Annotated in this window: 53 protein-coding genes and 1 tRNA gene (2 of these 54 cut by a window edge); 32 read left to right on the forward strand and 22 right to left on the reverse strand. The window is 73.7% G+C overall.

Annotated features, from left to right (window positions below):
- The 14 genes from ACIG47_RS04560 to ACIG47_RS04625 form a co-directional block, all read left to right on the forward strand.
- A protein-coding gene (locus ACIG47_RS04560) for a carbohydrate ABC transporter permease (RefSeq protein WP_397429793.1) crosses the window boundary here: on the forward strand, positions 1-37 show its final stretch. Its footprint begins 926 nt before the window's first position; only the last 37 of its 963 coding nucleotides appear in the window; the start codon falls outside the window, past its left edge; the stop codon is at positions 35-37.
- Complete coding sequence (locus tag ACIG47_RS04565) at positions 34-1,035, forward strand: LacI family DNA-binding transcriptional regulator (protein WP_397429794.1); 1,002 nt, start codon at positions 34-36, stop codon at positions 1,033-1,035. Before ACIG47_RS04560 ends, ACIG47_RS04565 begins: the two co-directional genes overlap by 4 nt.
- Positions 1,022-2,455: an MFS transporter gene (locus tag ACIG47_RS04570; protein ID WP_397429795.1), complete on the forward strand. Its 1,434-nt coding sequence runs from the start codon at positions 1,022-1,024 to the stop codon at positions 2,453-2,455. The genes ACIG47_RS04565 and ACIG47_RS04570 overlap by 14 nt, the downstream gene beginning before the upstream one ends.
- Positions 2,456-2,601: 146 nt before the next feature.
- A tRNA-Arg gene (locus ACIG47_RS04575) sits at positions 2,602-2,675 on the forward strand.
- A 121-nt stretch (positions 2,676-2,796) separates the two neighbouring features.
- Positions 2,797-4,476, forward strand: a complete 1,680-nt coding sequence (locus tag ACIG47_RS04580) for a GTPase (protein WP_397409464.1) — start codon at positions 2,797-2,799, stop codon at positions 4,474-4,476.
- Complete coding sequence (locus tag ACIG47_RS04585) at positions 4,473-6,053, forward strand: GTP-binding protein (protein ID WP_397429796.1); 1,581 nt, start codon at positions 4,473-4,475, stop codon at positions 6,051-6,053. Before ACIG47_RS04580 ends, ACIG47_RS04585 begins: the two co-directional genes overlap by 4 nt.
- Positions 6,054-6,106: 53 nt before the next feature.
- Entirely contained in the window at positions 6,107-6,643 is a 537-nt protein-coding gene (locus tag ACIG47_RS04590) for a single-stranded DNA-binding protein (protein WP_397429797.1), read from the forward strand.
- Between the two features lie 133 nt (positions 6,644-6,776).
- Positions 6,777-8,459, forward strand: a complete 1,683-nt coding sequence (gene ettA / locus ACIG47_RS04595) for an energy-dependent translational throttle protein EttA (RefSeq protein WP_397409470.1) — start codon at positions 6,777-6,779, stop codon at positions 8,457-8,459.
- A 208-nt stretch (positions 8,460-8,667) separates the two neighbouring features.
- Positions 8,668-9,576 (forward strand): phosphotransferase, encoded by a 909-nt coding sequence (locus ACIG47_RS04600; protein WP_397429798.1) that lies wholly within the window; start codon positions 8,668-8,670, stop codon positions 9,574-9,576.
- Positions 9,577-9,712: 136 nt separating this feature from the next.
- Complete coding sequence (locus tag ACIG47_RS04605; protein ID WP_397409474.1) at positions 9,713-10,600, forward strand: hypothetical protein; 888 nt, start codon at positions 9,713-9,715, stop codon at positions 10,598-10,600.
- 52 nt (positions 10,601-10,652) lie between these two features.
- Positions 10,653-12,836 carry an ABC transporter gene (locus tag ACIG47_RS04610; RefSeq protein ID WP_397429799.1) on the forward strand — a complete coding sequence of 728 codons (2,184 nt, stop codon included), beginning with the start codon at positions 10,653-10,655 and terminating at the stop codon, positions 12,834-12,836.
- Positions 12,833-14,521, forward strand: a complete 1,689-nt coding sequence (locus ACIG47_RS04615; RefSeq protein WP_397429800.1) for a GTPase — start codon at positions 12,833-12,835, stop codon at positions 14,519-14,521. The genes ACIG47_RS04610 and ACIG47_RS04615 overlap by 4 nt, the downstream gene beginning before the upstream one ends.
- A 34-nt stretch (positions 14,522-14,555) precedes the next feature.
- Complete coding sequence (locus tag ACIG47_RS04620; RefSeq protein ID WP_397429801.1) at positions 14,556-15,056, forward strand: acyl-CoA thioesterase; 501 nt, start codon at positions 14,556-14,558, stop codon at positions 15,054-15,056.
- Positions 15,057-15,173: 117 nt separating this feature from the next.
- Complete coding sequence (locus tag ACIG47_RS04625) at positions 15,174-15,824, forward strand: hypothetical protein (RefSeq protein WP_397429802.1); 651 nt, start codon at positions 15,174-15,176, stop codon at positions 15,822-15,824.
- A 49-nt stretch (positions 15,825-15,873) separates the two neighbouring features.
- Here ACIG47_RS04625 and ACIG47_RS04630 read toward each other — a convergent pair whose 3' ends face one another.
- Positions 15,874-16,833 carry an acyl-CoA thioesterase gene (locus tag ACIG47_RS04630; RefSeq protein ID WP_397429803.1) on the reverse strand — a complete coding sequence of 320 codons (960 nt, stop codon included), beginning with the start codon at positions 16,831-16,833 and terminating at the stop codon, positions 15,874-15,876.
- Between the two features lie 35 nt (positions 16,834-16,868).
- On the reverse strand, positions 16,869-17,252 hold the full coding sequence (locus ACIG47_RS04635; RefSeq protein ID WP_397429804.1) for a globin: 384 nt from the start codon (positions 17,250-17,252) through the stop codon (positions 16,869-16,871).
- 153 nt (positions 17,253-17,405) lie between these two features.
- On the opposite strand from ACIG47_RS04635, the gene ACIG47_RS04640 reads away from it, so the two are divergent.
- From ACIG47_RS04640 to malQ, 3 genes are all read left to right on the forward strand, one after another.
- Positions 17,406-17,639, forward strand: a complete 234-nt coding sequence (locus ACIG47_RS04640; RefSeq protein WP_119138544.1) for a PTS glucose/sucrose transporter subunit IIB — start codon at positions 17,406-17,408, stop codon at positions 17,637-17,639.
- A gap of 105 nt (positions 17,640-17,744) precedes the next feature.
- Complete coding sequence (locus tag ACIG47_RS04645; RefSeq protein WP_397429805.1) at positions 17,745-18,776, forward strand: mechanosensitive ion channel family protein; 1,032 nt, start codon at positions 17,745-17,747, stop codon at positions 18,774-18,776.
- 90 nt (positions 18,777-18,866) lie between these two features.
- Complete coding sequence (malQ, locus tag ACIG47_RS04650; RefSeq protein ID WP_397429994.1) at positions 18,867-21,092, forward strand: 4-alpha-glucanotransferase; 2,226 nt, start codon at positions 18,867-18,869, stop codon at positions 21,090-21,092.
- Positions 21,093-21,168: 76 nt separating this feature from the next.
- Here the strand turns inward: malQ and ACIG47_RS04655 are convergent, their stop codons facing one another.
- Positions 21,169-22,221, reverse strand: coding sequence for a hypothetical protein (locus tag ACIG47_RS04655; protein WP_397429806.1), 1,053 nt, complete (start codon positions 22,219-22,221; stop codon positions 21,169-21,171).
- Positions 22,222-22,430: 209 nt separating this feature from the next.
- On the opposite strand from ACIG47_RS04655, the gene pepN reads away from it, so the two are divergent.
- The gene (pepN, locus tag ACIG47_RS04660) at positions 22,431-24,983 is read left to right on the forward strand and encodes an aminopeptidase N (RefSeq protein WP_397429807.1); all 2,553 of its coding nucleotides are present in this window, start codon (positions 22,431-22,433) and stop codon (positions 24,981-24,983) included.
- Positions 24,984-25,145: 162 nt separating this feature from the next.
- Here the strand turns inward: pepN and ACIG47_RS04665 are convergent, their stop codons facing one another.
- A complete protein-coding gene (locus tag ACIG47_RS04665; protein ID WP_397429808.1) occupies positions 25,146-27,158 on the reverse strand; it encodes a M13 family metallopeptidase in 2,013 nt (670 codons plus the stop codon).
- A 49-nt stretch (positions 27,159-27,207) separates the two neighbouring features.
- Here ACIG47_RS04665 and ACIG47_RS04670 point away from each other — a divergent pair, with 49 nt between their 5' ends.
- Both ACIG47_RS04670 and ACIG47_RS04675 read left to right on the forward strand, forming a co-directional pair.
- A complete protein-coding gene (locus ACIG47_RS04670) occupies positions 27,208-27,660 on the forward strand; it encodes a ribose-5-phosphate isomerase (RefSeq protein WP_397429809.1) in 453 nt (150 codons plus the stop codon).
- Positions 27,653-28,678 carry an Fpg/Nei family DNA glycosylase gene (locus tag ACIG47_RS04675; RefSeq protein WP_397429810.1) on the forward strand — a complete coding sequence of 342 codons (1,026 nt, stop codon included), beginning with the start codon at positions 27,653-27,655 and terminating at the stop codon, positions 28,676-28,678. The genes ACIG47_RS04670 and ACIG47_RS04675 overlap by 8 nt, the downstream gene beginning before the upstream one ends.
- On the opposite strand, the gene ACIG47_RS04680 is transcribed toward ACIG47_RS04675, so the two are convergent.
- Together ACIG47_RS04680 and eis are read right to left on the reverse strand one after the other, a co-directional pair.
- Positions 28,669-29,649, reverse strand: a complete 981-nt coding sequence (locus tag ACIG47_RS04680) for a phosphotransferase (RefSeq protein WP_397429811.1) — start codon at positions 29,647-29,649, stop codon at positions 28,669-28,671. The genes ACIG47_RS04675 and ACIG47_RS04680 overlap by 10 nt on opposite strands.
- The gene (gene eis / locus ACIG47_RS04685) at positions 29,649-30,965 is read right to left on the reverse strand and encodes an enhanced intracellular survival protein Eis (RefSeq protein ID WP_397429812.1); all 1,317 of its coding nucleotides are present in this window, start codon (positions 30,963-30,965) and stop codon (positions 29,649-29,651) included. Before eis ends, ACIG47_RS04680 begins: the two co-directional genes overlap by 1 nt.
- A gap of 75 nt (positions 30,966-31,040) precedes the next feature.
- On the opposite strand from eis, the gene ACIG47_RS04690 reads away from it, so the two are divergent.
- A complete protein-coding gene (locus ACIG47_RS04690; RefSeq protein WP_397429813.1) occupies positions 31,041-31,448 on the forward strand; it encodes an MGMT family protein in 408 nt (135 codons plus the stop codon).
- 166 nt (positions 31,449-31,614) lie between these two features.
- Positions 31,615-33,231: a bifunctional metallophosphatase/5'-nucleotidase gene (locus ACIG47_RS04695; protein WP_397429814.1), complete on the forward strand. Its 1,617-nt coding sequence runs from the start codon at positions 31,615-31,617 to the stop codon at positions 33,229-33,231.
- Positions 33,232-33,296: 65 nt separating this feature from the next.
- On the opposite strand, the gene ACIG47_RS04700 is transcribed toward ACIG47_RS04695, so the two are convergent.
- On the reverse strand, positions 33,297-34,409 hold the full coding sequence (locus tag ACIG47_RS04700; RefSeq protein WP_397429815.1) for an LLM class F420-dependent oxidoreductase: 1,113 nt from the start codon (positions 34,407-34,409) through the stop codon (positions 33,297-33,299).
- 99 nt (positions 34,410-34,508) lie between these two features.
- Between ACIG47_RS04700 and ACIG47_RS04705 the strand changes: the two genes are divergently transcribed.
- Positions 34,509-34,901: an MmcQ/YjbR family DNA-binding protein gene (locus ACIG47_RS04705; protein WP_397429816.1), complete on the forward strand. Its 393-nt coding sequence runs from the start codon at positions 34,509-34,511 to the stop codon at positions 34,899-34,901.
- A gap of 64 nt (positions 34,902-34,965) precedes the next feature.
- Here the strand turns inward: ACIG47_RS04705 and ACIG47_RS04710 are convergent, their stop codons facing one another.
- From ACIG47_RS04710 to cysK, 4 genes are all read right to left on the reverse strand, one after another.
- On the reverse strand, positions 34,966-35,997 hold the full coding sequence (locus ACIG47_RS04710) for a DUF1648 domain-containing protein (RefSeq protein ID WP_397429817.1): 1,032 nt from the start codon (positions 35,995-35,997) through the stop codon (positions 34,966-34,968).
- Positions 35,994-36,347: a GntR family transcriptional regulator gene (locus ACIG47_RS04715; RefSeq protein ID WP_397409514.1), complete on the reverse strand. Its 354-nt coding sequence runs from the start codon at positions 36,345-36,347 to the stop codon at positions 35,994-35,996. The genes ACIG47_RS04710 and ACIG47_RS04715 overlap by 4 nt, the downstream gene beginning before the upstream one ends.
- Positions 36,348-36,440: 93 nt before the next feature.
- Positions 36,441-37,037 (reverse strand): serine O-acetyltransferase EpsC, encoded by a 597-nt coding sequence (gene epsC, locus ACIG47_RS04720; RefSeq protein WP_397409516.1) that lies wholly within the window; start codon positions 37,035-37,037, stop codon positions 36,441-36,443.
- Entirely contained in the window at positions 37,037-37,972 is a 936-nt protein-coding gene (gene cysK, locus ACIG47_RS04725; protein WP_397409518.1) for a cysteine synthase A, read from the reverse strand. The genes epsC and cysK overlap by 1 nt, the downstream gene beginning before the upstream one ends.
- Before the next feature lie 483 nt (positions 37,973-38,455).
- Between cysK and ACIG47_RS04730 the strand changes: the two genes are divergently transcribed.
- Together ACIG47_RS04730 and ACIG47_RS04735 are read left to right on the forward strand one after the other, a co-directional pair.
- Positions 38,456-38,971 (forward strand): GNAT family N-acetyltransferase, encoded by a 516-nt coding sequence (locus ACIG47_RS04730; protein ID WP_397429818.1) that lies wholly within the window; start codon positions 38,456-38,458, stop codon positions 38,969-38,971.
- 130 nt (positions 38,972-39,101) lie between these two features.
- Entirely contained in the window at positions 39,102-39,431 is a 330-nt protein-coding gene (locus tag ACIG47_RS04735; RefSeq protein ID WP_397409522.1) for a nuclear transport factor 2 family protein, read from the forward strand.
- 15 nt (positions 39,432-39,446) lie between these two features.
- Here the strand turns inward: ACIG47_RS04735 and ACIG47_RS04740 are convergent, their stop codons facing one another.
- From ACIG47_RS04740 to ACIG47_RS04760, 5 genes are all read right to left on the reverse strand, one after another.
- Complete coding sequence (locus ACIG47_RS04740; RefSeq protein WP_397429819.1) at positions 39,447-40,043, reverse strand: hypothetical protein; 597 nt, start codon at positions 40,041-40,043, stop codon at positions 39,447-39,449.
- A gap of 64 nt (positions 40,044-40,107) precedes the next feature.
- A complete protein-coding gene (gene erm / locus ACIG47_RS04745) occupies positions 40,108-40,914 on the reverse strand; it encodes a 23S ribosomal RNA methyltransferase Erm (protein WP_397429995.1) in 807 nt (268 codons plus the stop codon).
- A gap of 382 nt (positions 40,915-41,296) precedes the next feature.
- Positions 41,297-41,974 carry a response regulator gene (locus ACIG47_RS04750; protein WP_397429820.1) on the reverse strand — a complete coding sequence of 226 codons (678 nt, stop codon included), beginning with the start codon at positions 41,972-41,974 and terminating at the stop codon, positions 41,297-41,299.
- Positions 41,971-43,194: a sensor histidine kinase gene (locus tag ACIG47_RS04755; RefSeq protein ID WP_397429821.1), complete on the reverse strand. Its 1,224-nt coding sequence runs from the start codon at positions 43,192-43,194 to the stop codon at positions 41,971-41,973. The genes ACIG47_RS04750 and ACIG47_RS04755 overlap by 4 nt, the downstream gene beginning before the upstream one ends.
- Positions 43,195-43,199: 5 nt before the next feature.
- Positions 43,200-44,270, reverse strand: a complete 1,071-nt coding sequence (locus tag ACIG47_RS04760; RefSeq protein WP_397429822.1) for a DUF418 domain-containing protein — start codon at positions 44,268-44,270, stop codon at positions 43,200-43,202.
- A 153-nt stretch (positions 44,271-44,423) separates the two neighbouring features.
- Here ACIG47_RS04760 and ACIG47_RS04765 point away from each other — a divergent pair, with 153 nt between their 5' ends.
- Both ACIG47_RS04765 and ACIG47_RS04770 read left to right on the forward strand, forming a co-directional pair.
- Positions 44,424-46,016, forward strand: coding sequence for a peptide chain release factor 3 (locus tag ACIG47_RS04765; protein WP_397409532.1), 1,593 nt, complete (start codon positions 44,424-44,426; stop codon positions 46,014-46,016).
- Between the two features lie 54 nt (positions 46,017-46,070).
- Positions 46,071-47,237, forward strand: a complete 1,167-nt coding sequence (locus ACIG47_RS04770) for an AI-2E family transporter (RefSeq protein WP_397429823.1) — start codon at positions 46,071-46,073, stop codon at positions 47,235-47,237.
- 14 nt (positions 47,238-47,251) lie between these two features.
- Here the strand turns inward: ACIG47_RS04770 and ACIG47_RS04775 are convergent, their stop codons facing one another.
- Complete coding sequence (locus ACIG47_RS04775; RefSeq protein WP_397429824.1) at positions 47,252-47,629, reverse strand: MerR family DNA-binding transcriptional regulator; 378 nt, start codon at positions 47,627-47,629, stop codon at positions 47,252-47,254.
- Positions 47,630-47,688: 59 nt separating this feature from the next.
- On the opposite strand from ACIG47_RS04775, the gene ACIG47_RS04780 reads away from it, so the two are divergent.
- The 3 genes from ACIG47_RS04780 (at position 47,689) to ACIG47_RS04790 (ending at position 49,419) form a co-directional block, all read left to right on the forward strand.
- Entirely contained in the window at positions 47,689-48,417 is a 729-nt protein-coding gene (locus ACIG47_RS04780) for an SDR family oxidoreductase (protein WP_397429825.1), read from the forward strand.
- Between the two features lie 156 nt (positions 48,418-48,573).
- The gene (locus ACIG47_RS04785; RefSeq protein WP_397429826.1) at positions 48,574-49,035 is read left to right on the forward strand and encodes a hypothetical protein; all 462 of its coding nucleotides are present in this window, start codon (positions 48,574-48,576) and stop codon (positions 49,033-49,035) included.
- Between the two features lie 135 nt (positions 49,036-49,170).
- Positions 49,171-49,419 (forward strand): SHOCT domain-containing protein, encoded by a 249-nt coding sequence (locus ACIG47_RS04790; RefSeq protein ID WP_397429827.1) that lies wholly within the window; start codon positions 49,171-49,173, stop codon positions 49,417-49,419.
- 53 nt (positions 49,420-49,472) lie between these two features.
- On the opposite strand, the gene ACIG47_RS04795 is transcribed toward ACIG47_RS04790, so the two are convergent.
- Positions 49,473-50,102, reverse strand: coding sequence for a class I SAM-dependent methyltransferase (locus ACIG47_RS04795; protein ID WP_397429828.1), 630 nt, complete (start codon positions 50,100-50,102; stop codon positions 49,473-49,475).
- A gap of 174 nt (positions 50,103-50,276) precedes the next feature.
- Between ACIG47_RS04795 and ACIG47_RS04800 the strand changes: the two genes are divergently transcribed.
- Positions 50,277-51,164, forward strand: a complete 888-nt coding sequence (locus ACIG47_RS04800; RefSeq protein ID WP_397429829.1) for an amidohydrolase family protein — start codon at positions 50,277-50,279, stop codon at positions 51,162-51,164.
- Complete coding sequence (locus ACIG47_RS04805) at positions 51,161-52,171, forward strand: aldo/keto reductase (protein WP_397429830.1); 1,011 nt, start codon at positions 51,161-51,163, stop codon at positions 52,169-52,171. The genes ACIG47_RS04800 and ACIG47_RS04805 overlap by 4 nt, the downstream gene beginning before the upstream one ends.
- A gap of 4 nt (positions 52,172-52,175) precedes the next feature.
- On the opposite strand, the gene ACIG47_RS04810 is transcribed toward ACIG47_RS04805, so the two are convergent.
- The 4 genes from ACIG47_RS04810 to ACIG47_RS04825 form a co-directional block, all read right to left on the reverse strand.
- Positions 52,176-52,880, reverse strand: a complete 705-nt coding sequence (locus tag ACIG47_RS04810; protein ID WP_397429831.1) for a FadR/GntR family transcriptional regulator — start codon at positions 52,878-52,880, stop codon at positions 52,176-52,178.
- Complete coding sequence (locus tag ACIG47_RS04815) at positions 52,867-54,213, reverse strand: enolase C-terminal domain-like protein (protein ID WP_397429832.1); 1,347 nt, start codon at positions 54,211-54,213, stop codon at positions 52,867-52,869. Before ACIG47_RS04815 ends, ACIG47_RS04810 begins: the two co-directional genes overlap by 14 nt.
- A 111-nt stretch (positions 54,214-54,324) precedes the next feature.
- A complete protein-coding gene (locus tag ACIG47_RS04820) occupies positions 54,325-55,083 on the reverse strand; it encodes an alpha/beta fold hydrolase (protein WP_397429996.1) in 759 nt (252 codons plus the stop codon).
- An 83-nt stretch (positions 55,084-55,166) separates the two neighbouring features.
- On the reverse strand, positions 55,167-56,242 hold the 3' portion of the coding sequence (locus tag ACIG47_RS04825) for an amidohydrolase (RefSeq protein ID WP_397429833.1). Its footprint extends 139 nt past the window's final position; only the last 1,076 of its 1,215 coding nucleotides appear in the window; its start codon lies off the right edge, out of view; its stop codon occupies positions 55,167-55,169.

A 56,242-nucleotide genomic window follows, 5' to 3' on the forward strand; every position in this document is an offset into this window, starting at 1 on the left:
GGTCGCCGGCCTCGGTGGCGGTGCGGTCAAGGGATGAGCCAGCGGATCACGAGCCACGACGTCGCCCGGGCGGCGCAGGTCTCGCAGGCGACGGTGTCCCGCGCGCTGCGCGGCGACCCCAAGATCAGCGAGAGCACCGTGCGGCGGGTGCGGGAGGCGGCCGACCGGCTCGGCTACGTGCCGAGCAACCTCGGCCGGAGCCTCAGCCGCAAGGCGACGGGCAACATCGCCGTCGTCGCCGAGCTCGGCAACCTCACCTACCCCGACACGTTGCCGGCCATGCACGACGAGCTCGACCGGCACGGCTACCGCCTGCTGCTCGTCTCGGAGACGCCCGACAAGGAGCTGGACCACTCGCTCCTGTTCGACGGGTCGGTGGACGGCGTGATCCTCACGACCAGCCGCCTGGACTCCCCGCTCCCCGCGCGGCTGCAGGAACGGCGCGTCCCCTTCGTCTTCCTCAACCGTGTGACCCGCGGCGTCGAGGCGGACACCGTGGTGGCCGACAACGCGGGCGGCGGGCGGCTGGCGGCCCGCCTGCTGCTCGGCGAGGGGCACACCCGCGTGGCGATGCTCGCCGGCCCGAGCGACATGAGCAGCGCCTCCGCGCGCGAGCGCGCGTTCACGGCGGAGCTGCGCGAGGCCGGGATCGACGCGAAGGACCGCCCGGTCATCCGCAGCGGGCTCACCCACGACGCCGGTCACCGGGGCTGGGGCCAGCTCATGGGCCTCAGGCAGCGTCCGACGGCGGTCTTCTGCACCACCGACGCCGTGGCCGTGGGCCTGCTCAACGCCTGGCATGAGCAGGGCGACGGCCCCCGCCCGGCCGTCGTGGGCTTCGACAACAGCCCCGTCGCGAGCTGGCCGACGTTCGACCTGACCACCATCGACACGCACCTGTCGCAGATGGCCCGCACGGCGAGCTCCGTGCTCGTGGAGCGGCTGACGGCGCTGCACGCCGGGCAGGACCCGGCGGCACGCCGCGTCGTCGTCCCGACGGAGCTCGTCGTGCGGCGTTCCCATGTCGTCGCCTGACCCAGGGGCCCACGACGACGGCAGGACCAGGAGCAGGCGGCGCGACCTGCTGCTGCTGTGCTCCGTCGTCGTGCTGCTCATGTCCGCCGTGTCCGTGGCCAACCTGTCCGTCCCGGTGCTCGCGGTCAGCGACCTCGCGCCGGACACCTCGCAGCAGACGTGGTTCGTCGACGCCTTCGTCATCGCGTTCGCGTGCCTGCTGCTGCCCGCCGAGATGCTGGGGGCGCGGTTCGGCGAGGAGCGCGTGCTGCTGCTCGGCCTCGTCCTGTTCGCCCTGGCGAGCCTGCTCGCGCTCGTGGCGTCGGACATGACGCTGCTGATCGCGTCCCGGGCCGTGGCCGGCGTCGGCGCAGGCATGGCGCTGCCGCAGTCGCTCTCGGTGCTGCTGCACCGGTCGGCCAGGGCGGGACACCCGCGCATCGTGGCCACCTGGACGGCGTCGACGAGCGTGGCCGGCATGGTCGGCAACGGTCTGGGCGGCCTGCTGGTCTCCTTCGGCGGATGGCGCAGCACGTTCGCCGTGACCCTGCCGCTGACCGTGCTCACCGTGGTGCTCGTCGCGGCCGTGGTGGGCGTGCGGCGTCGGCCCGATCGCTCCGCGGTGCTCGACCTGCCGGGAACCGCGTACTTCGTCGTCGGTGCCATGGCCGCCCTGGTGACCCTGATCGAGGCGCCCAACCTCCTGGACCGGCCGTGGCTGCTCGCGGTCCCGGCCGTCGTCGCCGTCGTCGCGGCCGTCGCGTTCTGGCGCACCGAGCGGCACCGCGCGCAGCCCCTGCTGCACTTCGCCGTCTTCCGGTACCCCGCCGTGCGGGCCGCCGCGCTGGGCATCGTGGTCACGTTCGCGAGCCTCTTCGTGCTCTTCTCCCTCAACGCGCACCTGGTGCAGACGGTGCGCGGGATGACACCGGCCGTGGCCGGGCTCGCGCTCGTGCCGGTCTCCGTGGCGATGTTCCTCGTCACCTACCTCAGCGTCCCCCTCGTGCGCCGGCTCGGCCTGAACCGCGTCGTCCTGGGTGGCCTGACGCTGTCCGCGGTGGGCTTCGTGCTGCTCGCCACCGGTCTCGAGGGCTCCTTCGCCGGCTACGAGGCGGCGCTCGTCGTGGTCGGCGTCGGCGCCGGCCTGTGCTCCTCACCCCTGTCCACGCGGCTGACCATGGCCTACGCGCAGGGCGGGGCGTCGGGCCGCGCCGGCGCCGGCGTCAACAGCACCCTGCGGGAGCTCGCCTCGGCGGCCGGTGTCGGCGCCGCGGGCGTGGCGCTCGCCGTCGCGGCCCCCGTGTCGCCGACGGCGCCGGCATCCGCGCAGGCCGTCCTGGACGCGGCGTCGGCGCTCTTCCTCGGCGTCGCCGCGCTGCTGCTGGTCTGCGGCGCCGTGCTGCTGGTGAGCTCCCGTCCGGGACGGCGGCCGGCCGGCTGAGCCGCGGGCACCGGTGACGTCGTGCCACGGTGTGCCGTGCGTTGTGTCCCGTCAGACTGCTGGACGGGTCTTCCATTGCCTGGCGTGCTGCACGCCTCTTTGGCATGGTCAAGACCCGCTCGGCCTAGGCTAAACTCGGCTCGCTTGCCTCCGTAGCTCAGCTGGATAGAGCGGGTCACTTCTAATGACTAGGTCGCGGGTTCGAATCCTGCCGGGGGCACTGGTCCGCTGTCGTCGGGCGTCGGGTGCTCATGCCGACAGCCTGCACAAATACGCTGTTTCTGCGTATCTACCAGCCGCTACGGCTTGGCAGAACGATCTTGACCTATCAGGATGAAGCCGTGACTCCAGGAACACGCTCCGCAGTGCTCGGTCGTCGGGGTGGTGTGGACCCGAACGTTGCGGAGCAGCTCGGCTTCACGGTGCACGACGTCGTGCAGGACCTGCGCCGCGACGTCGCCTCGGCGACGCTGCCCCTGCCCATCGACGGTGCCGACGAGGCCGAGGCGTCCCGCGAGCGTCTGCTGGCGCAGCTCGACGAGCACCTGCTGCCGCGCCTGGCCGAGCTGTCCAGCCCCGCCGTCGTCGTGCTCGCAGGGTCGACGGGGGCCGGCAAGTCCACCCTCTTCAACAGCCTGCTGCGCGAGGAGGTGTCCGAGGCGGGCGTGCTGCGGCCCACGACCCGCGAGCCCGTGGTGGGGGTGCACCCGCGCGACGTCGACACGCTCACGCCCGGGCCCGTGACGGAGCTCGCCCGGCTGGTCAAGCACGAGGGCGTACCGCGCGGCACCGCGCTCATGGACGCGCCCGACCTCGACTCCTTCCTCTCGGAGAACCGGTCCACGGCGCACCAGCTCCTGGAGGCGGCCGACCTCTGGCTGTTCGTCACGACGGCCGCCCGCTACGGGGACGCGCTGCCGTGGCAGGCGCTGGACCGCGCGCGGGAGCGCGGTGCGAGCGTCGCGATGGTGCTCAACCGGGTGCCGAAGGAGAACCTGGCGACCATCCGCGGTGACCTCAACACGCGGATGAAGGAGCGCGGCATGAAGGACGTGCCGCTGTTCATCGTGCCCGACGTCGGGCCGCACGAGGGACTGCTCGACCACAAGCTGGTGGAGCCGATCCAGCGCTGGCTCGGCCTGATGGCCGGTCCGGAGCGGTCGCGCACCATCATCCTGCGCACGCTCAAGGGTGCCCTGGGCGCCCTGCCGGAGTGGGTCACGGGCCTGGCCACCGCGGTCGAGCAGCAGGGCACCGCAGCCTTCGACCTGCGCAACGCCGTGGAGTCGGTGGTGCCCGACGCCCAGCTCTCCGCCCGGACCGCCGTCCTGTCGGGGGCCGCGGGCGAGGGCACCGTCGCGGCCCGCTTCGCGGAGCTGGCCAGCATGCACAACATCGCGCGGGTCACGGTGCGGGACGGCGTCGCCCGGACCACCAAGCGGGCCGGCAAGGCCCGCGAGGCCGCGCTGGAGCAGCTGCGCGAGGAGATCGAGGCCACGGCGGCCCGTGCGTTCGTGGCCGCCGGCGTCCGCACCGAGGAGAGCCTGCGGGCCACCCTCGCGGGGCCCGGTGCCCCGCCGGCCGGCGAGCTGCTCCTCCCGTCCGGCTCCGGCCGCGCCGACGCGCGGCTCGCCCGGGGCGAGGAGGCCGCGGCCGGCTGGACGCGGCTGGCGGACGACCTCGTGGGCGGGCTGGACGCCGCGGCCGCCGAGAGCGCCGAACCCGACGCCGGGGCGCGGGTCACCGGTGCGCGCAAGGCGTTCGGTGACCGCGGTCTGGCCACGCTGCTGCTCGGGACGGCGCTCGGCAACGAGGACTGTGCCCGGCTGGTCGACCGTGTGCTCGGCGAGGTCACCGTCGACCAGATCGAGCGGCTCCAGGACGAACTTGCGGACAAGGTGGCCCTAGCGGTTGCGGAAGAGGCCCGTTCTGTCCAGAGTGCCCTTGACGTCCCCGCCTTAGCCGATGACGCGGCCGCTCCGCTCCGCGTGCGGCTGGCCGAGCTCAGGAGGCTGACATGACGAGCCAGGATGCGACGCTCAGCGCGCGCACCGAAGACCTCGGCCGCGCGCTGCAGATCGCGGGATCGCGGCTCGACGACACGGTCTTCGGCAAGGTCGCGAGCTCCGTGGCCGGGGTGCGCGAACGGCTCGCCCTCGGCGTGGACCACACCGTCGTGGCGCTGGCGGGCGGCACCGGGTCGGGCAAGTCCAGCACGTTCAACAAGATCTCCCGGCTCACCTTCGCCGACGTCGGCGTCAAGCGGCCCACCACCGCCAAGGTCACCGCGTGCTCGTGGAGCGACGACGCCACGGCCCTGCTCGACTGGCTCGGGGTGGAGCGCGAACGCCGCATCACGCGGTCGGGCGAGCTGGACGCGGCCGACGAGGCGGGCCTGGCCGGGCTGGTGCTGCTGGACCTGCCCGACCACGACTCGGTGGCCCCGGGCCACCGCGACGTCGTGGACAAGGTGCTGCCGCTGGTGGACCTGCTCGTGTGGGTCGTGGACCCGCAGAAGTACGCGGACGACGCGCTGCACACGGGGTACCTGCGCGACTCCTCGGGCATGCAGGCGTCCACGGTCGTGGTGCTCAACCAGATCGACACCGTGCCCGTGGGACAGCGCGACAACCTGGTCAACGACGTCAAGCGCCTGCTGCGTGACGACGGGCTGGACGAGGTGCCCGTGGTCGCGGCGTCGACCAAGACGGACATCGGCATCGCAGACCTGCGCGGGCTGCTGGAGCAGACCGTGGCGCGCCGGTCGGTCTCGGCAGGCCGCGCGGCCGGGGAGCTGGACGCCGCGGCGGCCCTGCTGCTCGGGCAGACCCCGGCCGAGGTGCCGTGGCACATCGACACGGTGCTCGAGCGCGAGGTGGACGCCCTGTCCCGGGCGGCCGGCCTGGAGTCGGTCGCGGCCCAGGTGGGCGCCGCCGTGCGCAACGGCTACGGCTCGCCCGAGTTCCGGGCGCCCGACGCGGACGCGACGGCCCTGTCGCGCTCCCGCTGGCTCATCGGCTCGGGGGAGGCCCTCAAGCCCGGCTGGCAGCGCTCGCTCGCCGCGAGCGTGGCGAGCGCCCAGGACCTCGCGAGCGCGGTGTCGACGGCGCTCCAGGGCATCACCCTGGACACCCGCGGCCCGACGACGCAGCGCCTGACCCGGCGCCTCGCGCTCGGGTCCGTGCTGGTCGCGGTGCTGCTCGGGATCGCGACGGTGCTGGCGTCGATGGGCTTCCTACCGGTGGGGGAGACCTGGACGACGGTGCTCGGGGTGCTGGCCGTGGCGGCGGCCGTGGCCGCGCTGGTGGTGTTCCTCGTGGCGATGCAGATCCGTCGTGCCCTGGCGGCACGGCGGGAGCAGGGGGTCATCGCGTCGGGCCGCGCCGCGCTGGAACGCGTGCTGCGGCAGACGCTCGGCGAGCCCACCCAGAAGCTGCTCGACGAGCACCGTGCGGTGCGCGAGCTCGCACAGAGTGCGCGCGACGAGGGACCCTCCGCACCGCTGCGACTGGCTCAGAGCGCGACCACAGGCGGCCGTCCGGGGGCTTCGTCCCCAGGCACCGTCCGGCTGACCGACCTGGGTCCCGTGCGCGCCTGATGCTGGGTACGGACCGGCCGCTGGGGCCGGTCCGGGACACCCAGGAGGGCCCCATGAAGGACGTCATGGTGACCGTGTCGGGCTTCGTCGGCAACAACCCGGCGCTGCACGTGAACCCGGTCAAGGAGCGGGAGTGGACCTCGTTCCGCGTGGCCAGCACCCGTCGCTACGTGAACGAGGACGGGGACTGGACCGACGGCAAGACCCTGTGGTTCACCGTCAAGGCGTGGCGGGCGGCCGCGGCGAGCGTGGCCCGCTCGGTGCACAAGGGCGACCCGGTGGTCGTCACCGGACGGCTCGAGGTCGACGAGTGGACCGGCCCGGAGGGCCAGGAACGCATGTCGCTCGTGATCGTCGCGTCGGCGATCGGCCTGGACGCCACGCGCGGCAAGGTCGAGTTCACGCGCGAGGTGCACCCCGTGCCCGCCGGTGAGGCGGACCCGTTCGCGATCCAGGCACCGGCGCCGGCCGGCGCCGGAGTCCCCGACGACGCCCGGGAGCTGGCGGGAGAGGGCGAGGCGCCCGCGCCGGACTCCGGTGCCGCGGCGAGGGCCGACGGCGAGGGGCAGCGGGAGCTGGTGAACGCGTAGGCTTGGGGCAGCCGTGCTCCGCGGCCGGCGGGTGCTGGGATGTCCGAGCGCACGCCCCGGCACCCGCTCCGCGTGAGCGCACCCGTCCCGAGCACGTTTCTCATGTACCTACCCGAACGGTGGAACACAGGCAGTGGCTGAGTACATCTACTCCATGTATAAGGCGCGTAAGGCGCACGGTGACAAGGTCATCCTCGATGACGTGTCGCTGAACTTCCTGCCCGGCGCGAAGATCGGCGTCGTCGGCCCGAACGGTGCCGGTAAGTCGACGATCCTCAAGATCATGGCGGGGCTGGACACGCCGTCCAACGGTGAGGCGCGCCTGTCGCCCGGCTACACCGTGGGCATCCTGCAGCAGGAGCCGCCGCTGAACGAGGAGAAGACGGTCCTCGGGAACGTCCAGGAGGCGGTCGGCGACATCCTCGCCAAGAAGCAGCGGTTCGACGAGATCTCCGCGCTCATGGCCGAGCCCGATGCCGACTTCGACGCGCTGCTGGCCGAGATGGGCACGCTGCAGGAGGAGATCGACGCGGCCGACGCGTGGGACCTCGACTCCCAGCTCGAGCAGGCGATGGACGCCCTGCGCTGCCCGCCGCCGGACGCTGACGTGTCGGTGCTCTCCGGTGGTGAGCGCCGCCGCGTGGCGCTGTGCAAGCTGCTCCTGGAGAAGCCCGACCTGCTGCTGCTGGACGAGCCGACCAACCACCTGGACGCCGAGTCCGTGCTCTGGCTCGAGCAGCACCTCGCCTCCTACCCGGGCGCCGTGCTCGCCGTGACGCACGACCGGTACTTCCTCGACCACGTCGCGGAGTGGATCTGCGAGGTCGACCGCGGCCGGCTCTACCCGTACGAGGGCAACTACTCGACCTACCTCGAGAAGAAGCAGGCCCGCCTGGAGGTCCAGGGCAAGAAGGACGCCAAGCTCGCCAAGCGCCTCAAGGACGAGCTGGACTGGGTGCGGTCCAACGCCAAGGGCCGGCAGACCAAGTCGAAGGCCCGTCTGGCCCGGTACGAGGAGATGGCGGCCGAGGCGGAGCGCACCAGGAAGCTCGACTTCGAGGAGATCCAGATCCCCGCGGGCCCGCGCATGGGTTCGCTGGTGCTGGAGGCCACCGACCTCAAGAAGGGCTTCGACGACCGCGTGCTGATCGACGGCCTGTCGTTCACGCTGCCGCGCAACGGCATCGTCGGCGTCATCGGCCCGAACGGTGTCGGTAAGACCACCCTGTTCAAGACGATCGTCGGCCTGGAGCCGCTCGACGGCGGCGAGCTGAAGGTCGGCGAGACCGTCTCGATCTCGTACGTCGACCAGTCGCGTGGTGGCATCGACCCGAAGAAGACGCTGTGGGAGGTCGTCTCGGACGGCCTCGACTTCATCAAGGTCGGCAACGTCGAGATCCCGTCGCGGGCGTACGTGGCCTCCTTCGGGTTCAAGGGCCCGGACCAGCAGAAGCCCGCGGGCGTGCTGTCCGGTGGTGAGCGCAACCGCCTCAACCTGGCGCTGACGCTCAAGCAGGGCGGCAACCTGCTGCTCCTGGACGAGCCGACCAACGACCTCGACGTCGAGACCCTCGGCTCGCTGGAGAACGCCCTGCTGGAGTTCCCCGGCTGCGCCGTCGTGGTCTCCCACGACCGGTGGTTCCTCGACCGGGTCGCCACGCACATCCTGGCCTACGAGGGCACCGAGGAGAACCCGGCGAACTGGTACTGGTTCGAGGGCAACTTCGAGGCGTACGAGGCCAACAAGGTCGAGCGCCTCGGCGCTGACGCGGCGCGCCCGCACCGGGTCACGTACCGCAAGCTGACCCGCGACTGAGCCGTCCCCGACCGCCGTACCGGAGCGCCCGTCCCGGCGTCTCTCCGACAACGTCGGAGGGGTGCCGGGGCGGGCGCTCTAGCGTGCAGATTCATCCCGGCAAAATGGATGATTACGACATATTATCCTTGCCGGATCGTGACATCTCCGACAAGATGCCGCAGTGAACCCCATGCGACGGTCGGGTTGGAACGACCTTCCACCTGCGTTGAGATCGCGGATCAACCACCTGCTCGGTGCGCGCGTGATCGCGGCGAGCGTCCCCGGCGACTCGGGGATCCTGCCGGGTGCGCAGATCCAGGTGCAGACCAGCCAGGGGAACGCGTTCATCAAGGCGCTCGGCACCGAGAACGCCGGGCACCTGGACCTGCTGCGGCAGGAGATCACCCTCAATCCGCTGCTGCCCGCGGGCGCGCACCGGCCCGAGCTGCTCTGGTCGGTCGACGAAGAGCTGCCCGGCCTGGGCGTCTGGGTGGCCGTCGGGTACCGGATGCGCTCCACGGTGCGGCCGATCGACCTGTCCTGGCCCGAGGGGGACGTCGAGGCGCTCGTCCGGGCGGTGCGCTCGATCGGCGAGATCGACGCGCCCGACGACCCGATGTTCGTGGCGGAGGAGAAGACGTTCCCGGTGGGCGCGTGGGAGGCACTGGCGGACCGGCGACCGGCCGGGCTGGCCAGGCACTCGCCCTGGCTGGCCGGCCGGCTCGAGGGTCTCGCGGAGATCGCCTCGCACGCCCCGGAAGCGATCGCCGGCACGAGCCTGCAGCACGGCAACCTGCGGGTGCAGAACGTGCTGCTGCCGATGGCGCGGGACGAGGCACCCCTGATCACCGACTGGGTCCGCGGCGGCGCGGGGGCCCCGTTCCTCGACCTGGTCTCGATGCTCCTGCACGTGCGGGTGGGCGGTGGGCCGCCGCCCGAGGCCACCCTGCGCCGGTACGGGCTGCCGCCCGGTATCGACCCGGACGCCGTGACCTGCTGGATCGCCGTGCTGGCCGGGCACTACGTGCGGTCGTCGATGGAACCGCCGCCCCCGGACCGGCCGCAGCTGCGCTCCGCCGAGCACCTGCTCGCCCTGGCCGCCGTGGCCTGGCTGCAGACCCGGCTCGGGTTCTGAGCCGCCGCCCGGGCCACGACGGCGTCTCGCATGCGGTTTGTGGTTTGCGGGTGAAAGCCGAGTTGGGCACACTCCGGCCATGAGCGCAGTCCGGCGACCGGCCTGGTCCGATCTTCCCCCATCTGTCCGTTCCCGCGTGAGCGAGACCATGGGCGGACGGGTGATCGGTTCAGCCCCGCTGACCGGCACGGAGGCCTCCGGCGAGCTCGAGGTGCTGCAGACGGCCACCGGCCGGTCGATCGTCCGGGCCGTCGGCCCGGAGGCCCCGCTGACGCAGGACCGCCTGGCCGCCGAGGCCGCGTCGCTGGCCATGCTGCCGGACGACCTGCCGACCCTGGCGCGCGAGTGGTTCGTCGACGAGGTGCTTCCCGGGGCGGGCCGCTGGGTCGTGGTCGGCTACCGGAACGAGCCCGTCCGCCCGCCGCACGACCCCTGGGACGAGGCCGACCTCGCCGCCGCCGTCGAGCTCGCGATCCAGATCGGCACGACGGAGGCGCCGCCGGGACTGCCCGACGCGCTCGACGTGATCGACGTCGACGCGTGGGCCACCCTCGCCGACACGCGGCCCGCCGGGCTGGCCGCCTTCACCCCCTGGCTGGCCGACAAGGTCGAGCACCTCGCCGACATCGCCCGCTACGCCGGCGAGGCGATGTCGGGCAAGAACCTGGTGCACGGCGCGCTGCGCCGCGAGTCGATCATGATCACCGACCACGGCTGGGACGCCACCAGCGCCCACGCCGTCGACTGGTTCACGCCGTCCCACGGTGCGCCGTTCCTCGACGTCGTGCTCCTGCTGCCGTACCTGCGGGTCGACGGCGCCCCGCCGCCGGAGGTGGTCCTGGACCGGCACCCGCTGGCCGACGTCGATCCCGAGGCCCTGACCTGCGCCGTGACCGCGACGGCGGGGGCGCTCGTGCTGGAGTCGATGCGTCCGCCGGAGCCGGGCATGCCGCACGGCCGGGCCGTGCAGCGCGAGGTGGCGCACGCCGCGCTGGAGTGGCTGCGCACCCGCCTCGGCAACTGAGCCACGTCGTACGCCCGCGCCTGACCTGGGTCTCTGCGGCAGACTGTGCGCCATGACCGATCAGCCCGACGCCGCTGCGCCCGGCGCCCCGGACCAGGAGTCCGGGGCGGACCACGGACCTGGCCCGGACCCGGCGCCGACGTCGGCCCCGGGAGCCGGCTCCGGGGCGTCCGGCTGGACCCGGGCGGCCGACCGGTACCGGGCCCCGGGCCCGGAAGCGCCCGGCCTGGCCGCGCCTGTCCCGGACCCGCCTGCTCCGGACGCACCCGGCCCGGACGCATCTGGTCCGGACGCATCTGGTCCGGACGCATCTGGTCCGGACGCATCTCGCCCCGACGCGCCCGGCCCGACCCCGCCCACGCCGGAGGGCGACGGTCTCACGGCCGCGCTGGAGGTGCTCCGTGCCCGCCTCGGTGCGCTGCGCCTGCCGCTGGAGACCTCCGGCGCCGCCACGGCCCGCACCGAGCTGCGGCGCGCCACGGACCAGCTCGACGACTACCTGCTGCCGCGCCTGCGCGCGCAGAAGGCTCCGTTGCTGGTCGTGGTCGGCGGTTCCACGGGTGCGGGCAAGTCGACCCTCGTGAACTCGATCCTGGGTGAGCAGGTGACCCAGCCCGGCGTGCTGCGGCCCACCACGAAGGCCCCCGTGCTGGTGCACCACCCGCTGGACGCGCGCTGGTTCTCCACCGACCGGGTGCTGCCCGGTCTGGCCCGGGTCACGGGGAGCGCCCCGGAACCCGGCCGGACGCTCCGGCTGGTGGCCAGCGACGCGCTGCCGAAGGGCCTGGCCCTGCTGGACGCCCCTGACATCGACTCCGTCGACGCGGCGAACCGCGAGCTCGCCGCGCAGCTCCTCGGGGCGGCGGACCTGTGGCTGTTCGTCACCACGTCGGCCCGGTACGCGGACGCGGTGCCCTGGGAGCTGCTGCAGCAGGCCTCGGCCCGCAAGGCCCAGGTGGCGATGGTGCTGGACCGGGTGGACCCGGGCGCCGAGGCCACGGCCGGCGACCTGCGCGACATGATGGCGGAGCAGGGGCTGGCCGACAGCCCGCTGTTCGTGGTGCCCGAGGCCGGGCTGACCGACGGGCTCCTGCCCGAGGAGAGCGTGGGCGAGGTGTCCCGCTGGCTCACCGGCCTGGGTGGGGACGCGGACGCACGCCGTCGCGTCATCTCCGCCACCCGCGACGGGGTGGTCGACTCCCTCGTGGGGCGCGTCGGAGAGCTGGCCGACGCCGCGGACGAGCAGCGCACCGCCGATGCCCGGCTGCGCCACGTCGTGGACCGCGCGTACGCGGACGCGGTGTCCCAGGTGACGGCGGCGACGTCGGACGGGGCGCTGCTGCGCGGCGAGGTGCTGGCACGCTGGCAGGACTTCGTGGGCACCGGTGAGTTCTTCCGCGCGGTCGAGGAGGGCATCGGCCGGTTCCGGGACGCGGTGGCCGGGTTCTTCCGCGGCAGGCCCAAGCAGGCACCGCAGGTCGAGCAGGCGATCGCGCACGGCCTGGAGTCCGTGGTGCTGGACGCCGCGGAGGAGGCCGCCGAACGGTCCTACCAGGCGTGGCGGGGCGACGCCGCGGGTGCCGCCCTGCTGGAGGGGCTGGAGCTGTCCCGGACGCCGTCCGCGCTGCGTGCGGAGGTGGGCGAGCAGATCCGCGCCTGGCAGGGGGACGTGCTGGGGCTCGTGCGCGAGCAGGGCGAGTCCAAGCGGGGCCGGGCCCGCGCGCTGTCGTTCGGCGTGAACGGCCTCGGCGTGGCACTGATGATCTTCGTGTTCGCCTCCACGGGCGGGCTCACGGGTATCGAGGTCGGTATCGCCGGCGGCTCCGCCGTGCTCGCCCAGCGCCTGCTGGAGGCCGTGTTCGGCGAGGACGCCGTCCGGGGGCTGGCCGTGCAGGCACGCGACCGGCTGCGCGAGCGCATCGAGGCCGTGATGGCCGGGCAGGCCGCGCGGTACACGGCACAGCTCGACGCGCTGGGTTCGGCGGAGTCGACCGGTGCCGGACTGCGCTCGGCGGCGGAGGCCGTGGCCGCGGCGGCGGCCGCGGAACGGCGTGCCCGGGCGCTGGACGCCGGGTCCGGGGCCCCGTCGGTGCCGGACCTCGCCGAGAGCCGTGGCCTGCGCGGCGTCGACGCGCGTCCGGCAGGCGACGGGCTCGCCCCGGGCCGCTCCGACGCGCCCGGGGAACCCTCCCGGAAGGGCTTCTGGCGGCGGCTGTTCGGGGAGGGCGACCGGTGAGCCGGCTCGACCTCGCGGGGCGTACGGCCGCCCTCGACGACGCGGTCGACGCCGCGGACGGGCGCATCGACGGCGCGCTGCTCGACGAGGCGCGCGCCGTCGTGACCCGCGCCCGGGAGCGGGGTGGGCTGTCCGCGGAGCACACCGTGGTGGCCCTGGCGGGGGCGACGGGCTCGGGCAAGTCGTCGGTGCTGAACGCCGTGGCGGGAGTGGACGTCGCCCAGCCCGGCGTGCGCCGTCCGACCACGTCGCACGCCATGGCCGCGGTCTGGGGCGAGGGCGCCGACCCGCTCCTGGACTGGCTGGAGGTCGGCCGCCGGCACCAGATGGGCCCGGCCGAGGGCGGCGGGGCGACCGGTCTGGTGCTGCTGGACCTGCCCGACCACGACTCGGTGGTGACCGAGCACCGCGTGCGCGCCGAGCGGCTGGTGGCGCGCGCCGACCTGCTCGTCTGGGTCGTCGACCCGCAGAAGTACGCGGACGCGGCCCTGCACGACGGCTTCCTGCGCCCGCTCGCGGGTCGGGCGGAGGTGGTGGTCGTGGCGCTCAACCAGGCCGACCGGCTGACCCCGCAGGAGACGTCGGCGATGGTCGCCGACCTGAAGCGGCTCGTGTCCCAGGACGGCCTGGACGGGGCCCGGGTGCTCGCGGTGTCCGCCCGGACCGGGCAGGGCATGGACGACCTGCGCGGCCTGCTCGCCAAGGCCGCGGCGCGGCGCGAGGCCGCGACGGCCCGGCTGGCGGCGGACGAGCGGGCGGTGGCCCGCCGGATCGTCGGCGAGTGCGGTACGCCCCCGCCGTCGCGGCAGGGCAGCCAGGCCCGGGGCGACCTCGTCGCGGCCCTGGAGGCGGCGGCCGGGGTGCCGACGGTGGTCGACGCCGTCCGGGTGTCCGCGAGCCGGGACGCGCGTGCCGCGACCGGCTGGCCGCTGACCCGCTGGATCGGCCGGCTGCGGAAGGACCCGCTGCGGCGGCTCGGGCTGCGGTCGGCCGACCGGGAGCACCGGGCGCCGTCGGGCCGGGAGGACCTCGTGCGCACGTCGCTGCCGACCGCACAGCCGGCGGTGCGCTCGGCCGCGGCGTCGGCGGTGCGGCGCTACGTCGAGGAGGTGACCCGCGGCGCCGCGGACCCGTGGGTCCTGGCCGCGCGGTCGCGCGGGCAGGCGGGCATCGACCAGCTGCCCGACGCGCTCGACCAGGCGGTGGCCGCCACGCGCGTCGAGGCGTCGCGGCCCCCGCTGTGGTGGTCGGTGGTCAACGTGCTGCAGTGGGCGCTGCTCGCCGTGCTGGCCGCGGGCCTGCTGTGGCTGCTGGTGCTGTTCGGGTTCTCCTACCTGCAGCTCCCGGCGCCGCCGACGCCCGTGTTCACGCTGCCCATCTGGTCGGGCGACGGCGGCGTGGTCTTTCCCGGGGCGCCCGAGCCCGGCGAGGGTCTCGACGTCGACCCGTTCCGGATTCCGTGGCCCACCCTCATGGTGCTCGGCGGGCTGGCGCTGGGTGTGCTGCTGGCCCTGGTCTGCCGGCTGTTCGCGGCCCTGGGCGCGCGGCGGCGGGCGATGGTGGCCCGCCGGCGCCTGCGGCAGTCGGTGGGCGGCGTGGCGGACCGTCTGGTGCGGACGCCGGTGGGCGAGGAGCTGGACCGGCTCGCGCGGTGCCGTACCGCGGCGACGCTCGCGGCGAGCTGAACCGGGCCGTCCGCACGCGGGGGAAGATGGGGGCATGACACGCCTGCATGTCCCCGTCACGCTGCGCTGGTCCGACCTGGACGCCTACGCGCACGTCAACAACGTCGCCATGTTCCGCCTGCTGGAGGACGCCCGGATCACCGCCTTCTGGCAGCACCCCGAGGCGCCGGAGGGCGAGGCCTGGCCGACGGCGGTGGTGCCCACCGGGCCCGGCGCGGACTCCCACACCCTGGTGGCCGGCCAGCGCATCGAGTACCTGCGCCCGCTGCTGTTCACCCGTACGCCGGTCCGTGTCGAGATGTGGCTCGGCCGCATCGGCGGGGCCAGCGCCGAGGTCTGCTACGAGGTGCACGACGGCGCGGCGAGCATGCCCCGGACCGGCCCCACCTCGGGCGGGGCACCGTACGCCCGCGCCACCACCACGCTCGTCTTCGTCGACGCCGCCACCAACCAGCCGCGGCGGCTGACGGAGGCGGAGCGCCTGGCGTGGAAGGAGTTCGAGGAGGACCCGATCACGTTCCGCCACCGCGGCTGACCGTGTCGGACGCCGTAGGTCACCCGGGTGACCTACGGCGTCCGGCATGCGGCTGAGTGGTCCTCAGGGTGTCCGAATTGGTAGTTTCATCCGCCTTGGTTCGGACACGGAGGAATGGTGGAACTGCCCCCGCACTACGTCGACCCGGTCACGCTGCACGAGGTGCTCGACGACGTCCCGGCCGCCCGGGCGTACCTCGCCGACCTCGCGGCCGGGGCGGCGAGCGACGAGCCCGCGGTGCTCGCCGTCCAGGTGCCGCTGCTGCGGGTGCTCGCCCCCGAGGCCGACGACCCGGACGCCCAGCTCGCCGAGGCGGAACGCCTGGGTTGGCTCGCCGTCGCCCTGGCCGGCGGTCCCGCCGACGACGCGGCCGCCGCGCACGCACCCGCCCACGAGGTGCCGCTGGGCGCCGTGGCGCCCCTGCTGCGGCTGGCCCACGTGCTGCAGTGGCGCCACCGGTTCTCGGAGGCGGACCTGCTGTTCGGCCTGGCCCTGGAGGCCACGCGCTACCACGGGGAGCACGCCGCGAGCGTCGAGCACGCGCGCCGCCTCGAGTGCCGCACCCTGTACCACTGGGGGCGCTGCCGGTACGAGCAGGCGCTGGAGGTGCACGTGGAGCAGGCCCGCCCCTACCTCGGCGAGGCCCTGGCCCTGTTCGTCCGCGCCCTGGAGCTCCGGGTCGACGTCGCCGCGTCCCCCGAGGAGGTCGCCACCGTGCGGCAGGCGATCCAGGCCGCCCGGGACCGCCTGGCCGAGCTCGGCGCCTGAGACCGGCCGGGGCTGTCCGAGATCGGCGGGACCCGCCGGGGGCAGGTTCTCAGGCCGGCAGGCGGATCATGCCCTCCTGGCCCGCGGTGGCGACCAGCGCGCCGTCCTGCGTGTAGACCGCGGCGGTGCCCAGGGCGCGCCCGCCCTGGGCGGTGGGGGAGGTCTGCACGAACAGCATCCACTCGTCCACCTGGACGTCGCGGTGCCACCACATGCCGTGATCGAGGCTGGCCATGGGCACCGAGGCGCCGACCTCCTGCCAGGACTTCCCGGCGGCGCGCAACGCCGGTTCGAGCATGAGCTGGTCGCACGCGAACGCCAGCAGGGCGCGGTGCATGGACTGCTCCTTGATGCCCAGCGGCCGGCGCGTGCGCATCCAGACCATCTGGGTGGCGGGCGGCCGCCCGCCCTCGGCCACCGCGACGTCCGGGTGCAGGTACAGCGAGCCGCCCACGTGCCGCAGCTCGAACGCCGAGTCCGCCCAGAACTGGGCCCGGACGTCGGCGCCCGGGGGCAGCACGGCGAGCTCGTCGAACGCCGAGCCGACCTCCTCGGGCGGGGGCACGTCGCGCGGCATCGGCATGGCGTGCTCGTAGCCGGGCTGGTCCTCCTGGAAGGAGGCGATCATCGACAGGATCGGCTTGCCGAACTGGATGGCGTGCGTGCGCCGCGCGCTGAACGAGCGGCCGTCACGCAGCCGCTCCACCGCGAAGTCGATCGGCTCCTCGACACGGCCCTCGCGCAGGAAGTAGCCGTGCAGCGAGTGGATCAGCCGGCCCTCGGGCACCGTGCGGTCGGCCGCGAGGATGGCCTGCGCGAGCACCTGCCCGCCGTACGCGCGGTTGGCCGGGCCGGGCACGCTGGTGCCCCGCAGCACGTCCTCCTCGCCGCGAGGGCCCCAGCCCTCCAGGTGGCGCAGCTCCAGCACCTGGAGCAGGCGGTCGAGCGCGTCGGGCTCACGGTCCGGCGAGGGGCCGCCGCTGGTCGGGGCGGGGGTGGTGGCGTCCACGGAGGGCGTCTCCTTCAGTGCTGTGGTCTGACTGCTCAGTCTTCGAACGTGTTGATCATGCTGAACGCGGCGCGCTCCAGGTAGTCCCAGAGCTGGGACTCGTGGATCGGCGCGAGGTCCAGCGTGTCCACGGCCGCGCGCATGTGGGCGAGCCAGCGGTCGCGCGCGTCCGGGTTCACCTTGAACGGCGCGTGCCGCATCCGCAGCCGTGGGTGCCCGCGCTGCTGGGAGTACGTGGTGGGACCGCCCCAGTACTGCTCCAGGAACAGCGTGAGCCGATCCCTGGCCGGGCCCAGGTCCTCCTCGGGGTACATGGGGCGCAGCACCGGGTCGTCCGCGACGCCGTCGTAGAACGCGTCGACCAGGCGCACGAACGTGTCGTGGCCACCGACCGCGTCGTAGAAGGATTCCTCTGTCACGTCCGTCATCCTGCCACCCGCCGGTGACAGGACCATGACGGCCCCGTGAAACGGGGTCTCGTGTGAGCAACTCGACACCAGCGGGGGCGTAAGGCTTGCCTGCCCCGATAGGCTGGTCACAGACCTGCAGCGACGCACGGTGGGAGTTGAGACATGTCCAAGGCTGACCAGATCCTCGCGGCCCTCGGGGGGACCGCGAACGTCGTCGAGCTGGAGCCCTGCATCACCAGGCTCCGGGTAGAGGTGAGCGATCCCGCCCTCGTGGACGAGCCGGGGTTGAAGTCGTCAGGCGCCTTCGGCGTGGTCCGGTCCGGCCGGGTGGTGCAGGTGATCGTCGGTCCGGAGGCGGACAACCTCGCGGCGGAGCTCGACACGCTCCGCGTCTGAGGGCCGCGACCGGGAGGCGAACGGCCTGTGAAGGTCGCGCGGGAGTCGCTCGTACCTCGCAGGACGCGTCCTGCGTGAGGTGCTGATCCGAGTAGGTTGGGGGCCGTGTTCGAGTCTCTTGCTGCCTCCCTCTTCGACGGTGCCGAGGACTTCTGGTCCTGGTTCCTGGACAAGCCGCTGACGATCATCCTGATCCTGCTCTTCGGCACCATTGCGATCGGCGTGCTGCGGCGTGTCGTCACCGCGCTGGCCGAGGGCATCGCCAACGGCCAGAAGCCGCGCGTCGTGGAGCGGCGCACCCCGGACCCCGTGGGCACGACCACGGGCGGTGTACCCGCGCCCGGCCAGAAGCGCCGGAACAAGAACGTGCTGATGTCGCCGCAGGCACTGGCCGATGCACTGGTCGCGGCGAACCCGCGAGCCGCCGAGCGGCGGGCCCAGCGGGCGCGGACGGTCGGCTCGGTGCTGAACTCGACGATCAACATCGTGGTGGGCACCATCATGGTGCTCTGGATCCTGCAGGTGTTGAAGGTGGACATCGCTCCGCTGCTCGCCACCGCCGGGGTGGCGGGCGTGGCCATCGGCTTCGGCGCGCAGACGCTCGTCAAGGACTTCATCTCGGGCATCTTCCTGCTCATCGAGGACCAGTTCGGCGTAGGCGACAACGTCGACCTCGGCGCCGGTGTCATCGGTACCGTCGAGGCCATGGGCCTGCGCCTCACCCAGGTGCGCGCCTTCGACGGCACGCTCTGGTACGTCCGCAACGGCGAGATCCTGCGCGCGGGCAACCGCACCCAGGAGTGGAGCCGCGCCGTGGCCGAGGTGCAGGTGCCGCTCGGCACCGACGTCGACGCCGTCCGTGCCGCGCTGGGCCGCGCCGCCGACCGGGTGAAGGAAGACCCCGAGCTGGCCGACAGCCTCCTGGAGACCCCGTCGGTGCGCGGTGTCGACGCCGTCGACGGGGCGGGGCTGACCTTCACGCTGCACGCCCAGGTGCGCCCCGCGCAGCAGTGGGCCGTCGCCCGGTCGCTGCGTGTGGCGGCTCACGCGGAGCTGCTGAACGCAGGGATCGTGGCCCGCTCCGCTCCCGTGTCCCTGGACGGGAACGTCACGGGAGACACCCCCGGGGTGAGCTGAGGATCGACCTGTCAATTCGCCGGACACGCCCGCGTTACGCCCGGTGGGCGCCGGTTGATGGCAGGATCTTTCCTTGTGACCGACGAACCGATGAACGAGCCCGCCCCGGAGGGCTCCACCGTGCCGCCGGAGCTCGCCGAGCTGGCGGCCGCACACGGCGTCCAGTGCGAGTACACGGACCACGACGGGCGCGTCCAGCAGGTCAGCGCCTCGACGATCGTCGCCGTGCTGGAGGCGCTCGACGTCCCCGCGTCGACGCCCGCCGCCGTCGTCGCGAGCCTGGAGCGCAGCCGCGACGACGAGTGGCGCAGCATGCTGCCTCCGGCCGTCGTGCTGCGTGAGGGCACCGAGGTGACCGTGCCGGTGCACGTGCCCGACGGCGCCGAGGCGACCGTCTGGGTCGAGCTGGAGCTGTCCGAGACGCCGGTCATGCCGGCCAGCGCCACGCCCTGGCGGGTGGCAGCCCCGCAGCAGGGCACGGCGACCGGCTCCTTCGCGACCGTCAAGGGCGCGAAGATCCCGCTGCGCCAGGCGGACGTGTACACCGAGCCGCGCACGGTCGACAGCCGCAAGGTGGGCCGGGCGACGTTCGTGGTCCCCGGCGACCTGCCGCTCGGCTGGCACACCCTGCACGCCGAGTCCGGCGGGCAGACGGCGCAGGCCCAGCTCGTCGTGACGCCGCAGCGCCTGGAGCTGCGCAAGAAGATCGCCCGCAAGCAGGCCTGGGGCTTCATGGTCCAGCTCTACTCGGTGCGTTCCCGGGACTCCTGGGGCATGGGCGACCTTGCCGACCTGGGCGACCTCGCGTGGCAGACGGCGCACAACGGCGGCGCCGACTTCGTGGGCGTCAACCCGCTGCACGCCACCGAGCCCGTCACACCCATCACCCCGAGCCCGTACCTGCCGACCTCGCGCCGGTTCATGTCGCCGCTGTACATCCGCGTCGAGGACATCCGCGAGACGGCGTACCTCTCGGCCGCGGACCGCTCGCTCGTCGAGTGGGCCGCCGAGCCCGTGCGCGAGCTGTCCGAGGACGCCGGCCCCATCGACCGGGACGCCGTCTGGGAGGCCAAGAAGGCCGCCCTGGAGGTCGTGTACACGGCCCCCCGCTCCGCGGCCCGGCAGACGGCGTTCGACGAGTACGTGCTGGCCCAGGGCAAGGGGCTCATCGACTTCGCGACCTGGTGCGCCATCACGGAGCACCTGGACGGCCGGGACTGGCCACCGGAGCTCGCCGACCCCGGCGCACCGGGCGTCACCACGCTGCGCAACGCCCGGTCCGACCGCGTGCAGTTCTACTGCTGGCTGCAGTGGGTCGCGGACGAGCAGCTCCGCGCCGCGCACCGCGCCGGCACCGACGCCGGGATGCGGCTGGGCGTGCTCAAGGACCTCGCCGTCGGGTCCTCGCCGGACGGCGCTGATGCCTGGGCCGACGCCGCCGTCCTGGCCCGGGGCGTGTCCGTGGGCGCCCCGCCGGACATGTACAACCAGCAGGGCCAGAACTGGTCCCCGCGGCCGTGGCACCCGCGGGCGCTCGCGAAGGCCGGCTACGCGCCCTACCGCGACCTGCTGCGCACCGCCCTGCGGCACTGCGGCGCGCTGCGCATCGACCACGTGCTCGGCCTGTTCCGGCTGTGGTGGATCCCGGGCGGGGCGCGCGCGTCGGCGGGGACGTACGTGACCTACGACCACGAGGCGCTGGTCGGCATCCTCTGCCTGGAGGCGCACCGCGCCGGGGTGGCGATCGTCGGGGAGGATCTCGGCACGTTCGAGCCGTGGATCCGCGACTACCTCGCCGAGCGCGGCATCCTGGGCACGTCGGTGCTGCTCTTCGAGCGGGACGCCGCCGGGGCGCCGCTCGCGCCGGAGGACTACCGCAGCGCCGCGCTGGCCACCGTGACGACCCACGACCTGCCGCCCACCGCGGGGTACCTCGCGGGCGAGCACGTGGACCTGCGCGAGCGGCTCGGGCTCCTCACCGAGGAGGCGACCGTGCTGCGGGGGCGGGCGCGCGCCGAGCGCGAGTCCCTGGTCGAGGCGCTGTCCCGGCGCGGGCTGACGACGTTCGACCCCTCCGAGCGGGAGCTCGTCGAGGGCCTGCACCGCTACCTGCGCGACACGCCGTCCGCGCTGGTCGGTGTCTACCTCACGGACGCCGTGGGGGAGCGCCGCGCCCAGAACCAGCCGGGCACGGACACGGAGTACCCGAACTGGAAGGTTCCGCTGGCGGACTCGGCGGGCGCCGTCGTGCTGCTGGAGGACCTGTTCAGCAACGCGCGCCTGCGCTCCCTGGTCTCGGTCCTCAACGAGGAGTAGCTGAGTGCTGGATATTCGGCCTCTCCCGTGTGCCAGGAGGGCGAATATCCAGCACTCGACGGCTGGGCAGGGTGGGTCAGGCCTGGCCGATGCCGGCGCGGGCGATCGTGAAGCCCGTCTGGGTCGAGTCCGAGACGCAGGTCATGCCCGTCTCGGCGCTGCTGCACGTGAAACCGTGCGCCTTCTTGGACTGTCCGTACTTGAGGATCGCCGTGTTGCCCGGCGCCTTCTTGGGCTGGTCCTTCTTGCCCACGCACGGCTGGGTCACGTTGCCGCTCGGGTCGACCTTCGCCACGTAGCCGGACGCGCCGCCGCACGAGGCGTCGGGGGCGGGCTTGTTGGTGAGCTCCGCGATGCCGCACGTGGCGGCGTCCGCGGAGATCGTGCACATGATGTTGAGCGACGGCGCGGCGAACGTCTCGACGCCGGCACCGCCGCCGGTCTCCAGGCCGCCGTCCGCGGACGGCTCGGCCGACTGCTCCGCGGCGGTGGACGCCCCGCCGGACGGGTCCTCGTCGGACGAGCTGAACAGGCTGACGGCGAAGACGATTGCGGCGACCACGAGCACGACGTCCAGGGCGATGAACGCGATCCAGCCCGGGCTGAGCCGACGGCGCTCCTTCTGCTGCTCCGGGGCGGGCGCGTAGCCGCCCTGGTGCGCATACACCGGCTGACCGTACTGGTCGTAGCCCTGCGGCGGCGGATAGCCCTGCGGCGGGTACTGGCCGCCCTGTGGGGCCTGCTGCGCGTACGCCTGCGGCTGCTGGGCGTACCCCTGCGGCGCCTGCTGGGCGTAGGCCTGGGGCTGCTGCGCGTAGGCCTGGGGGTACTGCTGCTGGGCCTGAGCGGGGTAGTACTGCTGCGTCATCCCGGCGTCCGCCCCGCCGTTGTGCACGGACTGGACCACGGGGGCGCCCGGGGCGGCGGGGGCCGGGGTCACGGCCTGGGAGAACTGGTTCGCGGGCGAGATGGCCGGCGGCATGCGGTTCGACGCGGAGACGCGCTGGACCGGCCCCTGCTGGGCAGGGGTGGGCGCGGTGGGCGGGTGCTCCTGGTGGGACGGCGCACCCGGCTCCTCGTCGGGACCCTCGCCGGGCGGCGGGGGCGGCGGCGGCACGGTGCCGGACATCGGGTAACTCCCTCAGGTCAAATCGGTCGGTCTGGGCGACCGCGGTCGATCGTACACAAACGCGTTACTCGCTGTTACTCCTGCGTGGCATGATCGACGGGTCGTCGCAGGTAGTTCACAGACCGGACGACACACCAACCGAGAAGGCGCGTCTTTCGGACGCGCGGGGCGCCGACCGGCGCCCACGAGAAGACAGACGTGGAGGGCCTGTGCCCGGAGAGAACCTGACCCGCGCCGAGGCGGTCGAGCGCGCCGGCGTCGTAGCGGTCGAGTCGTACGAGATCGCGCTGGACCTGACCACCGGTCCCGAGACCTTCGCGTCCGCCACGACTGTGCGCTTCACCGCGACCGAGGGTGCGTCCACCTTCGTCGACCTGGTCGCGCCGGCGGTGCGGTCCGTGGTGCTGAACGGCCGCGAGCTGGACCCGGCGGTCGTGTTCGCGGACTCCCGCATCGCGCTGGACGGGCTCGCGGCCGACAACGAGCTCGTGGTGGTGGCCGACTGCGGCTACACCAACACGGGTGAGGGGCTGCACCGCTTCGTGGACCCCGTGGACGGCGAGGTCTACCTCTACACCCAGTTCGAGGTGCCCGACGCGCGCCGCGTGTTCGCCTGCTTCGAGCAGCCCGACCTCAAGGCCACGTTCCAGTTCACCGTGACCGCGCCCGCCGCGTGGGAGGTCGTGAGCAACGAGCCGACGCCGGAGCCGGTCGCTGCGGGCCCGGACAGCGACGTCGCCACCTGGACGTTCGAGCCCACCGGCCGCATCTCCACCTACATCACGGCGCTCGTGGCGGGCCCGTACGCGGTGGTCCGCTCGTCGCTGACGTCGTCGGACGGCCGCGAGATCCCGCTGGGCGCGTTCTGCCGCAAGTCGCTGTCGGAGCACTTCGACGCCGAGTACATCTTCGAGAAGACGCGCCAGGGCTTCGAGTTCTACGAGTCCACGTTCGGCGTGCCGTACCCGTTCACCAAGTACGACCAGCTCTTCGTGCCCGAGTACAACATGGGCGCCATGGAGAACGCGGGCTGCGTGACGTTCACGGAGTCGTACGTGTTCCGCTCGAAGGTGACCGACGCCGTGCGCGAGCGCCGCGTGGTGACGATCCTGCACGAGCTGGCGCACATGTGGTTCGGCGACCTGGTCACCATGAAGTGGTGGAACGACCTCTGGCTCAACGAGTCGTTCGCCGAGTACGCCTCGACGCTCGCCACCGCCGAGGCCACGGAGTTCGAGGCTGCCTGGACCACGTTCTCCGCGATGGAGAAGTCGTGGGCGTACAAGCAGGACCAGCTCCCCTCCACGCACCCGATCGTCGCCGAGATCAAGGACCTGGAGGACGTCCAGGTCAACTTCGACGGCATCACGTACGCCAAGGGCGCCTCGGTGCTCAAGCAGCTCGTGGCCTGGGTGGGCCGGGACGCGTTCATCGCGGGCGTGTCCGCCTACTTCGGCAAGCACGCCTGGGGCAACACCGAGCTGCCCGACCTGCTCACGGAGCTCGAGGCCACGAGCGGCCGCGACCTCAAGGCCTGGTCGAAGCTCTGGCTGGAGACCGCCGGCGTGAACACGCTGCGCCCGGTCATCGAGACGGACAGCCACGGCCGCATCATGTCGTTCGTCGTGGAGCAGACGGCACCCGCCGAGTGGCCCACCATCCGCCCGCACCGCCTCGGCATCGGCTTCTACAGCCTGTCCGACGCCGGCGAGCTGGTGCGCACCCGCTCCGTCGAGGTCGACGTCGACGGGCCGCGCACGGACGTGAAGGAGCTCGTCGAGCTCGACCGCCCGGCGCTGGTGCTGCTCAACGACGAGGACCTCGCGTACGCGAAGATCCGCCTCGACGCCGACTCGCTGGGTGTCGCGCTGGACCACCTGGCCGACATCGCCGACCCGCTGGCGCGCTCCCTGGTGTGGGGCTCGGTCTGGGACGCGGTGCGCGACGGCGAGGTCCCGGCCTCGCGGTACGTGCGCCTCGTGCTCGGGGGCATCGCCCGCGAGACCGAGTCGACCACGCTGCGCACCACGCTCAACCAGATGGTGCTGGCGGCCAAGCAGTACGTGGCGCCGTCGGCGCGCTCGGCCACCCTCGCCATGGTGGGCGACACGCTCTGGTCCCTGGTGGGCGACGCCGCGGCCGGCTCGGACACGCAGTTCCAGCTCGTGAAGTTCTTCGCGCACGTGGCCTCGACCCCGGCGCACGTGGCCACGCTGTCCGGGCTGCTGGACGGCTCCGTGACGCTCGACGGCCTGACCCTCGACACCGACCTGCGCTGGGAGCTCCTGGAGGGCCTGGTGCTCAACGGGGCCGCGGGCGACCAGGAGATCGACGACATGCTCGCGGCCGACAACACCGCGACGGGCCGCCAGGCGGCCGCCCGCACACGCGCGGCCAAGCCGACGGTCGAGGGCAAGCTGGCCGCGCTGTCCTCGGTGGTGGACGCCGCCGACGTGCCGAACGCCATCATCCGGAACACCGGGCTCGGCTTCGTGCACGTCAACGACCCGGCCACGCTGGCCGACGTCGTGCGGCCGTACCTGGACGCCGTGCTGAAGGTGTGGGAGGAGCGCAGCTACCACATCGCCGAGGAGATCATCGAGGGCTTCTACCCGGCGCCGCTGGCGTCGGCGGAGCTCCGCGACGCGACGGCGGCCTGGCTGGAGACCAACGCGGACGCCGCCCCGGCGCTGCGCCGCCTGGTCGTGGAGGCGCTGGCGGGCACGGAACGCGCGCTGACGGCCCAGGCCGCGGACGCCTGACCCGGCGCACGGCCCCGACTGACCTTCCGCTCGGTCAGCGAGCGCCCCTCCGGGAAGGTGCCCCGCGCAGGTGGGTTGCTCCAGGTAGACAATGTCTACTCGGAGCAACCCACCTGCGCGGGGCACCCGCTCACTCGGCCGACCGCGTTCCTGCGGCGTCGGTCACCAGATCCGGACGCGGTCCTCCGGAGCCAGGTAGAGGGCGTCGCCCGGGGTCACGTCGTACGTCGCGTAGAACTCGTCGACGTTGCGCACCACGCCGTTGCACCGGAACTCGTTGGGGGAGTGCGGGTCCGTCGCGAGGCGGCGGAGCACCTCCTCGTCGCGGCCCTTGGACTGCCAGACCTGCGCCCAGCCGAGGAAGATCCGCTCCAGGGCGGACAGCCCGTCCACGACCGGGGCCTCGTCCAGCGGCTTGCCGAGTGCGATCCGGTAGGCCTTGATCGCGATCGAGAGCCCGCCGAGGTCGCCGATGTTCTCACCGATCGTCAGGCTGCCGTTGACGTGCGCGTCGGCCGCGCCCTCCGCGTCGTCCTGCCCGGCGGCGGACGCCGCGAGCTGGGCGGGCCGGAACTGGTCGTACTGGGCGATGAGCGCGCTCGTGCGCTTCTCGAACTCGGTGCGGTCGGTGTCCGTCCACCAGTCCTCCAGGCGGCCGTCGCCGTCGTACTTGGAGCCCTGGTCGTCGAACCCGTGGCCGATCTCGTGCCCGATGACACCGCCGATGCCGCCGAAGTTCACCGCGTCGTCGGCGTCGGGGTCGAAGAACGGCGGCTGCAGGATCGCCGCCGGGAACACGATCTCGTTCATGCCCGGGTTGTAGTAGGCATTGACCGTCTGCGGCGTCATGAACCACTCGTCGCGGTCCAGCGGCCGCCCGATCTTGGCGAGCTCGTAGTCCTGGTCGAACGCGTTGGACCGGCGCACGTTGCCCACGAGGTCGGCCGCGTCCACCTCGAGGCCCGAGTAGTCGCGCCACTTCACGGGGTAGCCCACCTTGGGCGTGAACTTCTCCAGCTTGGCCAGGGCCTTCGCCTTGGTCTCGTCGGTCATCCAGTCGAGGCCCTCGATGGACTCGCGGTAGGCGGCCACCAGGGCCTCCACCAGGCGGTCCATCCGCGCCTTGTGCGACGGCGGGAAGTGCCGCGCCACGTACTCCTCGCCCACGACCTCGCCGAGCGCACCCTCCACGAGGGCCACGCCACGCTTCCAGCGCTCGCGCACCTCCTGCGCGCCCGTGAGCGTGCGGCCGTAGAAGTCGAAGTTGGCCTCGACGATCTCGTCGGTGAGGTACGGGGCGCGGGCGCTGATCACGTGGTACGTCATCCAGAGCTGCCAGTCGAGCGTCGACATCTCCTGCCACAGAGCGGCGAACCCGGTCGCGTAGCTCGGCTCGCGCACCACGAGGTGGTCGAACGCGCCGGCCGGGACGCCCATCGCGTCGGCCCAGGCCGCCCAGTCGAAACCGGGGGCCGAGGCGGCGAGGTCGGCGAGCGTCGTCGGGTTGTAGGTGAGGGTCGCGTCGCGGTCGCGCACCACGTCCCAGTGGTGGGCGGCGAGCCGCTTCTCCAGGTCGACGACCCGCGCCGCGGCGTCGTCGGGCGTGATGCCCCACGTCTGCTCGACGCCGCCGAACCGGAGCATCCGGGCCACGTGCGGCAGGTACTTCGCGCGGATCGGGGCGTACTGCTCCTCGCGGTAGTACGCCTCGTCGGGCAGGCCGAGGCCGGACTGCCGCAGGTAGACGACGTACTTCTCGGGGTCGGTGGCGTCGTTGTCGACCCAGAAGCGCACGCCCGCCGTGCCACCCGTGCGCTGGAGCGTGCCGAGCGCCGTGGTCAGGGCGGCGGTGTCACGCGCCGCCCGGATCAGGGCGAGGTCCTCGTCCAGCGGCGTGGTGCCGAGCTCGGCGATGCGGCCGGTGTCCATGAAGCTCGCGTACAGGTCCCCGATCAGGGAACCGGCGGGAGCGTCCTGGATGATCTCCCGGACGTGCACCTCCGCCTGGTCGTAGAGGGCCCGGAACGCGCCGTCCATGGCGCGGTCGGCGGGGATCTCGTGCGAGTCGATCCACCGCCCGTTGACGTGGCGGTACAGGTCGTCCTGCGGTCGGGTGTCGGGGTCGAGCGCGTCGAGGTCGATGCCCGACGTGAGGCCCGTGGCGTCGGTGGTCATTGCGCCAGCGTACGCAACACCCACGCCCGGGATGGGGGAAGATAGGCGCATGCGCCTGCACATCGCCGCCGACCACGCCGGGTACGACCTCAAGCAGCACCTGGTGCAGCACCTCACCACCGCCGGCCACGAGGTGGTCGACCACGGGGCACACGAGCTCGACCCCCAGGACGACTACCCCTCCTTCTGCATCTCGGCCGGTGAGGCCGTCGTCGCCGAGCCGGGTTCGCTCGGCATCGTGATCGGCGGTTCGGGCAACGGGGAGCAGATCGCGGCCAACAAGGTCACCGGTGTCCGGGCGGTGCTCGCCTGGTCGCTGGAGACCGCGAAGCTGGGCCGGCAGCACAACGACGCGAACGTGATCGCCGTGGGCGGCCGCATGCACACCGTGGCGGAGGCGACGTCGTTCGTCGAGGCCTTCGTGGCCGAGCCGTTCAGCGGCGACGCGCGGCACCAGCGCCGCATCGACCAGCTCGCCGACTACGAGAGCAAGCGTGCCTGAGGGACACACCGTCCACCGCCTCGCGCGGACGTTCACGTCGCTGTTCGCCGGGCAGGTCCTGCACGTGAGCAGCCCGCAGGGCCGGTTCGCCGACGGCGCCGCCGTGCTCGACGGCCGCCGCCTGGTGGCGAGCGAGGCCTGGGGCAAGCAGCTCTTCCTGGGCTTCGTGCCCGCCGACGCGCCGGACGCTCAGGTCACCGGGATGGCCCCGGAGCCCGAGACGGTGTGGCTGCGCACGCATCTCGGGCTGTACGGCGCGTGGACGTTCGCCGGTGCCCCGGACGCGCCGGAGGTGGCGCACGCGATCGGCGCTCCCCGGCGCCGCATCGGCGAACGGGACTCGCTCCCGGCCCCCGGCAGCTCGGACCCGCAGGCCGCCGGGGCGCTCCACGCGTCGGACACCTGGGCGGTGCCCGAGCCGCGGGGGCAGGTGCGCGTGCGCCTGCTCGGCGCGCACGCCGTCGCCGATCTCACGGGACCGACGGCGTGCGAGGTGATCACGGCCGAGGAGAAGCGGGCGGTCGAGGCACGGCTGGGCCCGGACCCGATCCGGGACGACGGCGACGCCGAGGCCTTCGTCGCCGCCGTGGGCCGGTCCCGGGTGACGATCGGCCAGCAGCTCATGGACCAGGCGGTGGTCGCCGGCGTGGGCAACATCTACCGTGCCGAAGCGCTGTTCCGCGCCGGTGTCGACCCGCTGCGCCCCGGCCGCGACGTCCCCGCGACGTCGGTCCGGGCCATCTGGGACGACCTGGTGGTGCTCATGCGTGACGGCGCCGACCACGGCGCCATCGTCACCACACGGCCGGAGGACCGGGGGCTCCCGGACCCCTCCGACGGCGGACGACCCGCCCGGACCCGCCAGAACACCGACGGGGCACCCGGCGCGGTCCCCTCCGACCAGGCGTTCTACGTCTACCACCGCGAGGGCCTGCCCTGCCGGGTCTGCGGGACGCCGGTGCTGGTCAAGGAGCTGGCGGGGCGCAACCTGTTCTGGTGCGGCACCTGTCAGACCTGACCTGGCGCCACCTCGTCGAGCACCCGGGCGAGGTGGCGTGCGGGGGCCTCGCCCCAGTCGTCCCACTCGGCGTCGGACGCCTCGTCGAGAGCGTCCCACCAGGACGACGACCGGTTGACCGCGTGGGTCACCGCGGCCGCCCGCAGCATCTCGTCGAGCGCGCCGTCGTCGGTCGGTACGTCCCACTCCGCCAGGTACGCGGCCTGGAGGGGCGCCCACGGCACCCGGCCGCCGTGCTCCACCACTGCGCGCGGCACCATGAGGGCCTCGAGCGGGTGGGCCCACTGGGCGTCGCCGAAGTCGAAGACGCGGAGCGTCCCGTCGACCGCGAAGACGTTGCCGGGGTGCAGGTCGCCGTGCTGCAGCGTCGTCGGGAACGGATCCGCGGCCAGAGTATGGGCGGCCCGTTCCACGATCGGTCGTGCATCGTGCAGGTCCTTCGCGACCTCGTCCGCGAGCCGTGCGGGGTGGCCGGGCGGGAGGGTGGTGAGGCGGTCCAGCATCGCGTCGAACCGGTCCACCGTGCCCTGGGGCGAGCGGTCAGGCAGGCCGGTGTCCCGCATCTCGTCGCCGCGATCCGCGACGGCCCGCTGGAGCCGGGCCCAGGTCCGCAGCACCGAGGCCCAGTCGTCCGGGCGGGGTTCGTGCGTGTCGGCGAGGGTGGTGCCGCGGTCGGCGGTCAGCATCCAGCCCCGCTCCGGCACGACGGCGACCGGCGCGTCCACCTCCTCCGGCACCACGCGTGCCAGGAGCGACTGGAGCCCGGGCTCGAACCGCATGGCCGCGCAGCCCGCCTTGAACCAGAGCCGGCCGCCGGTGGTCTCCACGACGAGCTGTGTCGACCACGGCCGGACGCGCGGCTGCGCGACCGACGTGACGTCGTACCCCAGCCCCGCCACCATGTCGGTCAGCCATGCGCGGGCCTCGGCGTGCCAGACCTCACCGGTGACCACGGTGGAGAACGCAGGCATCAGAACACCCACGACGAACCCGGGGCGACCGGCCAGCCGAAGGCCGCGCTCGCCCGCGCCAGCACGCCCGGCCCCTGCCCGGGGCGCGGGTGCACGGTGACCAGCCCGGCAGCGGCCAGCGTCGCGAGCGACGTGCCGCCCAGGTAGGCGGCACCGAGCTCCCGCACGTCCAGCGACAGCTCGGGCGCCTCGAACTCCGGGTCCACGCGCTCCACCGACGCCGGGCCGAACGCCTCCGCCCGCAGCCGGTACACCCCGGCGTTCGCGGGCAGGCGGGCGTCGGTGACGGCGAGCGTGACGTCGACGTCGGCGGCGTACCGACGTCCCGCCAGGGCTGCCGGGACGTCGACCAGCCGGACCCACAGGTTGTCCGGCGTGCGCGGAGCGGCCGCCCGCAGGTTGACCAGGAGCTGTGTCACCACGTCGTCGACCGGCAGCACGAACGGGCTCACCTCGTTCGTCAGGTCGAGGTCGAGCAGAGCACCCCACAGGGCACGGGCCGCCGCCGCGTCGAGGGCCACCACCTCGCCGGTGCTGACCTGACCGCGCGGGCCGGTGGGCTCCCAGGTGAGGGTGCGGCGGAACGTCACGTAGCCGCGCGGCTCGCCGTCGAGCTCGACGACCATGATGCGACGGGACTCCCGGCCACCGCGGTGCACGGGGGCGTCGTCCCAGAGGACGGCCTGCAGCTCCTCGGTCTCGCGCGTGACCCAGCCGGGCCGGTTGAGGCCTGGTTCGCCCGCGGGTGCGGCGCCCGCCGCGCGGTGCAGACGGTCGACGAGCGCACCGTGCCGCTCGCGGGACGCCACCTCGACCCGGACCGTGTGCCGCTCCGCGCCGGGCACGTCACGCAGGGCGGCCCCGCGCGGGATGTCGAGGCGGAGGTCGTCGGCCGCGTGGCCGTAGCCGAACCGGCCGTAGATCGGGGCCTCGGCGGCGAACAGGGCACTGACCGCCTCGCCGCGTTCGGCGCAGCGCGCCAGGTGCAGGTCGATCATCGCGGTCAGCAGGCCACGGCGCCGGTGCTGCGGATGCACGCCCACCCAGGTGAGGCCTGCCGTGGGCAGCTCCGCACCGGGCACGGGGAACTGCGCGAACGGGTACGACGCGTGCATCGCGACGAGGCCGTCGCTTCCCTCCGCCTCGATCGCGACGGCCCGCTCCCAGGTCAGCGGGGACGGCGTCGCGTCGATGTCGTCGTGGGCGTGGCCCGTCGGGAAGGCCCAGGTGTCCAGCTCGGTCACGAGCCGCTGGTCGTCGGGGGTCAGCGTGCGCCAGCGGTACCCCGCGGGCAGGGCGGTCCGGGGAAGTGCCATGACTCGATCGTCGCACCCGCGGGCAAGCGGAAATCCGGCCGGACGGTGTCGGTGTGCGCGTCTACGATCGCCTCCGTGACCGCATCCCAGCTCACCGACGTCGAGGAGTACGCCGCCGCGGTGCTCGACGTCGTCCGCCGCATCCCGTCCGGCCGCGCGATGACCTACGGGCTGATCGCCGAGATCGTCGGCGAGCGGCTCGGCCGGGGCGGTCCGCGCCAGGTCGGCAGCGTCATGGCCGGCTCGGGGGACCGGTACGCGCACCTGGTGCCGGACGGTCCCGAGGAGGAGGACGGCGACCGCGTGCCCTGGTGGCGGGTCGTCAACGCCGCGGGTTCGCCGCCGCAGCACCACCTGACCGACGCGCTGGACGCGCTCCGGGCGGAGGGCTGCCCCCTGTCCAAGGACGGCCGCCGCGTGAACCTCCGGCGAGCGGTCTGGTTCCCCGAGGACGACGCGCCGGCGGGCGAGGGCGCCTCGTAGGCCTGGCGACGCGGCCAGGCCTGGCGACGTCGCCGTGCGGCGCGGTGCCCGACACCCGCTCGACGGGGGACACCCGCAGTTCACACCCGGGCGCCGCGCTGTTCACGGCTGCGAGCTAGCGTGCCGAGCCGAACGTGTCCGCTCGATCGCCGTCGGAGGTACCACCATGCATCGCTCCCTCGCAGGTGCAGCAGGGCTCGTCAGCGCGCTCGCCCTCACAGCGGGGCTGGTGGGCCCGGGGCTCACCGCCGCCGGCGCGCCCACGCCGCCGGCGTCCGCTCCGCCGGCGTCCGCTTCGCCGGCGTCCGCTCCGGCGGCGCCCGCGGAGCGTGCCGCCGGGCCCACCCGGCCCGCCGCGACCCTCCTCTACTTCCACGACGCGCACGAGATCGGACCGGTGCTGACCGGCGGCCAGGACCGCGGCGGCGTCGCCCGTCTGGCCACGGCCGTGCGCACGGTCGAGGAGCGGAACCGGGCCACGGCCGTCGTCTTCGGGGGAGACCTGGCCGGGGGCACGCTCTTCGGCGGCCTCTACCAGGGCGTACCCATGGTGGAGGCGCTCAACGAGGTGGGCGTGGACCTGGCGAACTTCGGCCAGCACGACTTCGACTTCGGCGTGGACCACGCGCGCGACCTGGTCGCGGCGTCCGACTTCCCCTGGATCACGTCCAACCTGACGACCACCGACGGCACCCCCTTCGTGGAGCACGGCACGTGGGCGGTGCAGCGGGTGGGCGCCGTCCGTGTCGGCTTCATCGGGCTCACCGACGCCATCGAGACGACGACGGCCGCCGCCGATCTCGTGGAGAGGGACCCGGTCGAGGCCGCCCGGGCCGCCGTCGCCGACCTGCGGGCGCACGCCCGGGCCGACGTGATCGTGGCGGTCACGCAGTACCCGATGGACGAGAACCGCGAGCTGGTGCGCGCCGTGCCCGGGCTGGACGCCGTGTTCGGCGAGGAGATGGCCGAGTACGACTCGGTGATCGAGTACGAGGCCGACGTGCCGCTCATGGCGTCCGAGGGCAACATGGGGTCGCTCGTCCGGCTCGACATCAGGCGGGAACGCGGCACGGACCGCCGGCCGGGCTACCAGGTGCGGCCGTCGGTGATCGAGGTGGACCACACGGTCACGCCGGACCCCGCGCTGCGCGAGGTCGAGGAGCGGTACGCGGCCGAGATGGACGAGCGGCTCGCGGAGGTCCTGGCGGACGTCCGTACCCCGCTCCTTGACCCCGAGCAGAAGAGCCGGTCGCAGGAGACGGCGCTCGGTGACTTCGTCGCGGACGCGTTCCGCGCGCAGCACGGCGCGGACATCGGCTGGGTCAACGGCGGCGGCCTGCGCGCCGAGGCACCGGGCCCGGACTTCACGCTGCGGGACGCGTACTCGATCGCGCCGTTCGCCAACCGGGTCATGCACGTGCGGGTGACGGGAGCGGGCCTGCTGCGCTCGCTGGAGGACGCGGTGTCCCGGGTGCAGGACGCGGGCGGCGGCTTCCCGCAGGTCTCCGGCATGGCGTACACGTACTCCCCGAGCGCACCGGCAGGTACCCGGGTGAGCGACGTCCGGGTGGGCGGCGCCCCGCTGGACGAGACGGCCACCTACACGGTCGCGGCGACCAACTACGTGGTCGGCGGCGGTGACGGCGTCACGGGCTTCGCGGACGCCGAGATCCTGGTCCCCCTCGCGGACGCCCCGGTGGACGCGGAGACGATCGCCGCCCACGCCCGCACCCTGAGCACGATCGACATCGAACCGGAAGGCCGCATCACCGTCCTCCCGTAGCCGTCGAGTGCTGGACATCCGCCCTTCTGGCACACGGGAAAGGGCGAACATCCAGCACGCGACGATCAGGCTTTCGAGGGGGCGAGGCGCGACAGGACCGTGCCTGCCGTCGAGCGGGCGCGGCCCGCGAGCGAGCGGTCCTGGGCGGCGGCCAGCAGGGCCAGCATCGAGGCCGGGTCGCCCTGCACGAGCAGGGTCGTGATCGCGGTCGACTCCCACGTCGGCAGCTCGCGGCGGATCTTGTCGATCGGCCCGACCAGCGCGATCTCCTCCACGAGCTGCGTCGGCACGGCCGCCGCGGCCTCCTCCTTGCGCCCGGCCAGGTACAGCTCCTGCACCTTGTCCAACGGCTCGGCGTACCCGAGCCGGTCGAGCGACTGCTTGTGGAAGTTCGCCTCCTTGGCGCCCATGCCGCCCGCGTACAGGGCGATGTGGGGGCGGATGACGTCGGCGGCCGCCTCGACGTCGTCCCGCACCACGACCGGCACCGTGGCACAGACCTCGAACCGGTCCGACGGCGAACGCTCGGCCGAGCGGGCGTCGAAGCCCTCCGCGAGCAGCGCCCGGAACTCGGCGTCCATGCGGGGTGCGTAGAAGCCGGCCATCCAGCCGTCGGCGATCTCGGCGGCCAGGGCCACGTTCTTGGGGCCCTGGGCGGCCAGCACGATCGGGATCTCGGGCCGGAACGGGTGCACGGTGGGCTTGAGCGCCTTGCCCAGCCCGGTCGCGCCCGGTGCGTCGGCGGACAGCGGAAGCTGGTAGAACGCGCCGTCGTGCGTCACGGGCGCCTCGCGCCGCATGACCTGCCGCACGATGTCGACGTACTCCCGCGTGCGGGCCAGCGGCCGCTTGTAGGGCTGCCCGTACCAGCCCTCGACGACCTGCGGACCGGAGGCGCCGAGCCCGAGCACGAACCGGCCCTTGGACAGATGGTCCATCGTGAGCGCCTGCATGGCGGTGGCCGTCGGCGTCCGGGCCGAGAGCTGGGCGATGCCCGTGCCCAGCCGCACGTTCCGGGTGCGCGCGCCCCACCAGGCCAGCGGCGAGAAGGCGTCGGACCCGTAGGCCTCAGCGGTCCAGACGGAGTCGAGACCGAGCTTGTCGGCGGCCACGATGAACTGCTGGATGCCCTTCGGGGGCCTGCGGGACCAGTAACCGGTCTGGAATCCGATGCGCATGGGGTTCACCTCGTCGTGGGAACGGCTTACCCGGGACGGCGCGTCCCAGGTACTGCCCACACCCTACCGGTCCCGCACGCCCGTGGTTACGGTGGTCGGGTGGCCACCTACGACGACGTCGCCCGGCTCGCCCTCGCGCTGCCCGAGACCGTCGAGGGACTGAGCTACCGCCACCGCGCCTGGTCCGTCGGGCGCAAGGCGTTCGCGTGGGAACGCCCCTTCAGCCAGGCCGACCTCAGGCGGTTCGGCGACGACCCCGTACCCGAGGGGCCGATCCTCGGTGTGCGGGTCGAGGACCTGGGCGAGAAGGAGGCGATCCTCGGCGAGGAGCAGCCGGGGTTCTTCACGATCCAGCACTTCGACGGCTTCGCGGGCCTGCTGATCCAGCTCGACCTCGTCGGCGAGGCCGCGCTGCGCGAGGCCCTGGTCGACGCATGGCTCGCGACGGCCCCGCCGGCGCTCGCGGAACGCCACGCCGAGCGGTTGCGCTGACGGGGTCGACGTGGCCGGGCCGACACGGCCGGGTCGACACGGCCGGGCCGATACGGCCGGGCGCCTAGCGGCCGTCGCCCGGGCCGGTGCCCCGCTCCGCCCGCGCCCGCTCCGCCATCGTGTTCAGCAGCGCGGCCGCCTGGGCGGCGCCGTCCACCGTGACGACGAACCCGCGCCCGGCGGTCCGGTCCACCTGCAGGGCCTCGCCGCGGCGCAGCACCACCCCGGTGCGACCCGAGCCGTCGAGCGCGACGCGCCAGCCCCAGCCGCCGTAGTCGCGCATCGGGCTGACGGTCGTCGCCGAGGCGAGCACGACCTCGTCCGCCGGGATCCGGGTACGTGGCCAGCCGAGGGTGGAGCGCACGGTCAGGCCTGCGCCGTCGACCCGCACGGTGAACGAGAGCATCGCCAGCACGAGCAGGGCGAGCAGCAGCGGCACGACCAGCATCGCCCAGAGCTGCGTCAGCACGGCGGCGGCCGTGGCGGCCAGGGCGATGCCGATCTCGACCGCCAGGGCGCCCCTGGGTGTCGTGGCCCGGCCGATCCAGGCGGCGCGTTCACCGGGGCCGAGGGGTGTCCGCGCGGCCCCGCCGTCGACCGGTCCGGTTGCCGGGGCGGGCGGGTCGCCCGGCACGAGCATCGCCGCGATCACGGCGAGCACGGTGGGCCCGAGCGCCGCGGCTGCGACGAGCCAGCCCGGGCTCCATGCCTCCGCCGCGTCGGACAGGCCACGCTGCACCCACAGGCTGCCCACCAGGATGGTGCCGATAAACCCGCCGATCCACACGTTCATCGCCGCGGACAGGCGCCGGGTGCTCTCGCCCCGTCCCCAGAAGACCCCCATCGCCGAGAACAGGGCCACGCACACCGCGCCCGCCGCGACGAGCACCCCGACGAAGCTGCCGACCGGCATGAAGCCGTCCGGCCCGTCGCCGGACGACCAGTGGGTCGCGACCGGGTCGGGGAGGCTGTCCCGCCAGGACAGGGCCAGGCCCGCCGCCACGCCGAGCAGGGACAGCCCGCACAGCGCGCTGATCGCGACCTGGCCGCGTCGGCTGTGCCCGAGCCGCTGGTGCAGCAGGATTCCGGTGGTCATCTCATCGCCTCCTTGACGAGGGTGGCCGTGGCATCGGGGGAGAGGTGCGCCGCCCGGGCGGCGCGGATCAGCTCGGCCATGGCGCGCTCGACCGCCGACAGGTCGGCCTGTGCGCGACCTGTCACGACGGCACCCCGGCCGCGGCGCAGGTCGATCAGGCCCTCGTCACGCAGCACCTGGTAGGCCTTCAGGACCGTGTGCACGTTGATGTCGAGCGCCTGCGCGAGCTCACGTGCCGCCGGGAGGCGCTCGCCGTGCACGAGGTCTCCCTTGGCGACACCGACCCGCACCTGGGCGACGAGCTGCTCGAAGAGCGGCTCGTCGCTCGCGGGATCGATGCGGAACATCATGCGGACTACGCTACTTGATCTACGGCAACTAGAACAAGTAGCGAGAACAAGAGGGCCGGCGACAGCCGGTCCTCCACCCGGTGCGACCCGGGCTCAGATGATGTACTCGATCAGCTCCGACGGGTCCTCGTTGCGCGACCGCTCCGCGACCGGCGCCTCCGGCACCCGGATCCGGGCGGGGATCCCGACGGCGACCGCGCCCGCGGGCACGTCCTTCACCACGACGGCGTTGGCGCCGATCTGCGCGTCGTCCCCGACCCAGACCGGGCCCAGCACCTTGGCGCCGGCGCCCACGGTCACGCGGTCGCCGAGGGTCGGGTGGCGCTTGCCCCGGTTGAGCGACCGGCCGCCCAGCGTCACGCCGTGGTACAGCATGACGTCGTCGCCCACGACCGTGGTCTCGCCGATGACGACGCCCATGCCGTGGTCGATGAACAGCCGGCGGCCGATCCGTGCGGCGGGATGGATCTCCACGCCGGTGAGCGCCCGCGCGAGCTGCGAGAGCAGCCGCGCGGGCAGGCGGAGCGCCGGCGCCTGCCACAGCCGGTGCGCCGCCCGGTGCGCCCAGAGGGCGTGCACGCCGGGGTAGGCGAGGGCCACCTCCAGGCGGGACCGGGCGGCCGGGTCGTGGGCGCGCGCGGCGTCCAGGTCCTCGGCGAGAACCTGGAACAGCCCGCGTGCCCCCGTCATCAGTCGACCAGACCCTCGAACAGCGGGGTGGACAGGTAGCGCTCGCCGAAGTCGGGGACGATGACGACGATCGTCTTGCCGGCGTTCTCCGGGCGCTTGGCGACCTCCAGCGCGGCGGACAGCGCGGCGCCCGAGGAGATGCCGACCAGCAGGCCCTCCTCCTGGGCGGCCCGGCGGGCGAACTCGATGGCCGTGCCGACGTTCACGTCGATGACCTCGTCGTACACCGTGGTGTCGAGGATCTCGGGCACGAAGTTGGCGCCGATGCCCTGGATCTTGTGCGGGCCCGGGGCGCCGCCGTTCAGGATCGGCGACTCCTCGGGCTCGACCGCGACGACCTTGACCTCGGGCTTCTTCTCCTTGAGCACCTGGCCGACGCCGGTGATGGTGCCGCCGGTACCGATACCGGACACCACGATGTCGACGGCGCCGTCGGTGTCCGCCCAGATCTCCTCGGCGGTGGTCTCCCGGTGGATCTTCGGGTTGGCCTCGTTGGCGAACTGGCGGGCCAGCACGGCGCCCGGGCGCTCCTGCGCGATCTTCTCGGCCGCCGCCACGGCGCCCTTCATGCCCTCCGAGCCCGGCGTGAGCACCAGCTCGGCGCCGTACGCCCGCAGCAGCGCGCGGCGCTCCTTGGACATGGTCTCCGGCATGGCCAGGACCACCTTGTAGCCGCGGGCCGCGCCCACCCAGGCCAGGGCGATGCCCGTGTTGCCCGAGGTGCCCTCGACGATGGTGCCGCCCTCCTTGAGCTCGCCCGAGGCCTCGGCCGCGTCGATGATCGAGACGCCGATGCGGTCCTTCACCGAGTTGGCCGGGTTGTAGAACTCGAGCTTGGCGAGGACCGTCGCCTCGAGGCCGTCGGTGAGGCGGTTGAGCTTGACGAGGGGCGTGCTGCCGATGAGCTTGGTCGCGTCGTCGTAGATGCGGGCCATTGTTCTTCCTTCGCTGTGTGGCGGGTGGGGCTGGCTTGGGATCGTGCGCCGTCGGCGTCCGGGTCGTGCGGGTGCGTGCCTCGGGGCCGGCGTGGTGCGTCTGGAGCGGGGTGCGGGGCCGGAGCGTCACGCGCGGGACCGGGTCCGCGGCCGAACAGGCCGGGGACGGTCGCGCGGACGCTCTACAGACAGCCTCGGGGGCAGCGGCCGGTCTCGCACGCCCGGCCGGCGGCCGGGGCGACAGTGGGGAGTGCGGAGCGCACGGTGCTCAAGACGTCCTCCCTGCGTGTGGCGGCCCGCTGGCCGCTCGGCTGCATGATCCATGGCGGGCGCCGGGCTCGCCTGAAGCAGGTTACGTGGGCCAGGACTCTGAGACAAGATCTGTCTCAGGTATCGATCATCTCGATATTTCACGCCGCGGCGTAGCCTCGGTCCCGGCGACGCCCCGCACGGTGCGGACGGCGTCGGGAGAGGGAGGTGCGGGTGAGCCGGCCCAGGGTCCGTGAGGCGTCCGCCGTCGACGACGGCGTGGTGCTCGACCTCATGACCGAGTACATGACGGAGGCGCTCGCCGGGTTCGAGCGGGCGTACGGCTTCGCGATGGGCCGCGGTGCGGAGCACTCCGCCGACGCCCTGGAGAAGTTCCGCCGGCCGTCGGGCCTCCTCCTGCTGGCCGAGGTCGACGACCCGCCCGCCGGGGTCGCGGCGCTGCGCGTGCAGGACGACGGCGCGACCGAGATCAAGCGGATGTACGTGCGCCCGGCCCAGCGCGGTACCGGGCTGGGCTCGGAGCTGCTCGACCGGCTGCTGGAGCTGTCCCGGGACGACCTGCACGCGCCCGTGGTCCGGCTGGACAGCAACCGGTTCATGCGCGAGGCCCACCGGCTCTACGAGTCGCGCGGCTTCGTCGAGCGCCCGCCCTACGCCGGGTCGGAGATCCCGGCGGAGCTCCAGCACCTCTGGCGGTTCTACGAGCTGGTGCTCGGGCCGACGTCGTAGGTGGCGCGCCACCCTCCCGGGCGAGGGAGGGATCGCCGGTGCCTGGCTGGCCCGCCGGGGGTCTGCCTATGGTCGTACCGACCGAGCGCCCGCCCACGGGTGCCCGCGACCGAGCACACGGAGGTCTCTCATGGCTGTGATCGATCTGCCCGCCGTCGTCCAGGAGTTCGTCGACGCCACCAATGCCGGCGACACCGAGCGGTTCGTCGCGACGTTCACCGACGACGCGTACCTCAACGACTGGGGCCGTGAGTTCCACGGACCGGACGGCGTCCGGAGCTGGAACGAGACCGACAACATCGGCATGAAGAGTCAGTTCGAGCCCGTCGCGGTGGAACCCGGGGCCGAGCCCGGGGACTACACCGTCACGATCACCGTGCAGAGCAACCGGTTCAACGGGACGGGGCCGTTCAAGTTCACGCTGCGCGACGGGAAGATCGCGAGCCTGGTCCTGAGCTGACGCACCCGGAGCGGCTCACCACATCGCCACCTCTGCCGCGAGCTCCAGCCCGTGCTCGGTGGCCCGCGCCGACGAGATCGCCAGCTGGTTCTCGTCCTCCGGGAACGCGACACCCTCGACGAGCCGGTCGAGCTGGGCGCTGCCGAGCTGCTCGGCGACGGCGGCCACGGGCAGGCTCAGCCCGGCGAACCGGACGGTGTCCGCGCGGACCACCGCCTGACCGCCCTCGGCGGACACGTCGAGCAGGAGGTCCACGGTCCGGGTGGTGCCCGAGATCGGCAGCGGCACCTGCGCCACCAGCGCCCCGGACTCGGCCGCGACCCGGAGCTCCGGCAGCTCGGTGGCCGACCGCGCCATGTCCGTGAGGGCCTCGGGCGCGACGTCGACCAGGAGGGTGGCCTGCCCGGTCGCGACCTGCCAGAGGGCGGGGGTGTCGTCCCGCGTCACCGTGACACCCTCCGGCAGGTCGGCGGTCGAGGCCGCGATCCGGTCGTCGATCGTGGCGCGCAGCGCCAGCTCGCCCACGACGCCGAGCACCGCCAGCACGCCCACCACCGAGACGGTGACGATGATCCAGCGACGGCGGGGACGGGCGGGCGCGCTCTGTGTCATGGCCCCTATTCGACCCCATCGATCCGTCGGACACATGACGAATCGCGGGTCATCCCGTGACGGCTCATCGCGCGGACCGGTTGCCGGACCGTCGTGGGGCCGGGCGACGGGAGGTCAGGGCGTAGGCCGCCACCCAGGCCGGAGCGCCGAGATCCCGCGGCAGCGCACCCGGCGCGACGCGGTGCTGCCGGGCCCAGTGCCGCACCTCCTCGCGGCCGAGCCCCTGCCGGACGAGGATCTCGTGCACGCCGCGGCCGGGCCCGTTGAACACGGCCGCGGCGAACCGCTGGTAGTCGCGCTGCCGGGAGGGCGGCAGCAGGGGGTCGGTGCGGCGGTCGAGCACGAGCAGGCCGGCGTCCACGCCCGGCCGGGGACGGAACGCGCCGGCGGGGACACGCTGGTCGAGCCGGGGTGCGAACCACGGCCACCACTGGACGGTCAGGAGCGTGGCGCCGCCCACGGCGGCGCGCTTGCGGGCCACCTCCCACTGCGTGATCAGCACGGCGCGCTGCCAGCCGGTCAGGGTGAACAGGCGCCGGAGCACCGGGGTGGTCAGGTGGAACGGCACGTTGCAGACGAGGTCGTAGGGCTCCGACGGCGGGGCGTGCCGCAGGATGTCGTCCCGCGTCACGGTGACGTTGCCGGGCACGACCCGGGCCAGGCGCGCGGCCGAGCGCGGGTCGATCTCGACCGCCTCGACCGGGCGGCCCAGCCGGGCCAGGGGCAGCGTCATCGCGCCACGGCCGGCGGCCCACTCGACGACCGGCCGGTCCGCGTCGGGGACGAGGTCGACCACGCGGTCGATGACCCGCGTGTCGATCAGCAGGTTCTGGCCGAGCTCGTGGGCCCCGCCGACCGGCCCCGTCGGCACGGTCGGCACGGCGGGCCCCGCCGGCCCGGTGGGTTCCGCGGTCCGCGGGGGCTCCGGCGGCCGGGCGGCCCGCGGTGCACCGTGGTCGGGAGTACCGCGGTGGGGTGCCCCGCGGGAGGTCGTCCGGGCAGTGGGACGGAAAGGACGCTTGCGCGACATGGTGTGCTCCTGGATTCGTCGGCTGACAGGAATCCGGGCAGCACAGGACGCGCCGCCCGGCGGATGCCGGCGGCGCGGAGCACGCGCTGGGTGTGGTGTGCGTTCCGCGCCGCTAGCGGGCGGAACGCTGCCTGATCATGGCGTTCATATCGGGGCCGACCCTAGGAGCAGGGCCGGGCCGGGTGCCAGGTTTTTTCCGTCCGGGTGGCGGCCCCGGGGGCCGTCACCCGCCGACGACCCGGTGCTCCCAGGCCCAGGCCGCGATCTCCACGCGGTTGCGCAGCCCGAGCTTGGCCTGGATCGCGGCGACGTGGCCCTTGACCGTGCTGAGGGAGATGAACATCTCCGCGCCGATCTCCAGGTTGGTGCGCCCCCGCGCGATGGCGCGCGCCACCTCGGTCTCGCGGTCCGAGAGCGGCCGGGCGGACGGACTGCCGCCCGGCGTCCCAGGCCTGACGGCGACGCCGCCGTCCGCCGCGGTCAGGTGCCGCAGCAGCCGCACGGTGACCGACGGCGAGACCAGTGCGTCGCCGGCGTGCGCGGCCCGGACCGCCTCGACCAGGAGCGCGGGCCCGGCGTCCTTGAGGACGAACCCCACCGCACCGCCGCGCAGCGCCCCGTAGACGTACTCGTCGACGTCGAACGTGGTGACCACGACCACCCGGAGCGGGTCGGCGACGTCCGGGCCGGCCAGGGTGCGGGTCACCTCGATGCCGTCCAGCAGCGGCATCCGGATGTCGACGAGGCAGACGTCCGGGCGCAGGTCGCGGGCCAGCGCGACGGCCGCGACGCCGTCGGCGGCCTCGGCCACCACCTCGATGTCCGGCTGGTCCTCGAGGATGAGCCGCAGGCCGCCGCGGACCATCGGCTGGTCGTCGGCGAGGAGCACCCGGATCGTCACGGCTCCTCCTGACCGGTCGCCCGGACCGGACGCGCCGGTCGTGGTCCGGTCGGCAGGGTGGCCACCACGGACCAGCCGCCGTCCGGGCGGGGGCCGGCCGCCAGCGTGCCGTCGAGCGCTTCGACACGCTCCCGCATGCCGACGAGCCCGTACCCCTGACCGGTCCCGGGTCGGTGCCCCCGGTCGGGGTCGGCGCGGCCCCGGGCAGGGGCGTCGTCGGACACCTCGATCCGGACGCCGTCCGCCACCCGCTCCACGGTGACGCTCACCGCACGGGCGTGCGGGGCGTGCCGGGTGACGTTCGTGAGCGACTCCTGCACCACCCGGTAGACGGTCGTGGTGACCTCGGGCGGCCAGCCCGTCGCGTCGTCGGGCAGTCGCAGGTCCACGCGCGGGCCACGGGTCTCGAACCGGTCGACCAGCACGGTGAGCGCCTCGGGGCCGGGTGCCACGGGTGACGCGTCGTCCGCGTCGCGCAGCAGCCCGACGACGCGGCGCAGCGAGGTGAGGGCCTCCGCCCCGGCGGACTCGATGCCCGCGACGGCGTCGGCCACCGGCTGGGCCGGTGAGCCCGGCGGCGTGCCGCCCCGGGCGAGCAGGAGCTGTGCGGCCTGGGCCTGGACCACGATGCCGGTGATGTGGTGGGCGACGACGTCGTGCAGCTCGCGCGCCACGGCCAGCCGCTCGTCCCGGCGGACCCGGTCGACCGCCGCCTCCCGCCGGGCCACCAGCAGCCGGCCCAGCAGGCCCGCCGCGAGGGCGCAGAGCCAGGCCGCGGTGGCCACCGTCGGCACCACCGACACGTCGGACGTGAACGGCGCCGCGGCGAGCCACGACCCCACCACGACGACGAGCCCACCGCCGGCCACCGTGGTCGCCTGCCCGGCCGGCAGCACGCGCACGGCCGAGGCGACCAGCACGGCCAGGGCGAGCGCCGTCGCAGGCGAGGGTTCCCCGGGCAGCCCGGCGAGCCGTGCCACGACGACCGCCACGGCCGCCACGCCGAGCCCCGCCAGTGCGGTGCCGAAGCGGTGCCGGCGGCGCAGCAGGGCCAGGGCGCCCGCCACGGTGCCGGTGCACAGGCCGAGCACCCAGGAGGAGCCGCCCCAGCTCGCGGCCAGCGCGGTGGCGGTGAGCAGGAGCGTGCCGGCCAGGACGAGCCCGAGCGCGACGTCGCCGGAGAGCTGGGCCGCGGCCGCGCCGCGTCCGGTGATGTGCACGTCGCTCAGGCTACGAGGGTCGACGGCGCGCGTCGCGCGTCCGCCTCGCCGGCCACCCGCAGCGGCGGGCGGCGCAGCCAGGTGGCCCATCGCCACGCCCACTCCAGGGGCCCGTACCGGAAGTGGCGCAGCCACAGCGCCGAGCACAGCCACTGCGCGGTGAGCACCGCCCCGGCGATGCCGAGCACCGTGGCCGAGGACCAGCGCCCCGGCTCCCCGTCGACGTGCGCCACCACGAGCACCAGCACGGTGGCGCCGAGGTAGTTGGTCAGCGCCATCCGGCCCAGGGGCGCGAACACGGCCCGCAGCACCGGGCGCGCCGGGGTGCGCAGCAGCACCAGCACGAGGCAGACGTACACGCCGGCGACCAGCAGCCCGGCCACCGGGAAGGCGATGCGGAAGCCCGTGGTGTCGACCTCTCCCGTCCGTTCGAAGGACGCCTGCGCGGCGAGCACGGGCACGGCGGCGGCCGCCAGGAGCAGGGCCAGGAGCGCGGGCACGCGGGTGGAGTCCTCGATCCGCCGCGTGACGCCGTAGCGGGTCAGGGCCGAGCCCAGCAGGAACAGGCCGGGCACCAGGGCGTACTGCCCGCCGAGCAGCCCGATCGCCGCCACCAGGCAGACGGTGGCCAGACCCGCGACGGCCCATCGTGGCAGCCACGTCGACGGCAGCAGGACGAGCAGCCCCACCACCGCATAGACGGTCAGGATGTCGCCCGGCCAGAGCAGGAGGAGGTGCGCGAGCCCGAGCGCGAGGAGCACGAGCAGCCGGCGCAGCAGCACGAGCCGCGGCCGGCCGGCCCGGGCGGCCGCGGACTCCACCAGGAGCGAGAAGCCGATGCCGAACAGCAGGGAGAAGATCGGGAAGAAGCGCTGGTCCACCAGCAGGTGCAGCCAGTCCGTGCCCCCGGACCCGGGTGCGCTCAGGGCGGAGGTCACGGGCGCCTCGGACGCGACCGTGGCGCTGATCGGGATCACGTTGGCGACGAGGATCCCGCACAGCGCCACGCCGCGGACGACGTCGAGCGCGACGAGGCGGGACCGGGCAGGGGGCGGTGCTGACGAGTCGAGAGGCATGTCCTCATGCTGGGGCGGCGCGTCGCCGGCCGGTACCGGCCGGAAGTACCGTTCCTCGCCCGGCGTCGTGCCCACGACGCGGTGCCCGTGCCCGTGCCCGTGCCTGTGTCCGTGTCCGGGCACCGCCGTCGCCGGACGGTAGACTGGTCGGTCGTGACCGTCCTGACCTCTGACGCCCGGCCGGTCGCGGCCGAGGCGGCCCGGCGCCGCAGCATCGCCGTCATCTCGCACCCCGACGCCGGTAAGTCGACCCTGACCGAGGCGCTGGCGCTGCACGCCCACGCCATCGAGGAGGCCGGGGCGGTGCACGGCAAGGGCAACCGTGCCGGCGTGGTGTCGGACTGGCTGGAGATGGAGCAGAAGCGCGGCATCTCGATCACGTCCGCGGCGCTCCAGTTCGCGTACGGCGACGTGGTGATCAACCTCCTGGACACGCCCGGCCACGCCGACTTCTCCGAGGACACCTACCGCGTCCTGACCGCCGTGGACGCCGCCGTCATGCTGCTCGACTCCGCCAAGGGCCTGGAGCCGCAGACGCTCAAGCTGTTCGAGGTCTGCCGTCGGCGCGGCGTGCCGGTCATCACGTTCGTCAACAAGTGGGACCGGCCCGGCCGCGAGGCGCTGGAGCTGTGCGACGAGCTGGAGGAGCGCATCAACCTGCGCCCCACGCCGCTGACCTGGCCGGTCGGCGAGGCCGGTCGGTTCCTCGGCCTGCTGGACCGGGCCTCCGGCGAGGTCCGCACGTACCGCCGGGCGCCGGGCGGCGCGTCGATCGCGGAGGAGAGCGTGCTCAGCCCGCAGGCCGCCGCCGAGACGCTGGGCGACGACCACACCGAGGCCGTCGAGAGCGTGCAGCTCCTCGACCCGGTGGACCGCGCCTCGTTCCTCGCCGGCACCACGTCGCCGATGCTGTTCGGCGCGGCGCTGGCCAACATCGGCGTGCGCCAGCTCCTGGACGCCGTGGTCGAGCTGGCGCCCGCACCCGGCGCACGGGCCGACGTCGACGGCGCGGCCCGTGCGGTGGACCAGCCGTTCAGCGGGTTCGTGTTCAAGATGCAGGCCGGCATGGACCCGAACCACCGTGACCACGTCGCGTTCATCCGCGTGTGCTCGGGGCGGTTCGAGCGCGGCATGGTCGTCACGCACGAGCGCACCGGACGGCCGTTCGCGACCAAGTACGCCCTGTCGGTGTTCGGTCGCGAGCGCTCGACGGTCGAGGACGCCTACCCCGGCGACGTGGTGGGCCTGGTCAACGCGAGCACGCTCGCCGTGGGCGACACGGTGTTCGACTCCGCGGGACCGAAGGTCGCCTTCCCGCCGATGCCGGTGTTCGCGCCCGAGCACTTCGCGGCCGCGCGCGTGGCCGACCCGGGCCGCTCCAAGCAGTTCCGCAAGGGCATCGCGCAGCTGGAGCAGGAGGGCGTGGTCCAGGTGCTCGTGTCCGAGGTGCGCGGTGACGGCAACCCGATCCTCGCCGCCGTGGGGCCGCTGCAGTTCGAGGTGGCGACCTTCCGCATGGAGCACGAGTTCTCGGCGCCGATCCGGATGGAGACGCTCGGGCTCTCACTGGCCCGCGAGGTGGCCCCCGCAGACCTCGACACCGTGGCCGCCTACCCGGGCGTCGAGGTGGTGCGGCGTGGCGACGGCACGCCGCTGGTGCTGCTGCGCGACATCTGGCACGCGCGGGCGTTCGAGCGCGCGCACCCGGGCGTGCCGCTGATCCCGCTGGTCGCGAGCGGGGTCTGACGCTCCCGGGGTGGGCTTCGGGATCACGGAGACCGCAGGGGCTACGGTCTGGGCATGACGTCGCCCAGCTCGTCAGCGGCCGCTGAACCCCACCCGCAGCCCGGCCCCGGACAGTCCGAGACGGACCAGCCCGGACCGCCTCCCGGCGCCCCCGACTCGCCGCGTCCGCCACGGTGGCTGCCGCGCGCGCTGTTCATGGCCGTGGCCGCGGTGTTCCTCGGCATCTTCACGTGGAACGCCATGGGTGCCCTGGAGGGTCTCTTCGTCAACGTGCTGATCGCCGTCTTCATCGCGCTCGCCCTGGAGCCCGGCACGGTCTGGCTGGTGCGGCGCGGATGGCGCCGCGGTCTGGCGGCCGCGACCACGCTCATCGGGTCGCTCGTGGTCGTGATCGTGCTGCTGACGCTGTTCGGCAACCTGTTCGTGCAGCAGCTCGTCGCCCTGGCGCAGTCCGTGCCCCGCCTCTACACGGGCCTGCGGGCGTTCGTCTCCGACCGGTTCGACATCGTCGTCCCCGACTCCGACAACCTGCTGCGGCAGGCCCTGGACGAGTTCGGCGACGACGTCGCGTCCGGAGCGCTGCTCGTGGGCACCACGCTCGTCGGCGGGCTGCTGGCGACCCTGACCATCCTGCTCGTCGCGTACTACCTGCTGGCCGCGGGGCCGAGGTTCCGGGCCGCGGTCTGCGGGTGGCTGACGCCCGCGCGGCAGCAGGAGATGCTGCACCTGTGGGAGGTCACGCAGGGCAAGGTGTCCGACTACATCGGCTCCCGCGTGGTGCTGGCCGCCGTGTCCACGGTGGTCACGTTCGTCTTCCTCGCGATCCTGCAGACGCCGTACGCGGTGCCGCTCGCCGTCTTCGTGGGTGTGGTGTCGCAGTTCGTGCCGACCATCGGTGCCTATCTCGGTGGCGCGCTGCCCACGATGGTGGCGCTGACCGCGCAGGGGTGGCCGCAGGCGGTGGGCGTGCTCGCGTTCGTCATCGCCTACCAGCAGTTCGAGAACCTGTACCTGGCCCCGAAGGTGTCGGCGCGGGCGCTGGAGATGAACGCCGCGGTGAGCCTCCTGGTGGTGCTCGCGTTCGGCGCGGTCTTCGGGGTGCTCGGCGCGTTCCTGGCCATGCCCGTCGCCGCGACGATCCAGGCGGTCGCGACCACGTACTTCCGGCGGCACGAGCTGGTGGAGTCGCACATGCTCCGGGACCCGGACTCGGTGAGCTGACCCCGGCTCCCGGCCTACGGGTGGCTCGCCGTGATCTCGATGACCTCGTCGAGCCGGTCCAGGGCCGCCTGCAGGTCGTCGAGCTTGCGTTGGATGCGGTCGCGCTCGGCGTGCAGCATGGCGCGCTGCTCGGCGTCGGTGTGCCCGGACTCCATGCACGGCAGCAGGTCCGCGATGTTCCGGCTGGTCAGGCCGGCGGCGTACATCTGCTGGAAGAAGCGCACGTACGTCACGCTGCTCGACCGGTAGAGACGCTGGCCGGACGGGCTGCGCTCCGGGGTGAGGAGGCCCTGCTGCTCGTAGTAGCGCACCGCGCGCACCGAGACACCTGCGCCGCGGGCGACCTCGCCGATGCGGATCAGCGGCTCGGCCGCAGTCTCTGTGACCGTCATGACACTCCTCGGTTCGATGCTTGACCCTGACGTCAACGTCAGGTTTTAGCGTACCCGGCATGGACATCGAGAACTCAGTAGCACTCGTCACCGGCGCCAACCGCGGGCTCGGCCGTGCCTTCGCCCAGCGCCTCCTCGACCGGGGTGCCCGCAAGGTCTACGCGACGGCCCGCCGTCCCGAGACGATCGATCTGCCCGGCGTGGAGGCACTCGCCCTCGACGTCACCGACCCGGTAGCCGTGCGGGACGTCGCCCGGGCGGCGTCCGACGTCACCCTGCTCGTCAACAACGCGGGCATCACGACCGGCGCCGACCTGGTCACCGGCTCGCTCGACGCCGTGCGTCACGAGCTGGAGACCAACCTGTTCGGCAGCCTCGCGACGATCCGGGAGCTCGCACCGGCGCTCGCGGCCAACGGCGGGGGAGCCATCGTCAACGTGCTGTCGGCCATGTCATGGTTCGGTGTCAAGGGAGCGAACGCGTACCACCTCTCCAAGGCCGCCGGGTGGGCCATGACGAACGGCGTGCGCCTGGAGCTCGCCGAGCAGGGCACCCTGGTGACGGCCGTGCACCTGGGTCTTGCCGACACCGACATGTCCGCGGGCTGGGCGGTCGACAAGATCTCGCCGACCGCCCTGGCCGACGCCGCACTGGACGGTGTCGAGGCCGGTTCCACCGAGGTGCTGGCCGACCAGTGGAGCCGGGACATCAAGTCCTGGGTCCAGCTCCTGCCGGAGGAACGGGACGCCCAGGTCGTCCGCGGGCTGGCGGCGATGACCGGCGCCTGAGAGGCCGGGCGGGCGGCGGGCATCCATACCGACGAGTCGGCGCTGCGCCCGCCGCTTCACCCGCGGGACTGCTTGTGACCGCTCACGTCGGTTCGCTACGTTCCGCTTCACCGGCCTCAGGTGCCGTGCGGAGCGGGAAGGTGGCGAGACGTCAGGATGGTCGCAGGTGGCGTAGCTCGTCCGGCCCGCGCGGCGCTCGTGCCGCTGGTCCTGGTCCTGGTCGTCGTCATGTGCGTGCCGCTGGTGGTTCTGTCGTGGTGGGACCGGAGCGACGAGTGCACCGAGGCGATCGCCGCTCATCGCGACCTGCTGGTCCGTGAGGCGGCGAGAGTGCCGGGCAGTTCGAGTACACCCGACGTGGCCTGTGACGACACGGGCGGCCCGCCCGCTTACGCGGTTCTTGAGCTTGACCCGCGTTCGGTCGACAGGATTGGTGGCCACCTCACCCGGCGGGGCTGGGAGTGCGTGGCGTCGGACGCCGAGGATCTTCCGGGCGTGGAGTGCACCAAGCTCGTGGATGGTGTGCCGCTCGTCCTGTCGACCGCCACGTTTCGCAACGGCACCGTGAGCGTATGGCTCTCGGCTGACCGGGGCCTCGGAAGATTTGGCCAGCCGTAACTCTTGCCCGCGCGAGGAGTCCGGTGTCCCGGGAGTCCGGGACCAAGGTCCCGGGACACCGCGCCCGCCCGCTCGTAGCGTGGTCGGAGCGGGGCTCTCCCGGCACGGGACGCCCACGGCGCGGGAGGTACGGCCATGATGTGGAACTGGGGTGGGTACGGCTGGATCGCCGGCCTGATCATGATGGCGTCCATGGTGCTGTTCTGGGGCGCCGTCATCGTGGGCCTGGTGTTCCTCGTGCGGGGCTCCGCGAACCAGCGTCCGCACGACGACCGGGCGGACGCCGAGCAGCTCCTCGCCGGACGCTTCGCGGGCGGGGAGATCGACGAGAACGAGTACCGGGCCCGGCTCGCGGTGCTGAGGTCGGCGCGGTACCAGCACTGAGGCGCCCTGCTCGTCGCGCGGCGTGCGCCGGTGCTACGCCCGGTCGCCCGGGCTCAGGCGGACGCCGGCTTGCGGGCCGCGAGACGCTCCACGGTCCCGCGGGAGAACCGGTCGTGCCGTTCGACGTGCAGCCCGGCGGCCTGCACGTGGACGAACGGACGCCGCCGGAAGTGCTCGTTCTCGACCGGCACCGTGTAGAGCTCGGCCAGCGCCTGGAGCATGCGGACCGGCGCGGAGGTGCTCACCACGTGGTCGGCCAGCAGGAGCAGGCCGCCCGGCCGTAGCACACGCACCATCTCGTCGACGGCGCCGCGATCGTCGGGCACGGAGCACAGGCCGAACGTGCACACGACCGTGTCGAACGAGGCGTCGGCGAACTCCAGCCGCTGGGCGTCGCCCACCGAGAGGTCCACGTCCCGGCCCAGGTCGTCCGCCCGCCGGCGCGCCACCTCCAGCATGGCCGGGCTCAGGTCCATGCCGGCCAGGGCGGCGGAGGCGGGGTACAGCCCGAGGTTCAGCCCTGTCCCGACGGCGACCTCCAGCACCCGGCCCGTGGCCTGCCCGCACACCCAGGCCCGGGTGTCGCCGAGCAGCCGGTCGGCGCGGCTCATCCTCGCGTCGTAGCCCGCCGCCTGCCGGTCCCAGTGCCTGCGCAGCCGGTCCGGTCGCGATGCTCTCGCCATGGTGCCCCGATCACAGGTCGACGACGTGGATGCCGCCACCGTAACGGCGGACGACGGACGGCGCCGTCATCCCAGGGGTGCGCGGACACCGGACGGCGAGAGGCGGAGTCACGGACGGCGCTACGCGTGCTATACATCAGATGTTTCCGGCGAGGACGCCAGAGAGGAGCACCGGTGCCGCACGACGTCGTAGACGCGCACCATCACCTGTGGGTGCGGTCGCGCACCCCGCAGGACTGGATCGACCCCGGCACGATGGCGGCCATCGACGCCGACTTCACCCCAGCGGACCTGCCGGCGGCGGAGCATGGCATGAGTGCCACCGTCGTGGTCCAGTCCGCGAGCCGGTGGGCCGAGACCGACGAGCTGCTCGCCATCGCGGCCTCCGGCGACGGACGTGCCGCGCGGATCGCGGGCGTGGTGGGCTGGGCCGACCTGTCCGACCCGGCGGTCGGCGACCGGGTCGCCGCGCTGCGCGCCGGGCCCGGCGGGGGCGCGCTCGTCGGTGTCCGCACGCAGGTGCAGGCCGAGCAGGATCCCGGCTACCTGGACCGCGACGACGTGCGCCGCGGCATCGCCGCGGTCTGCGGGCCCGGCACCGGCAGCCCCGGTCTCGTGTTCGACCTGGTGCTGCGCCAGGACCAGGTCGCGGCGGCCGCCCGGCTCGCGGACGCCCTGCCCGACGTCGCGTTCACGCTCGACCACCTCGGCAAGCCCCGGCTCGACCGCACCAGCGACCTCGCGGAGTGGAAGCGGGACCTGACGGCGCTCGCCGCCCGCCCGAACGTGACGGCCAAGGTGTCGGGCCTGGTCACGGAAGCCCGCTGGGACGACTGGCAGATCGGCGACCTGCGGCCCGCCGTCGACCACGCGCTGGAGACGTTCGGGCCGGATCGGCTCATGTTCGGCTCCGACTGGCCGGTGTGCCTGCTCGCCGGCGGTTACGACGCGTGGCTGGAGGCCGCCCGCGCCCTGCTCGGCGGGCTGGGCCCGCACGACGCCGAGGCCGTGTGGGGCGGTACGGCGCGTCGCGTCTACCGGCTGGAAGGTGGCCCCGCATGACCACGACCGAGGTGCGCGCCACCGGCGTGCGGCTGACAGGGCTGGGCCTGGGCGCCGCACCCGCGGGCAACCTCTACCAGGCAGTCACGGACGAGGAGGCGCACGCGACCTTCGAGGCGGCGTGGGACGCCGGCATCCGGTACTTCGACACCGCGCCGCACTACGGGCTCGGGCTGTCCGAACGCCGCCTCGGGGCCTACCTGCGCACCCGGCCCCGGGACGAGCTCGTCGTGTCCACCAAGGTGGGGCGCCTGCTCGTGCCGACGCCGGAGACCGCGGACCGCCGCGACCCCGACATGTTCGACGTGCCGGCCACCGCCCGCCGGGTGTGGGACTTCTCCCGCGACGGCGTGCTCCGGTCGCTCGAGTCGAGCCTGGAGCGCACGGGGCTGGACCGGATCGACGTCGTCTACCTGCACGACCCGGACGACCACTGGGAGCAGGCGGCGCACGAGGCGCTGCCCGCGCTCGCGGAGCTGCGGGACCAGGGCGTGATTGGCGCGATCGGTGCCGGGATGAACCAGTCGGCGATGCTCGCCCGGTTCGTCCGGGAGACCGACGTCGACGTCGTCATGTGCGCCGGGCGGTTCACGCTCCTGGAGCAGCCCGCGCTGACCGACCTGCTGCCCGCGGCCGTCGAGCGCGGCGTGGCCGTGGTGGCGGCCGCCGTCTACAACTCGGGCATCCTCGCGCGCGACGAGCCACCGGAGAGCGCGACCTACGACTACGGCCCCGCGTCCGCCGACCTGCTCGACCGTGCCCGGCGGATCGCCGCCGTCTGCGCGGAGCACGGCGTCACGCTGCCCCAGGCGGCGCTCGCCTACGTGCGCACCCACCCGGCGGTGGTCTCCGCCGTCGTCGGACTGGCGACGCCCGAGCAGGCGCGGCAGACCGAGGAGCGTGCGTCCGCGCACGTGCCGGCCGGGCTGTGGCGGGCGCTCGCGGACGCCGGGCTCCTCGCCGAGGCGGCCGTGCCGCGCGCCTGGCCGTCCGGCGGGAGGGCCTGACGGGTCAGGCGTCCTCGTCGAGGTTCTCCGGCTTCGGGAGCCAGTCCTCGACCCCCAGGAGGTGGCTCGCCATCCGGATCCGGGCCGCCTCGGGATCACGCGCGGCGAGCGCACGCCAGATGGCCTCGTGCTCGCCGTGCGTGCGCGCCGCGATGCCCTCGGCGTGCAGCACGCGCCACAGGCGTGCGCGCACCGTGCGGCCCGCGAACGACTCGACGAGCGCCTCCAGCACGGGGTTGCCGGAGTGCGCCGCGATCAGGCGGTGGAACGCGATGTCCACCTCGATGAACCGGTCGTGGTCCACCTCGGCGCCGTCCGCCACCCCGGCCACCTGGTCCAGGACCGCCCGCGCCTCGGCGAGGGCCTCGTCGGTCATCCGGGTCGCGGCCAGTCCGGCGGCCTCCGTCTCCAGCAGGCGGCGCACGCTGTGGAAGGCGGGCAGGGCGTCGTCGTCCTGGAGGTCCAGGACGAGGGCCATGGGGGAGAGCAGGCGGCCCGGGTCGAGGCTGGTCACGTAGGTGCCGTCGCCCTGACGCGTGTGCAGCACGCCGAGGATCGACAGCGCCCGCACCCCCTCCCGGAGGGAGCCGCGGGAGACCTGGAGCTCGTCGGCCAGGTCCTTCTCGACCGGCAGGCGGTCGCCGGGACGCAGCCTGCCGTCGAGGATCATCCTGCGGATGCCGTCGACGACCTCGTCAGTGCGGGACATGATCCGCAGTATCGCCTACCCAGTAGGTCCCGTGCGGGAACCGGAACCGGTCCAGGGACTCCTCGTGCATCTGCGTGGAGTAGCCCGGCCGCGACGGCAGCACGTACGCGGTGCCCGCACCCCGGTCGGCGACGACGCACGGGTCGGTGAAGTGCTCGTGCAGGTGGTCCACGTACTCGGTCACGCGGCCGGTCAGGTCGCCGCCGATGGCCACGTAGTCCAGCACGGAGACGTGCTGCACCATCTCGCACAGCCCGACGCCGCCCGCGTGCGGGCACACCGGCACGCCGAACTTCGCCGCGAGCAGCAGCACGGCGACGATCTCGTTGATGCTGGCCAGCCGCCCGGTGTCGAGCTGGCAGTAGTCGATCGCCCCGGCCTGCATGAGCTGCTTGAACATCACCCGGTTGTGGCAGTGCTCGCCGGTGGCGACGCCGATGGGCGCGACGGCGCGGCGCACGGCGGCGTGCCCCAGGATGTCGTCGGGGGAGGTGGGCTCCTCGATCCACAGCGGGTCGAAGGGCGCCAGGGCCGTCATCCACTCGATGGCCTGCGGCACGTCCCACACCTGGTTGGCGTCGATCATCAGGTTGCGGTCCGGGCCCAGCACCTCGCGCGCGATGGTCAGCCGGCGCACGTCCTCGGCCAGGTTCGCGCCGACCTTGAGCTTGACGTGCTGGTACCCGGCGTCGACCGCCTCCAGGCACAGGCGCCGCAGCTTGTCGTCGCTGTAGCCGAGCCAGCCGGCCGACGTCGTGTACACGGGGTAGCCGGTGCGCTCCAGGTGGTCCAGGCGCTCCTGCCGGGTGCCCGCGCGCTCCCGTAGGATCGCCAGCGCCTCGTCACGGGTCAGCGCGTCCGAGAGGTAGCGCAGGTCAGCGACGTCGACCAGCTCCTCCGGCGTCATGTCCACGAGCAGGCGCCACAGCGGCTTGCCCGCGCGGCGCGCCACCAGGTCCCAGGCCGCGTTGAGCACCGCGGCCAGCGACAGGTGCACCACGCCCTTCTCGGGCCCGAGCCAGCGGAGCTGGCTGTCGGCGGTCAGGTCGCGGTAGACGGCGCCCATGTCCGCGGCGAGCGCGTCGACGTCGCGGCCGACGAGGCCCGTGGCCTGCTGCCGGGCCGCCGCAGCCACGATGTCGTTGCCCCGGCCGATGGTGAACGTCAGCCCGTACCCGCCCAGCGGGGCGCCGTCGGCGTCCCGGGCGTCGGTCTCCAGCACGACGTACGCCGCCGAGTAGTCGGCGTCCTTGTTCATCGCGTCGGATCCGTCGGCCGTGGCCGACGTCGGGAACCTGACGTCCTCGACGCGGACTCCGGTGATCGTGGCCATGCCTGCCCCTTCGCAAACATCAGATGAAATGCCAGCAATCTACGGATCGCGGCGCGCGGGGTCAAGCCAGCGAAGGCGGCGTGCGGGAATTGGTTCGACCTATCGGGTGCGTCAGGAGGGAACGCCGGGTTCGCGTGCGAGCCAGCCGAGCAGCCGCTCCGTGAACCACCCGGGGCGCTGGAGGGGCAGGCCGTGCCCCGCGCCGGGCACGATCTCCAGCTCGGCGGAGGGGAGCGCCCGGTGCAGCGCCCGCATGCCCTGCACGAGCGCGCGCGGCTCCCGGTCGCCCGCCAGCAGCAGCGCCGGCCCGGGGTAGTCGGACCAGGCCGCGGGGATGCGGAACGCCCCGTTGGCCGAGAGCAGAGCCACCAGGTCCGCGGTGGACACCGACCGCACGGTGCGCAGGTAGTCGTCGAACAGGTCGTCCGGCACGAACATCGACCGGGCCTGAAGCCGCGCGAACCAGCGGTGCCCGCCGAGCGGCGCCGTGAGCCGGACCAGCCCGAGGCTCGGGCCGGTGAGCGGCATCGGCTCGGTGAGCGCGCTGACGACGACCACGCGCGACACGAGGCCGGGATGCCTCGCGGCCAGCGAGACCGCGAGCTGCGCGCCGAACGAGAACCCGACCACCGTGATCTCCCGACCGTCGGCGACCGGCCGCAGCAGGTCGGCGAGCCCGGTCACGGCGTCGTCCGCGGAGGTGAACGGGACGTCCGCGCCGTGGTCGTGACCCGGCAGGTCGGGCGTGATCACCAGGTACCGGTCGCGCAGGGCGGCGACCTGCTCGCGCCACATCCAGGCGCCCACGCCCCCGCCGTGCACGAGGAGGACGACGGGTGCGTCGTCCGGGCCCGTCCGGGTCGACCACATCGCCGTCACTCGCCGCCTCCACGGGTTCGTCGGATGATTCCCGCGTCGAGCCTAGCGCAGCACGTGGACCGGCCCGGTGCGGCTCAGACCAGCACCTCGCCGTCGCGGGCGACGACCCGGCCGGCCGCCACGACGAGCGCCCGGCGCGGGGCGCGGACCACGGCGTCGGGCACGTTCTCGGCGTCGACGAGCACGACGTCGGCGGGTGCGCCGGCGACGAGGTCGTGCGCGGCGCGGCCCACGAAGCGGGCGGCGTCCGACGAGGCGATCCGGGCCGCCGTGGTCAGGTCGGCGTCGTACCGGAAGCCCGACAGCCGTGCGAGCTGCGTGGTCAGCGCGAGCAGGTCGCCCGTGCCGTACGGCGACCACAGGTCGCGGATCCCGTCCGTGCCCAGGCCGACGGCCACCCCGGCGGTGCGCAGCGCGTGCAGCGGCAGGGGCGCGGCGCCGATCGGGGCGACCGTGGTCATCGTGATCCCGGCCTCGCCCATCGCGGAGACCAGGTCGGCCTGGCGTGCCGCGGCAAGCTGGCCGACGGCGAAGCCGTGCGCCACGTTGACCTTTCCCTGCAGGCCGGTGCGCAGGGTGCGGTCGATCATCAGCTCGATCTGGAACGCACCCAGCTCGCCCCCGTCGTGCAGGTGCACGTCGATGCCCACGCCGTGCCGTTCCGCGATCGCGAACAGGCCGTCGAGCTGGCCCACCGGGTCGCGGTCGATCGAGGCCGGGTCCAGGCCGCCGATGTGCTCGGCGCCCGCGGCCGCCGCCTCGTCGAGCAGGTCCAGCACGCCCGGGCGGCGCAGCACGCCGTCCTGCGGGAACGCGACGATCTCGGCGTGCACGGCGCCGCCCAGTGCCGCCACGGCCTCGCGCACCACCTCGATGCCGCGCAGGCCGACGCCCAGGTCGACGTCCACGTGCGTACGGACGGCGGTGGTGCCCGTGCGGACCGACTCGCGCAGCACCGCGAGCGTCACGTCCACGCCGGGGATGCCGAGCTCGTCACGGTGCGCGCGCTCGTGCGCGATCCGGCCCTGCGTGCCCGGCTCGCCGCCGTAGCTCACCCACGGCTTGCCCCACCACGACTTGTCGACGTGCGCGTGCGCGTTGACCAGGCCGGGGAGGGCGAGCAGGCCGTGGCCGTCGACGACGTGCGCGG

Source organism: Promicromonospora sp. NPDC052451, from assembly GCF_044547525.1.
Taxonomy (GTDB): domain Bacteria; phylum Actinomycetota; class Actinomycetes; order Actinomycetales; family Cellulomonadaceae; genus Promicromonospora.

What these genes read in the sequence shown, in the direction of transcription:
- ACIG47_RS04565 (WP_397429794.1), top strand. Translation starts at nt 34, where the DNA reads ATGAGCCAGCGGATCACGAGCCACGACGTCGCCCGGGCGGCGCAGGTC.
- ACIG47_RS04570 (WP_397429795.1), top strand. Translation starts at nt 1,022, where the DNA reads ATGTCGTCGCCTGACCCAGGGGCCCACGACGACGGCAGGACCAGGAGC.
- ACIG47_RS04585 (WP_397429796.1), top strand. Translation starts at nt 4,473, where the DNA reads ATGACGAGCCAGGATGCGACGCTCAGCGCGCGCACCGAAGACCTCGGC.
- ACIG47_RS04590 (WP_397429797.1), top strand. Translation starts at nt 6,107, where the DNA reads ATGAAGGACGTCATGGTGACCGTGTCGGGCTTCGTCGGCAACAACCCG.
- ACIG47_RS04610 (WP_397429799.1), top strand. Translation starts at nt 10,653, where the DNA reads ATGACCGATCAGCCCGACGCCGCTGCGCCCGGCGCCCCGGACCAGGAG.
- ACIG47_RS04620 (WP_397429801.1), top strand. Translation starts at nt 14,556, where the DNA reads ATGACACGCCTGCATGTCCCCGTCACGCTGCGCTGGTCCGACCTGGAC.
- ACIG47_RS04640 (WP_119138544.1), top strand. Translation starts at nt 17,406, where the DNA reads ATGTCCAAGGCTGACCAGATCCTCGCGGCCCTCGGGGGGACCGCGAAC.
- malQ (WP_397429994.1), top strand. Translation starts at nt 18,867, where the DNA reads ATGAACGAGCCCGCCCCGGAGGGCTCCACCGTGCCGCCGGAGCTCGCC.
- ACIG47_RS04655 (WP_397429806.1), bottom strand. Translation starts at nt 22,221, where the DNA reads ATGTCCGGCACCGTGCCGCCGCCGCCCCCGCCGCCCGGCGAGGGTCCC.
- ACIG47_RS04665 (WP_397429808.1), bottom strand. Translation starts at nt 27,158, where the DNA reads ATGACCACCGACGCCACGGGCCTCACGTCGGGCATCGACCTCGACGCG.
- ACIG47_RS04670 (WP_397429809.1), top strand. Translation starts at nt 27,208, where the DNA reads ATGCGCCTGCACATCGCCGCCGACCACGCCGGGTACGACCTCAAGCAG.
- ACIG47_RS04680 (WP_397429811.1), bottom strand. Translation starts at nt 29,649, where the DNA reads ATGCCTGCGTTCTCCACCGTGGTCACCGGTGAGGTCTGGCACGCCGAG.
- eis (WP_397429812.1), bottom strand. Translation starts at nt 30,965, where the DNA reads ATGGCACTTCCCCGGACCGCCCTGCCCGCGGGGTACCGCTGGCGCACG.
- ACIG47_RS04695 (WP_397429814.1), top strand. Translation starts at nt 31,615, where the DNA reads ATGCATCGCTCCCTCGCAGGTGCAGCAGGGCTCGTCAGCGCGCTCGCC.
- ACIG47_RS04700 (WP_397429815.1), bottom strand. Translation starts at nt 34,409, where the DNA reads ATGCGCATCGGATTCCAGACCGGTTACTGGTCCCGCAGGCCCCCGAAG.
- ACIG47_RS04710 (WP_397429817.1), bottom strand. Translation starts at nt 35,997, where the DNA reads ATGACCACCGGAATCCTGCTGCACCAGCGGCTCGGGCACAGCCGACGC.
- ACIG47_RS04715 (WP_397409514.1), bottom strand. Translation starts at nt 36,347, where the DNA reads ATGATGTTCCGCATCGATCCCGCGAGCGACGAGCCGCTCTTCGAGCAG.
- epsC (WP_397409516.1), bottom strand. Translation starts at nt 37,037, where the DNA reads ATGACGGGGGCACGCGGGCTGTTCCAGGTTCTCGCCGAGGACCTGGAC.
- cysK (WP_397409518.1), bottom strand. Translation starts at nt 37,972, where the DNA reads ATGGCCCGCATCTACGACGACGCGACCAAGCTCATCGGCAGCACGCCC.
- ACIG47_RS04735 (WP_397409522.1), top strand. Translation starts at nt 39,102, where the DNA reads ATGGCTGTGATCGATCTGCCCGCCGTCGTCCAGGAGTTCGTCGACGCC.
- ACIG47_RS04740 (WP_397429819.1), bottom strand. Translation starts at nt 40,043, where the DNA reads ATGACACAGAGCGCGCCCGCCCGTCCCCGCCGTCGCTGGATCATCGTC.
- ACIG47_RS04760 (WP_397429822.1), bottom strand. Translation starts at nt 44,270, where the DNA reads ATGCCTCTCGACTCGTCAGCACCGCCCCCTGCCCGGTCCCGCCTCGTC.
- ACIG47_RS04770 (WP_397429823.1), top strand. Translation starts at nt 46,071, where the DNA reads ATGACGTCGCCCAGCTCGTCAGCGGCCGCTGAACCCCACCCGCAGCCC.
- ACIG47_RS04775 (WP_397429824.1), bottom strand. Translation starts at nt 47,629, where the DNA reads ATGACGGTCACAGAGACTGCGGCCGAGCCGCTGATCCGCATCGGCGAG.
- ACIG47_RS04780 (WP_397429825.1), top strand. Translation starts at nt 47,689, where the DNA reads ATGGACATCGAGAACTCAGTAGCACTCGTCACCGGCGCCAACCGCGGG.
- ACIG47_RS04785 (WP_397429826.1), top strand. Translation starts at nt 48,574, where the DNA reads ATGGTCGCAGGTGGCGTAGCTCGTCCGGCCCGCGCGGCGCTCGTGCCG.
- ACIG47_RS04790 (WP_397429827.1), top strand. Translation starts at nt 49,171, where the DNA reads ATGATGTGGAACTGGGGTGGGTACGGCTGGATCGCCGGCCTGATCATG.
- ACIG47_RS04795 (WP_397429828.1), bottom strand. Translation starts at nt 50,102, where the DNA reads ATGGCGAGAGCATCGCGACCGGACCGGCTGCGCAGGCACTGGGACCGG.
- ACIG47_RS04805 (WP_397429830.1), top strand. Translation starts at nt 51,161, where the DNA reads ATGACCACGACCGAGGTGCGCGCCACCGGCGTGCGGCTGACAGGGCTG.
- ACIG47_RS04810 (WP_397429831.1), bottom strand. Translation starts at nt 52,880, where the DNA reads ATGTCCCGCACTGACGAGGTCGTCGACGGCATCCGCAGGATGATCCTC.
- ACIG47_RS04815 (WP_397429832.1), bottom strand. Translation starts at nt 54,213, where the DNA reads ATGGCCACGATCACCGGAGTCCGCGTCGAGGACGTCAGGTTCCCGACG.
- ACIG47_RS04820 (WP_397429996.1), bottom strand. Translation starts at nt 55,083, where the DNA reads ATGTGGTCGACCCGGACGGGCCCGGACGACGCACCCGTCGTCCTCCTC.